37 protein-coding genes and 2 tRNA genes (2 of these 39 cut by a window edge) are annotated in these 57,671 nt (G+C 41.9%); 19 read left to right on the top strand and 20 right to left on the bottom strand.

Annotation, left to right across the window (positions count from 1 at the left end):
* The 7 genes from thiC to ACNURT_RS15550 form a co-directional block, all read left to right on the top strand.
* Positions 1 to 866, top strand: partial view of a phosphomethylpyrimidine synthase ThiC gene (thiC, locus tag ACNURT_RS15520; RefSeq protein ID WP_419698460.1) — the 3' end only. It extends 1,018 nt beyond the left edge of the window; 866 of the gene's 1,884 nt are visible here — the last part of the coding sequence; the start codon falls outside the window, past its left edge; it ends in the stop codon at positions 864 to 866.
* A gap of 98 nt (positions 867 to 964) precedes the next feature.
* Complete coding sequence (locus ACNURT_RS15525) at positions 965 to 1,585, top strand: thiamine phosphate synthase (RefSeq protein ID WP_419698461.1); 621 nt, start codon at positions 965 to 967, stop codon at positions 1,583 to 1,585.
* Between the two features lie 32 nt (positions 1,586 to 1,617).
* On the top strand, positions 1,618 to 2,262 hold the full coding sequence (locus ACNURT_RS15530; RefSeq protein ID WP_419698462.1) for a thiamine phosphate synthase: 645 nt from the start codon (positions 1,618 to 1,620) through the stop codon (positions 2,260 to 2,262).
* Positions 2,263 to 2,378: 116 nt separating this feature from the next.
* A complete protein-coding gene (locus ACNURT_RS15535) occupies positions 2,379 to 3,146 on the top strand; it encodes a thiazole synthase (RefSeq protein ID WP_419698463.1) in 768 nt (255 codons plus the stop codon).
* Positions 3,139 to 4,251, top strand: coding sequence for a 2-iminoacetate synthase ThiH (gene thiH / locus ACNURT_RS15540; protein ID WP_419698464.1), 1,113 nt, complete (start codon positions 3,139 to 3,141; stop codon positions 4,249 to 4,251). The genes ACNURT_RS15535 and thiH overlap by 8 nt, the downstream gene beginning before the upstream one ends.
* 46 nt (positions 4,252 to 4,297) lie before the next feature.
* Entirely contained in the window at positions 4,298 to 5,353 is a 1,056-nt protein-coding gene (gene moeB, locus ACNURT_RS15545) for a molybdopterin-synthase adenylyltransferase MoeB (RefSeq protein ID WP_419698465.1), read from the top strand.
* Positions 5,354 to 5,732: 379 nt separating this feature from the next.
* The gene (locus tag ACNURT_RS15550) at positions 5,733 to 9,131 is read left to right on the top strand and encodes a DEAD/DEAH box helicase (RefSeq protein WP_419698466.1); all 3,399 of its coding nucleotides are present in this window, start codon (positions 5,733 to 5,735) and stop codon (positions 9,129 to 9,131) included.
* Positions 9,132 to 9,153: 22 nt separating this feature from the next.
* Here ACNURT_RS15550 and ACNURT_RS15555 read toward each other — a convergent pair whose 3' ends face one another.
* From ACNURT_RS15555 to kdsA, 8 genes are all read right to left on the bottom strand, one after another.
* Positions 9,154 to 11,172 carry a M13 family metallopeptidase gene (locus tag ACNURT_RS15555; protein WP_419698467.1) on the bottom strand — a complete coding sequence of 673 codons (2,019 nt, stop codon included), beginning with the start codon at positions 11,170 to 11,172 and terminating at the stop codon, positions 9,154 to 9,156.
* Positions 11,173 to 11,401: 229 nt separating this feature from the next.
* Positions 11,402 to 11,962 carry an elongation factor P gene (efp, locus tag ACNURT_RS15560; RefSeq protein ID WP_419698468.1) on the bottom strand — a complete coding sequence of 187 codons (561 nt, stop codon included), beginning with the start codon at positions 11,960 to 11,962 and terminating at the stop codon, positions 11,402 to 11,404.
* A 167-nt stretch (positions 11,963 to 12,129) separates the two neighbouring features.
* Positions 12,130 to 12,211, bottom strand: a tRNA-Leu gene (locus ACNURT_RS15565).
* A gap of 94 nt (positions 12,212 to 12,305) precedes the next feature.
* The gene (locus tag ACNURT_RS15570; protein ID WP_419698469.1) at positions 12,306 to 13,094 is read right to left on the bottom strand and encodes an ABC transporter substrate-binding protein; all 789 of its coding nucleotides are present in this window, start codon (positions 13,092 to 13,094) and stop codon (positions 12,306 to 12,308) included.
* 1 nt (position 13,095) lies between these two features.
* Complete coding sequence (locus tag ACNURT_RS15575; RefSeq protein ID WP_419698470.1) at positions 13,096 to 14,499, bottom strand: undecaprenyl-phosphate glucose phosphotransferase; 1,404 nt, start codon at positions 14,497 to 14,499, stop codon at positions 13,096 to 13,098.
* 221 nt (positions 14,500 to 14,720) lie between these two features.
* Positions 14,721 to 16,058: a nucleotide sugar dehydrogenase gene (locus ACNURT_RS15580; RefSeq protein WP_419698471.1), complete on the bottom strand. Its 1,338-nt coding sequence runs from the start codon at positions 16,056 to 16,058 to the stop codon at positions 14,721 to 14,723.
* Positions 16,059 to 16,114: 56 nt separating this feature from the next.
* Positions 16,115 to 17,050 carry a KpsF/GutQ family sugar-phosphate isomerase gene (locus tag ACNURT_RS15585; protein WP_419698472.1) on the bottom strand — a complete coding sequence of 312 codons (936 nt, stop codon included), beginning with the start codon at positions 17,048 to 17,050 and terminating at the stop codon, positions 16,115 to 16,117.
* Positions 17,051 to 17,234: 184 nt separating this feature from the next.
* Complete coding sequence (gene kdsA, locus ACNURT_RS15590; RefSeq protein ID WP_419698473.1) at positions 17,235 to 18,011, bottom strand: 3-deoxy-8-phosphooctulonate synthase; 777 nt, start codon at positions 18,009 to 18,011, stop codon at positions 17,235 to 17,237.
* Positions 18,012 to 18,245: 234 nt separating this feature from the next.
* Here kdsA and hscB point away from each other — a divergent pair, with 234 nt between their 5' ends.
* Positions 18,246 to 18,770, top strand: a complete 525-nt coding sequence (gene hscB, locus ACNURT_RS15595) for a Fe-S protein assembly co-chaperone HscB (RefSeq protein WP_419698474.1) — start codon at positions 18,246 to 18,248, stop codon at positions 18,768 to 18,770.
* A 25-nt stretch (positions 18,771 to 18,795) separates the two neighbouring features.
* Positions 18,796 to 18,875 (top strand) — tRNA-Leu (locus tag ACNURT_RS15600).
* Positions 18,876 to 19,200: 325 nt separating this feature from the next.
* On the opposite strand, the gene ACNURT_RS15605 is transcribed toward ACNURT_RS15600, so the two are convergent.
* The 5 genes from ACNURT_RS15605 to ACNURT_RS15625 all read right to left on the bottom strand — a co-directional run bounded on the left by ACNURT_RS15605 (position 19,201) and on the right by ACNURT_RS15625 (position 23,093).
* Positions 19,201 to 20,247, bottom strand: coding sequence for a cellulase family glycosylhydrolase (locus tag ACNURT_RS15605; protein WP_419698475.1), 1,047 nt, complete (start codon positions 20,245 to 20,247; stop codon positions 19,201 to 19,203).
* A gap of 251 nt (positions 20,248 to 20,498) precedes the next feature.
* Positions 20,499 to 20,657 carry a hypothetical protein gene (locus tag ACNURT_RS15610; protein ID WP_419698476.1) on the bottom strand — a complete coding sequence of 53 codons (159 nt, stop codon included), beginning with the start codon at positions 20,655 to 20,657 and terminating at the stop codon, positions 20,499 to 20,501.
* A gap of 178 nt (positions 20,658 to 20,835) precedes the next feature.
* Complete coding sequence (locus ACNURT_RS15615; RefSeq protein WP_419698477.1) at positions 20,836 to 21,732, bottom strand: helix-turn-helix domain-containing protein; 897 nt, start codon at positions 21,730 to 21,732, stop codon at positions 20,836 to 20,838.
* A 60-nt stretch (positions 21,733 to 21,792) separates the two neighbouring features.
* A complete protein-coding gene (locus ACNURT_RS15620) occupies positions 21,793 to 22,611 on the bottom strand; it encodes an SDR family NAD(P)-dependent oxidoreductase (RefSeq protein WP_419698478.1) in 819 nt (272 codons plus the stop codon).
* A gap of 131 nt (positions 22,612 to 22,742) precedes the next feature.
* The gene (locus ACNURT_RS15625; protein WP_419698479.1) at positions 22,743 to 23,093 is read right to left on the bottom strand and encodes a winged helix-turn-helix transcriptional regulator; all 351 of its coding nucleotides are present in this window, start codon (positions 23,091 to 23,093) and stop codon (positions 22,743 to 22,745) included.
* Positions 23,094 to 23,205: 112 nt separating this feature from the next.
* On the opposite strand from ACNURT_RS15625, the gene ACNURT_RS15630 reads away from it, so the two are divergent.
* The 5 genes from ACNURT_RS15630 (at position 23,206) to ACNURT_RS15650 (ending at position 32,760) form a co-directional block, all read left to right on the top strand.
* Positions 23,206 to 23,958 (top strand): NADPH-dependent F420 reductase, encoded by a 753-nt coding sequence (locus ACNURT_RS15630; RefSeq protein WP_419698480.1) that lies wholly within the window; start codon positions 23,206 to 23,208, stop codon positions 23,956 to 23,958.
* 1,147 nt (positions 23,959 to 25,105) lie between these two features.
* Entirely contained in the window at positions 25,106 to 28,267 is a 3,162-nt protein-coding gene (locus tag ACNURT_RS15635) for a SusC/RagA family TonB-linked outer membrane protein (protein WP_419698481.1), read from the top strand.
* A gap of 10 nt (positions 28,268 to 28,277) precedes the next feature.
* Positions 28,278 to 29,888 (top strand): RagB/SusD family nutrient uptake outer membrane protein, encoded by a 1,611-nt coding sequence (locus tag ACNURT_RS15640; protein ID WP_419698482.1) that lies wholly within the window; start codon positions 28,278 to 28,280, stop codon positions 29,886 to 29,888.
* A 29-nt stretch (positions 29,889 to 29,917) separates the two neighbouring features.
* The gene (locus ACNURT_RS15645) at positions 29,918 to 31,141 is read left to right on the top strand and encodes a glycan-binding surface protein (RefSeq protein WP_419698483.1); all 1,224 of its coding nucleotides are present in this window, start codon (positions 29,918 to 29,920) and stop codon (positions 31,139 to 31,141) included.
* 158 nt (positions 31,142 to 31,299) lie between these two features.
* Positions 31,300 to 32,760: a cellulase family glycosylhydrolase gene (locus ACNURT_RS15650; protein ID WP_419698484.1), complete on the top strand. Its 1,461-nt coding sequence runs from the start codon at positions 31,300 to 31,302 to the stop codon at positions 32,758 to 32,760.
* A 284-nt stretch (positions 32,761 to 33,044) separates the two neighbouring features.
* On the opposite strand, the gene ACNURT_RS15655 is transcribed toward ACNURT_RS15650, so the two are convergent.
* The 5 genes from ACNURT_RS15655 to ACNURT_RS15675 form a co-directional block, all read right to left on the bottom strand.
* Positions 33,045 to 35,453 (bottom strand): glycoside hydrolase family 2 TIM barrel-domain containing protein, encoded by a 2,409-nt coding sequence (locus tag ACNURT_RS15655; RefSeq protein ID WP_419698485.1) that lies wholly within the window; start codon positions 35,451 to 35,453, stop codon positions 33,045 to 33,047.
* A gap of 22 nt (positions 35,454 to 35,475) precedes the next feature.
* A complete protein-coding gene (locus tag ACNURT_RS15660; RefSeq protein WP_419698486.1) occupies positions 35,476 to 37,632 on the bottom strand; it encodes a glycoside hydrolase family 3 C-terminal domain-containing protein in 2,157 nt (718 codons plus the stop codon).
* A gap of 32 nt (positions 37,633 to 37,664) precedes the next feature.
* Positions 37,665 to 40,535 (bottom strand): beta-galactosidase GalA, encoded by a 2,871-nt coding sequence (gene galA, locus ACNURT_RS15665; protein ID WP_419698487.1) that lies wholly within the window; start codon positions 40,533 to 40,535, stop codon positions 37,665 to 37,667.
* Positions 40,536 to 40,635: 100 nt separating this feature from the next.
* Positions 40,636 to 41,838 carry a glycoside hydrolase family 5 protein gene (locus ACNURT_RS15670; protein ID WP_419698488.1) on the bottom strand — a complete coding sequence of 401 codons (1,203 nt, stop codon included), beginning with the start codon at positions 41,836 to 41,838 and terminating at the stop codon, positions 40,636 to 40,638.
* 299 nt (positions 41,839 to 42,137) lie between these two features.
* The gene (locus ACNURT_RS15675; protein ID WP_419698489.1) at positions 42,138 to 46,310 is read right to left on the bottom strand and encodes a hybrid sensor histidine kinase/response regulator transcription factor; all 4,173 of its coding nucleotides are present in this window, start codon (positions 46,308 to 46,310) and stop codon (positions 42,138 to 42,140) included.
* 594 nt (positions 46,311 to 46,904) lie between these two features.
* Between ACNURT_RS15675 and ACNURT_RS15680 the strand changes: the two genes are divergently transcribed.
* The 3 genes from ACNURT_RS15680 (at position 46,905) to ACNURT_RS15690 (ending at position 53,056) form a co-directional block, all read left to right on the top strand.
* Positions 46,905 to 47,792: a helix-turn-helix domain-containing protein gene (locus ACNURT_RS15680; protein WP_370997900.1), complete on the top strand. Its 888-nt coding sequence runs from the start codon at positions 46,905 to 46,907 to the stop codon at positions 47,790 to 47,792.
* A gap of 558 nt (positions 47,793 to 48,350) precedes the next feature.
* On the top strand, positions 48,351 to 51,434 hold the full coding sequence (locus tag ACNURT_RS15685; protein WP_419698490.1) for a SusC/RagA family TonB-linked outer membrane protein: 3,084 nt from the start codon (positions 48,351 to 48,353) through the stop codon (positions 51,432 to 51,434).
* A 26-nt stretch (positions 51,435 to 51,460) separates the two neighbouring features.
* Positions 51,461 to 53,056 (top strand): RagB/SusD family nutrient uptake outer membrane protein, encoded by a 1,596-nt coding sequence (locus ACNURT_RS15690; protein WP_419698491.1) that lies wholly within the window; start codon positions 51,461 to 51,463, stop codon positions 53,054 to 53,056.
* A gap of 66 nt (positions 53,057 to 53,122) precedes the next feature.
* Here the strand turns inward: ACNURT_RS15690 and ACNURT_RS15695 are convergent, their stop codons facing one another.
* Both ACNURT_RS15695 and ACNURT_RS15700 read right to left on the bottom strand, forming a co-directional pair.
* Complete coding sequence (locus ACNURT_RS15695; protein WP_419698492.1) at positions 53,123 to 53,878, bottom strand: GH12 family glycosyl hydrolase domain-containing protein; 756 nt, start codon at positions 53,876 to 53,878, stop codon at positions 53,123 to 53,125.
* A 182-nt stretch (positions 53,879 to 54,060) separates the two neighbouring features.
* Positions 54,061 to 54,528, bottom strand: a complete 468-nt coding sequence (locus tag ACNURT_RS15700) for a CAP domain-containing protein (RefSeq protein WP_419698493.1) — start codon at positions 54,526 to 54,528, stop codon at positions 54,061 to 54,063.
* Positions 54,529 to 54,718: 190 nt separating this feature from the next.
* Here ACNURT_RS15700 and ACNURT_RS15705 point away from each other — a divergent pair, with 190 nt between their 5' ends.
* Together ACNURT_RS15705 and ACNURT_RS15710 are read left to right on the top strand one after the other, a co-directional pair.
* Positions 54,719 to 55,504, top strand: a complete 786-nt coding sequence (locus tag ACNURT_RS15705) for a response regulator (protein ID WP_419698494.1) — start codon at positions 54,719 to 54,721, stop codon at positions 55,502 to 55,504.
* Between the two features lie 609 nt (positions 55,505 to 56,113).
* Positions 56,114 to 57,671, top strand: partial view of a cellulase family glycosylhydrolase gene (locus ACNURT_RS15710; RefSeq protein ID WP_419698495.1) — the 5' portion only. 140 nt of this gene lie beyond the right edge of the window; only the first 1,558 of its 1,698 coding nucleotides appear in the window; it begins with the start codon at positions 56,114 to 56,116; its stop codon lies beyond the right edge, outside the window.

The following is a 57,671-nucleotide window of genomic DNA, read 5'->3' on the forward strand; positions in this document are numbered from 1 at the left end:
CCAAACGCATCACCGGCATTGTTTCGCGGGGTGGTTCTATTATGGCCAAATGGTGTTTGGCGCATCACAAAGAGAATTTCCTGTACACCCATTTTGAAGAGATCTGCGAGATCATGAAAGCCTATGATGTGGCCTTCTCTTTAGGTGATGGCTTACGACCGGGCTGTATTGCTGATGCCAATGACGCCGCGCAGTTCGGCGAACTGGAAACCCTGGGCGAACTTACCAAAATTGCCTGGAAGCACGATGTACAAACCATTATTGAAGGTCCTGGCCATATTCCGATGCACATGATCAAGGAAAATATGGATAAGCAACTGGCAAATTGCGGCGAGGCGCCTTTTTACACTTTAGGTCCGCTGACTACAGATATCGCTCCAGGTTACGATCACATTACCTCGGCCATCGGCGCAGCCATGATCGGTTGGTTTGGTACCGCTATGTTGTGTTATGTTACGCCTAAGGAACATCTCGGTTTACCCAACAAAAAAGACGTGAAAGATGGTGTGATCACTTATAAAATAGCGGCCCATGCGGCCGACCTTGCTAAAGGGCATCCAGGTGCGCAATACCGGGACAATGCGCTAAGCAAGGCCCGTTTCGAGTTCAGGTGGGAAGATCAGTTTAACCTCTCGCTCGATCCTGATACAGCCAGGGAGTTTCATGACGAAACCCTGCCTGCCGATGGCGCCAAGATTGCTCACTTCTGCTCCATGTGTGGCCCCAACTTCTGCTCGATGAAAATTACGCAGGATGTACGGGAATATGCCAAAGAAAATGGTGTGGATGAGACAGCCGCGCTGGCAAAAGGTATGGAGCAAAAATCAAAGGAGTTTACGGAGAGGGGAAGTGAAATATATCTGTAAAAGTCGGCTGTCATGCTGAGCCTGTCGGGCATGGTGGGCAAGCCTACGCGAGAGTCTTCGACAAGCTCAGACTGACAGCCCCTAATGGATAAAGATTTATGCAATTGATAGTTATTTCACATCCGGATACTATAGCTCATGAAGCACAATTGATCAATCAGCTGTTTGAAGCTGGCTTGATGCGTTTTCATTTGCGAAAACCTGATTGGGATGAACAACAACTGTTTGGTCTGCTCAAGCAGATCGACCCGGCTTTTCATCCGTATATCGCATTACACCAGTATCATAACATCGCCATAGATTTTGATATCAAAAGGCTGCATTATACCGAGAAACACAGGTTGACTACTGAGCAGAATAAACTGATCCTTCAAAAGAAGAAAGGCAACGTATTAAGCACATCAATTCATGATATAACCGAATTGAGTGCATTAACACCATTTGATTATACCTTTTTCAGCCCCGTGTTTAACAGTATATCTAAGTCAGATTATCAAAGTAAACTACCTGAGGGTTTCCATATCGATCGAAATGATACTCAACCAAAGATTATCGCCTTAGGCGGTGTGGAATGCTCGAATCTGGATAAACTAAAACACATGGGTTTTGATGGGGCAGCTGTTTTGGGCACAATATGGAACGATCCCACGCATGCCATCACCAATTTTAGGAAATTACAAGAACATCTTCCAAATACCCATCAACAACCAACGCTTTAGGCTTTATGCCTTTTGCTTTTAGCTTAAACAATATGATTGATAAACTTCATTATATATCCCAACAACCTTCAAATGGAACGCACCTTACCGCCATAAAAGCAGCGCTAAGTTCTGGCTGTAAATGGATCCAGCTCCGGATAAAGGATCAGCCCGAAAACATGATCCTGGAATATGCATTGGAAGCCCGGGCATTATGCCATGAGTTTGGCGCGAAGCTGGTCGTGAATGATCATCCTGAAATCGCGCTAAAATCCGGCGCTTACGGTCTGCACCTCGGCTTACAGGATATGCCGATTGTCCAGGCGCGACAGATAGTAGGGAATCGAATGATCATCGGCGGAACTGCAAACACTTTTGAGCATATCCTGCAAAGAGTTGCCGAAGGCGCCGATTATATCGGCCTTGGCCCCTACCGGTTTACCAAAACCAAAGAAAAGCTAAGCCCGATTTTGGGATTGGAAGGTTATCGGGGAATTTTGGAACGGCTGAGATCCGCTGGGATCAGCATCCCCATCATCGCCATTGGTGGAATTGAACCGGATGATATCGCCGCTATCATGCAAACAGGGGTCCATGGTGTGGCCATTTCGGGAGCAATCACTTATGCTGTTGATGCGGCACAAACCACACAATATATCTACCAGCAGTTACATATGAACGTTTTAAAAGAAGTATAAAAGCCTCACCTAAATCCTCTCCAAAGGAGAGGACTTTAAATCACATTTTTAAACCCTCTCCTTTGGAGAGGGCAGGGTGAGGCTAAACATTTCAAAAAAAATACAAATCACAAAAGATGTTAAAAATAGCCGATAAAACTTTCCGTTCGCGACTGTTTACAGGTACGGGTAAATTCAGTTCATCTCCACTAATGGAAGAGGCGTTGGTAGCTTCGGGTTCTGAGCTGGTTACCGTGGCTCTGAAACGCGTTGATGTAAAAAACAATGAGCAGGACGATCTGCTGATCCGTTTAAAATACCCGCATATCAACCTGCTGCCCAATACTTCGGGCGTACGCAATGCCAAGGAAGCTATTTTCGCGGCACAGCTGGCCCGCGAGGCTCTGGAAACCAACTGGATAAAACTGGAGATCCATCCCGATCCCAAATACCTGATGCCCGACCCTATCGAAACCCTCAAAGCTACCGAAGAACTGGCCAAAATAGGCTTTGTGGTGCTGCCCTATATCCACGCCGATCCTGTTTTGTGCAAACGTTTGGAAGATGCTGGTACTGCGGCTGTAATGCCCCTGGGCTCACCCATTGGCAGCAATAAAGGTTTAAAAACCATTGATTTTTTAGAGATCATTATAGCGCAAAGCAATGTGCCGGTTATTGTTGATGCCGGAATAGGTTCGCCATCTGATGCTGCCTGGGCACTTGAAATTGGCGCCGACGCTGTATTGGTGAACACTGCCATAGCAGTTTCTGGTGATCCTGTGCGTATGGCCGCTGCCTTTAAAATTGCTGTGGAAGCCGGACGAATGGCTTTTGAAGCTAAACTGGCCTCCCCTGTTTCACATGCGGTTGCAAGCAGTCCCCTAACCTCTTTTTTAGATGTATAGCTTTAACGATATTTTTGAAACCTATAACTGGAACGAGGTAAAAGCCAGCATCTACGCCAAAACCGGCAAGGATGTAGAAAAAGCACTGTCGGCCACCAAACGTACGCTGGAGGATTTTAAAGCGCTGGTGTCGCCCGCGGCTGCCCCCTATTTGGAGCAAATGGCGCAGCTTAGTCAGCAGCTTACCCTTAAACGTTTTGGTAAAGTGATCCAGATGTATGTGCCACTCTACCTGTCTAACGAATGCAGCAATATTTGCACCTATTGCGGCTTTAGTTATGACAATAAGGTAAAGCGAAAAACACTGTCGCCCATGGAAATTATGCAGGAAGTGGCGGTGATCAAGGAGATGGGTTATGAACATGTGCTTTTAGTAACCGGCGAAGATAATGTGACAGTGCATGTGGAATATTTTAAAAAAGTGCTTGAGCTTATCCGTCCGCATTTTGCACATATCTCTATGGAGGTACAGCCTATGGATCTGGAAGATTATAAGCAATTGACACCCTACGGCTTAAACACCGTACTGGTTTACCAGGAAACTTATCACCGGGAAGATTATAAAAAACATCACCCCAAAGGAAAAAAATCAAATTTCAAATATCGTCTGGAAACGCCAGACCGGCTCGGACAGGCAGGCATCCATAAGATGGGTCTGGGGGTATTGATCGGTTTGGAGGACTGGCGGACTGACTGCTTTTTCACCGCCTTGCACTTAAATTACCTTGAAAAGAGATACTGGCAGACCAAATACAGCCTGTCGTTCCCCCGGCTACGCCCCTTTAGCGGTGGATTGGAACCTAAGATAGAAATGAACGACCGCGAGTTGGTTCAGTTGATCTGTGCTTACCGTTTGTTTAATGAAGAAGTAGAATTATCGATCTCTACCCGCGAATCGCCCCATTTCAGAAACAATATCATTAAGCTTGGCATCACCTCCATCAGCGCGGGTTCAAAAACCAATCCGGGGGGCTACGCTGTTGAGCCAGAATCATTGGAGCAGTTTGAGATCTCAGATGAACGGAGTCCGGCCGAAATCGCCAAAGTGATCACGCAGCAAGGCTATGAACCGGTATGGAAGGATTGGGATAATTGTTTAACATAGCCTCACCCTGCCCTCTCCTGAAGGAGAGGGTTCAAAACTCAAAAGAATGCTGGAACGCGAAGAACTGAAACTCTATAACCGCCAGATCATATTGCCCGAATTAGGGCTGACCGGACAGGAAAAACTAAAAGCCGCCAGGGTATTGATGATAGGTGCGGGCGGCTTAGGTTGCCCGGTTTTACAATACCTGGTGGTTGCCGGGGTTGGCCATGTGGGCATTGTTGACGACGACACAGTAGATATCAGCAACCTGCACCGGCAGATCTTGTATTCCATAACCGATATAGGCAAACCCAAAGCCGAAACAGCCAAACAAAAGTTGGAGTTATTAAATCCTTTCGTGGACCTAACTGCTTATAGCGAGAGAATAAATGCAGACAATGCGGGGATGCTCATCAGCAAGTATGATCTGGTCATCGATGGTTCCGATAATTTCACCACACGTTACCTGGTGAATGATACCTGCGTGGCCCTAAACAAGCCACTGGTATTTGGTTCCATTTTTAAATTCGAAGGACAGGTATCTGTGTTTAATTACCAGGAAGGGCCAAACTACCGTGATCTGTTTCCAGAGCCTCCCCCCGAAAACGAAGTGCCCAATTGTGACGAAATAGGTGTTATCGGTGTGCTTCCGGGCATCATCGGTACTTACATGGCCAATGAGGCTATCAAGATCATTTGCGGCATAGGCGAAACACTCTCTGGTAAACTATTCAACATGAACGCGTTGGAGAACAGCATGAATGTTTATAAAATAGCCAGGCAAAAACAGGCAATTGCAACATCTGTAACTGCTAATCAGGCGTCAGCTCATGATCGCGAGATCAGTATGGAAACCCTAACCAATTGGCTGGCAGAAAACCCGGATGAGATCTATCTTATTGATGTACGCGAAACTTATGAATTTGACGATTACAATATAGGTGGTGTAAATATTCCGCTTTACGAATTGCGGGAATCCGCAAGCATTATACCAGCCGACAAAAAACTGATTTTCATTTGCCAAACGGGCCAAAGAAGCAAAATAGCACTGCAATGGACAGGATCTTATTTAAAGAACGAAAAATATAGTGTAAAAAATGGGCTTAGGCATAATCCCTGAACAGGCGAGATATTTTGTTATAAAGTGAGTTTACATGGTTTACACTTTTCAGGATTAATATTGGAATTATAATTGACTATCAATAACTTAAATTTTAACTATCATTATATAATGGGTTGACATGCAAACCTGCTCAATGTTTCCTGCGCTACGAATAAAATCCACACATCCGGAGGGCAACAACCTTTCCCAGCCCCTCTTTACCGCTTGCGGTAGAGAGGGTGGTCAAGCGAAGCAATGACCGGGTGAGTTGATTGTCAAAGCGATGTTTACCGAAATATGTTTTGTCACTTTCCTTTGCACATCTGCATATCCGCACATCTGCACATCTATTTTTTATCCTAAATTCGCTCTCCTAATTTTATCCAGGAGCAAAACATTGAGCGATACAGAAACACAGGACGGGGATCATCATTTTATTTTCAGGGGCACCAACCTGGAATCGATGACCAGCAGGGATATTGCGCAACATAACCCGGCCGGTTTCTATACCGAAGAAGATGCCGGTCAATATCTTGCACCCATCAGTCTAACTGTTAACGAAGGTCTATTTCATCAACCCCAAAATGCCGCCTTCCCTACCGTAACGGTATCACAGGATGCCGAACAATTGCTGCTCACCTGTGCTTGTACAAGCGAGCCGGGTAAGCTATGCGAACATGAAGCGCTGGTATTACAAACCATTCTGCGAAAGGAAGAGCTTGCGGTTTTTTTTAATACGCGCCTGCGCCATCAAAAACTAAAAAATGCCGCCATACCCTATGGTTTGGAAAATGAGCCCGACCCTGACCAGTTTTTCCGGATCGAGCTGCTCTTTAATAAATTGGTGATCAACCCGCACTCCCCCGATCTTTTTCCGGTAACCAAAGAAAGCCTGAACACCTTGCGTACGATGATATCTTCGGGGCCGGAACAGGCACCTGTTTCCTCTCCAACCAATAATGAACAAACGTACTTTGTGGTCATTCGTGAACACAAATACTATAAATATCTGCATGTTGAGCTTTTTGCCTCGGCGCTGACGAAAGAAGGAAAACTCAAAAACCCGTTGAGCAGAATGGAACCAATGGATCTGGTATGGAAAACTACCGATCACGAGGAATTGAAGTTCTATACCGGCATCAGCAAGTTCCAAAATAACCTTACCGGCAAAAAAAGCGAAACAGATCTGGCGGCTTTGCGGGCTATCGTCAAAAACCCCATGGGTTATCCTTTTTATTACCAGGATACAGAAAAGGGCGAAAAGGTAAGCGCTTCGTCCCTGATACCTGTTAACGTAGCTCAACTCCCGCAGGGGGTGCAATTACGTGTAAAACCTGATGGGCCTTTTTTTGAATTGTCACTTGATATCAATATAAATGGCGAACGCCACACCCTGAAAGATCAGCGCATTATGTTCAGCTATTTTCTGCTGAACGGTGACACTTTATACCTGGCCGATAATCTGCAGGCTTTAAATGTGATGAGTTTCCTGAAGCAAAGGCCCGGCAACCTCCTGGTTCATCAATCCAAATACCCTTTGATCAAAAGCCAGTGGCTCGGCAAACTGGAGGATACGATTGATGTAAAATATCAGCACATCCAGGCCGCCACACCTAAGCAGTTGGAGCAGATGGGCTTTAACCAGGATCCGGAAAAGATTATCTATTTATCGGATTTTGGGAGCCATGTAATGCTCATCCCGGTGATGCGATATGGTGAAGCTGAAATACAAATTCGTACCAAAAAAAATATTTATGCCATTAATACCAAAGGGAAAGAACTTCTGGTACAGCGCAACGAGTCAGCGGAAGCAGCATTTATTGCAAGCCTGATCAGGCAGCATCCTTATTTTGAGGAGCAGGCCGATGGTGACCTGTACTATTTTTACCTGCATAAAAAACATTTCCTGAATGAGGATTGGTTCTTGGATGTTTTTGAGCAATGGCGCAAACAGCGGATCACCATACTGGGGTTTAACGAAATAGAAGGCAACCGGCTCAATCCCCACAAGATCAGTATCGATATTAAGGTATTGAGTGGCATCAACTGGTTTAATACCATTATAGAGGCTAAGTTTGGGCAGAAGAAAGCGAGCTTAAAAGCTTTGCATAAGGCCATACGCAACAAAAGCAAATTTGTACAGCTTGATGATGGCACGCTGGGCATCCTCCCAGCCGAATGGATAGCCAAATTTGAAAGTTATTTTAATGCAGGCGAAGTTGTTGACGATGACACCTTACATACACCTAAAATAAACTTTTCATCAATAGAAACTATCTATGAGGCACAAGTATTAGCAGAAGAGGTTAAACAGGATCTAAGAAGCTACCGCGAAAAGTTTGCTAATTTTGAGACCATCGCACCCGTTGATGTGCCGACTGAATTGCAGGGTACCCTTCGTCCTTACCAGCAACAGGGATTAAATTGGCTCAATTTCCTGGATGATTTTAATTTTGGCGGTTGCCTGGCGGACGATATGGGGCTGGGAAAATCAATCCAGGTGATTTCCTTTATCCTGTCGCAGCGTAAAAAAGTTAGTCAGAACACCAATCTCATCGTTGTACCTACTTCTTTGATCTTTAACTGGCAGCAGGAAATACAGAAATTCGCGCCCTCCATTCGTTTACATACCCTTTATGGGGCCGACCGGATAAAAGAGATCCATAATTTTGACCAGTACGAAGTGATCCTAACAAGCTACGGCAATATGCTTTCCGACGTTCGTTTCCTGAAGGACTATCACTTCAATTATATCTTTCTTGATGAATCGCAAAACATCAAGAATCCATCATCCCAAAGGTATAAGGCTGCACGTTTATTAAAATCACGCAACAAAATTGTAGTGACCGGTACCCCCATCGAAAACAACACCTTTGATCTGTACGGTCAGTTATCTTTTGCCTGTCCTGGATTGCTGGGTGGCAAGCAGTATTTTAAGGATATCTACTCCACGCCTATCGATCAGTTCAAGAGCAATATCCGCGCTGCCGAATTACAGAAAAAGATAAAACCCTTTATCCTGAGAAGAACCAAGGAACAGGTAGCAGGCGATCTGCCGGAGAAAACAGAAATGGTACTGCACTGTGAAATGGGTGCCGAACAAAAACGGATCTATGACGCTTATGAAAAGGAGTTCAGGGAGTATATTTCGGCTATTAACAACGAAGAACTGAAAAAAAGCCCGATGAACGTATTAAAAGGGCTTACCAAACTCCGCCAGATCTGTGATTCGCCTGTTTTATTGAGCGGCGACCGCCTGCCGGGTAAAGAGTCGGCCAAGATCGATACCTTGATCGAGCAGATAGAAAGTAAATCTCCGGAACATAAAATACTGGTATTTTCGCAGTTCACCGGTATGCTCGACCTGATCAGCAAAGAACTCCTCAGCCGGAAGATCTCCTTCGTGCAGTTAACCGGCAAAACCCGCAACCGCGAAGCTGTAGTACAATCTTTTCAAAAAGATCACAGCTGCCGGGTATTCCTCATCAGTCTGAAAGCCGGCGGTACAGGGCTTAACCTTACGGAAGCCGATTACATTTACCTGATCGATCCCTGGTGGAACCCAGCCGTCGAAAACCAGGCTATTGACCGTGCCCACCGCATAGGACAAAACAAAAGAGTGGTAGCCATCCGGCTCATTTGCCCTGGTACGGTAGAAGAAAAGATCATGCAGATACAGGAAAACAAAAAAAATCTTGTACATAATTTGGTTAAAACAGATACCAACATCCTCAAATCCCTATCCAGAGAAGATCTGTTGGATCTGTTGACGCCTTTGCATGTTTTATCGGATTAGAGTGCAGAATGGGTTGTGCTAACTACCAAATCTTTACTCTTTGGTTTTCTGGTTTGTAATTTTTATCACCAGGCTGTATATTAAATGCCTGATAAAAAGGGGCAAAATTCATTAAAGGGCCATTTACACGCCACATAGCCGGTGAGTGCGGATTAGTGTTCACGTAGGTGCGAAGAAATGCATCTCTTGTTTTCACCCTCCATATCCTTGCAATAGACAGGAAAAAGCGCTGATCGGGAGTAAAACCATCAATTTTTACAGAGCCTTTTCCCTGTTCCGTCATCTTAAATGCATCATAGGCAATAGCAATGCCACCATTATCAGCAGTGTTTTCACCCAAGGTAAGGCCCCCTTTTATATGAACAGTATCTAAAACGGTAAATGAGCTGTATAAATCAACTAACTGTTTTGTTTTCGCCCTAAACTTTTGATAATCTTCCTTTGTCCACCAGTTTTTTACGTTACCGTCCTTATCAAACTGTGCGCCCTGGTCATCAAAGGCATGCGTCATCTCATGTCCAATCACCATCCCTATGCCGCCATAATTGATGGCATCGTCTGCCGAAAAATCAAAATAAGGGAATTGCAAAATACCGGCGGGGAAAACAACTTCATTAAAAGATGGATTATAGTAAGCTGTAACCGTAGACGGTGTTGTACCCCATTCTGTTTTATCAACCGGCTTGTTCAATTTTGCCAATTCAAAATTATAACTGTTTTGGTTAAGCGAAAGGATATTTTCAAAGTATTTGGTTCTATTAATCTGCACCTTATCGTAATTCCGCCATTTATCAGGGTAACCTAATTTTTTGGTAATAGCATATAGTTTTTCTTTTGCTTTTTGTTTGGTACTGTCACCCATCCAATCAAGATGATTGATCCTGTTTTCGAAAGATTTTTGCAAATTGTTTACTAATGCAAGCACACGCTTTTTTGCGTCCTCATTAAAATATCGTTTTACATATAATTGTCCTAAGGCTTGCCCTAAATAATTGTCAACGTTTTCGGTCATGATCTGCCTGCGGGATTTTTGTTTGGCTTGTCCCGATAATACTTTATTAAACTCAAATGAGGCATCCACAAATGGTTTACTAAGCGTTTCGGCGTAGTTTTGGAGTGTACTTGCTTTTAAATAGATTTTCCAGTCATTTATGGATATTGATTTCAATTGTTCATTTAACTTATCGTAATAAGCAGGTTGGGCCATATCAATAGAGTCGGTTGTTGCGCCTAAGCCGGCAAGCAATGTTTCCCAACCTATATTAGCTTGTGTTTTGCTGATGGATGCAACTGCTACTTTATGATAATTTGCGTTTACATCTCTTAGTTCAATATTTGTTTTATGCGATGCAGCATTTTGTTTTTCGATGCTGTAAGTAACATCTGCATCCTTAGTAGCTTTGGCAACATCACTACCGGTTAATTGAAATAAGGTGCGGATGTATTTTTTATAGGCTTGCTGAATAAGTAGCGTAGATGAATCTGTTTTAAAATAATAATCCCTTTCTGGTAAACCAATACCAGTTTGAGAAACATGGGCAATGTTGATGCTGCTGTTTTTGTTGTCGGGATAAATACCAAAGCTAATAACCGAGCTGTTCCCGTTTTTTAGTTCCGCTGCTACGAATTTGGTCAGCGATGGTATGTCATTAATGGCGTTAATACGCGCAAGTATTAGCTTAATGGGTTGGTATCCACGTTGGTTAATGGTAGCCATGTCCATGCCTGAAGCGTAAAAATCACCTACCTTCTGTTCAACGCTTCCCATATTATTCTTGGTTTTCGAAACACTGTCCAGGATGTTTTGCAACAGTTGCTTTTGGGGGATGTTCATGAAACTATATGAACCTACGCCTGCTTGATCGCCGGCAATTTTGACGGTGTCATACCAGCGCCCGTTAACATAACGAAAGAAATTGTCGCCTGGTTTTGTCAGGGAGTCAATTCCGGCTACATCAACAAAACTTTTCTTGTGATCATTCCGATAATTCCATGCACTCAAAACGACTAACGCAACGCACAGATAAAATGCTTTATTCATAAACTGCAAGATTTGTTTAAAGTTAATGATTTTTTTGCTCGACTGTAAAGCGGCAAAGAGAAGATATTACCTATGCGATTACAGGTGTCTCTTCCCTTCAACCCCACTGAACATAAAAAGCTCCTTAAGTAATTAAGGAGCTTTTTATGTTTTTTGCCTATGGTCGGTGTTATCACCACACCATTGCAAACAAAAAAACCGGCCTTACCGACCGGCTTTTTTGTCTTATCTATTTAGCCCGTTCAACGTATTCGCCGGTGCGGGTATCCACTTTTATTCTATCGCCCTGATTAACAAAGAGAGGTACTTTAATTTCTACTCCATTTTCTGTAGTGGCTGTTTTCAGCGCACCTGATGAAGTATCACCTTTAACGGCAGGTTCGGCGTAGGTAATTTCAAGGTCAACAAAGTTGGGGGCTACCGCCATGATCGGTTCTTCGCTTTCAAACGAAACGATCACACTCATTCCTTCTTTCAGGAATTTCACTGCTGGGCCGAAAAGCGATTTCGGGATATTATGCTGTTCAAAAGTGGTGTTATCCATGATCACCATGGCGTCGCCATCTTCATACAGGTATTGAAAATCGTTTGTTTCAACACGGCAAATTTCAACTTGTTCGTCGGTAGCTAAACGGGCTTCAACAATTTTTCCTGTTTTTATGTTACGAAACTTATCAAGATAGAATGCTCCGCCTTTGCCTGGTGTACGATGCAACACTTCTGTTACGGTTACCAGTTCGCCGTTGAAGCGTAGTATATTACCTACTTTAATTTCGGATGCTTTTGCCATGAAAATATAATTAGAAAATTTAAGCCTCAAAGATAGATTAACTTTGCGAATCACCTAAAAATTAAAACTCGGCCGTCAAGATTAAATATTTTGCCTTGGGTCGATATTATCACTGCAGCCCTTAAACAAAAAAACCCAGCCAAATTTGACCGGGTTCTTAACTGTTGTGCGGAAGAAGGGACTCGAACCCCCACGCCGTGAAGCGCCAGATCCTAAGTCTGGTGCGGCTACCAATTACGCCACTTCCGCATTAGGATTTTTAACAGGTCGCAAAGATAGTGTTTAATGCTAAATTCTAAAACAATTTTTTTGTTTTTTAGCTATGCCCCTCATTTCGTTGCCATTAATTTAATGTTAAGGCTTTTACTATACTGCTAAAATAACCAGGTGCATATAATAAGCGGCTGCCATACCACGAAAACATTTCACCATCAACCAGCATAACTTTTGCCTTAGGCAGCATCAGCTTAAATTCATCAATATGTTTTTGCTTAAAGGGATACGGCTCTGACGATAAAAAGATCACATCAGGGTTAATTGTTACTACCTCTTGTGAGGTTAACTCCGGATAACGGTCTTTATCGATAGCGTTTTTCAATCCGCATTGTTGAAGCATACTGTCAATAAAAGTTCCTGTGCCGGCAAGCATGTAAGGTTTACGCCAGATAAAATAAGCTACTTTTTGATTGATGGCGGGTAATGTCAGATGAGTAAAGCGGGTAATAATATCATCACATAAAGTAATGGCTTCTGTTTCGCGGTTTACGAGTGAGCCTACGGCTCTGATCATATCCAAAGCGCTGTCAAGACCATGAATATCACTTATCCAAACCGGACAAATGCTCATCAACTCTTCAACCTGGCTGCGTTCGTTTTCTTCTTTATTAGCGATGATCAGGTCGGGCTTTAATGTCCTTATCTGTTCAATATTTAATTGTTTGGTGCCCCCTACTTTGGCCTTAGTTTTAAATTTATCCTCCGGATGAATGCAAAACTTGGTGATGCCAATAACCTCGGTATCAAGCCCTAAATAAAACAGCAATTCTGTCTGTGACGGCACTATAGATATGATCCTTTTAGGAACTGCCGGCAAACTGACCACACGATTGAGCTGATCGTGAAAAACCGCCATGTTAAAACGCGTTTTTCTCGCCTTTTACCACGTTCCACACAGTCAGGAAGATAATCTTCATATCTAACAGGAACGACCAGTTTTCCAGGTACCAAACATCAGCCTCAACACGCTCAAGCATGGCCTGGGTAGTTTGGGTTTCGCCTCTTAAGCCCTTGATCTGAGCCCAGCCTGTAATACCGGGTTTAAGAAAGTGCCTAACCATAAAGGTGTCAATCAGTTGTGAGTATTGTTGCGTATGGCTGATCATATGCGGCCTTGGCCCCACTACAGACATATTACCTAAAAGCACGTTAAAGAATTGCGGTAATTCATCAATGCTTGTTTTACGAATAAATGCACCGGTTTTGGTAATGCGCGAGTCACCCCGGGTAGCCTGTTTCTTATCAGAATCATTATTTACCCGCATACTTCGAAACTTGTAACACTTAAACGGCTTGTTATCACGACCTGAACGCTCCTGCACAAAAAATATAGGACCTTTTGATTCCAACTTGATCAAAAGGGCCAGTATTGGAAACAACCAGCTAAAGACGAATAAAATGATGAACAGGGAAAATGCCACGTCAAATAATCGCTTAATTGACCGGTTTAGCATATTCTCTAAAGGTTCGGGTCTTACTGATATGACCGGGATATGCCCAAAGCTTTGTATAAAGGTTGGTTTCTTGGCGTAATCATAATACTCGGGTATGAATTTAAACCGGATGAGGTTTTTATCCGCGTCGAGCATTAACTTTTCTATCGTTTGAGCCTCTGAATTAGGGAGTGTGCAAAATATCTCGTCAACCTTATTATTGAGCACCCAGTTAATACAATCCTCGGTTCCGCCTAAATAGAGGCGCCTATCCATCATATGCTCCGTAGTGTCATCAAAAAAGCCAACCAGGTTATAACCACGTTCGGGGTTTTGTTTGAAAAAGCTATACAGATCAGACCCTATCCTGCCCCCGCCAATAATAATTACGGCCCTTGTATCAATTAATGAAGCGCGATCGCTTTTACGTATGGTAAGAAATACCAGTTTCCATAACCCTAACAAAAAGCCAAATAATGCCAGCGAATAAAACAGATATTCGCGGGTTATAAAATAAGCCTTCGTCCCTATCAGTATAATGATGGTGAAGCAAATAAAGCTTACAAATAAGAGGTAGGTTTTAATTACTCCGCGATAGGTTTTTATTGAATCTTTGTTTAAAACATGTTCATATAAACCTGTGATATTAGCAGAAAGTAACCAAATTAAATTAAACACCAGTACAATAGGCAAATATTTTCTGTTACTTATCCAAAAAATATATGATCTATCTTCGATGAAGTAAGAAAGCACCATGCTTATATTAAGTATAATATAATCAATGGTAAGGTTCACTGCTTTAATAAAAGTAGCGTATCTGTGAATCATTTATTAGAGCTTATATAGTAGAAAACACACGCTAAAATTAGCATAATTTATTTATAAAGCAACCTGAATGTTGAATGTTAAACGGATTGTAAAGCTGTAAAATGCTGCCCGCAAAATTGTAAATTAAGAAAACCCATACAAAACCAAATATAAAGCAATTAACTAAAAAATAAGAGACACTGCAATACATAAACAGCATTTTTTTATATTGTTAACAAGAATTAGAGCCGCCCGTTTACAAGATCTTTTTCTAAAATCCCTTTTATGTCATATATAACTGATAAATCGTTTTTCTTTAACTCAGTGTAATTTAATTTAAGAAACTCCCGATGGCCAACAGCAATAACGATGGCATCATAATTCCCCCGTAATTTATAAATATCCTTTACAGTATCTACACCGTACTCTTGCTTAACTTCAATCGAGTCGGCCCAGGGATCATATATTTCGCAACTGGCTTCAAAGCCGTTCAAAACTTTCACAATATCAATAACCCGGGTATTGCGAACGTCAGGGCAATTTTCTTTAAAAGTAAATCCTAACACTAATATATTTGAATGTTTAACTGATATATCGTTTTTTATCATCAGTTTTATTACCTCCAGAGCCACATAAGTGCCCATACCGTCATTAAGTCGGCGTCCGGCTAATATAATCTCCGGGTGATAACCTACCTCCTGAGCCTTTTGCGCCAGGTAATAAGGATCTACACCAGTACAATGCCCGCCAACCAATCCTGGCTTAAAATTCAGAAAATTCCATTTGGTACCTGCGGCCTCTAAAACAGCATGAGTATCGATATTCATCATGTTGAATATCTTGGACAGTTCATTTACAAAGGCAATATTGATATCCCGCTGTGAATTCTCAATGACCTTACATGCTTCGGCCACTTTTATATTAGGGGCTTTGTGCGTTCCTGCTGTTATAATGGAACGGTAAAGCCCGTCAATAAAATCCGCAGCCTCGGTTGTTGAGCCCGAGGTTACTTTTAAAATATTGGTAAGCGTATGTACTTTGTCGCCGGGGTTTATACGTTCCGGTGAATATCCTGCAAAAAAATCGTTATTAAACTTCAATCCGGAGGTTTGCTCCAATACCGGTACACAAACATCTTCTGTTGCACCTGGAAATACGGTCGATTCGTATATCACTATATCACCCGCTTTAAGTACACTTCCTACACTTTTGCTGGCTTTAATCAGTAAGCTCAAATCCGGACGGTTATACTGATCAGTTGGAGTAGGTACGGCGACAATATAAACGTTGCATAGAGCAATGTCATGAACAGAAGATGTAAACAAGAGCCCTTTATCGGCCGTTACGTTTGTTGTTAATACTGATGATAACGCAACCGAATCTGTCTCCAGCGTACGATCAAAGGCGTTATTCAATTCATCGACGCGGCTTTGCTTAATATCAAACCCTTTTACAGGATATTTTTTGGCAAACTCTACGGCTAAAGGTAAACCAACATACCCTAATCCGATAATAGCGATATGAGTACTGGCAGGTGGTACAAATGTTTTGGAGACTTGATTTGATGATTGATCAATCATTTTTTATAGCTGTAGACCGTAAATATAGACTTATTTTTTATGATGCTTAACCCTCTTTATTGATTATAGATCTGGTAAACACCCTTAATAGTTCTGTCTGAGGCAGAACCAACCAGCAGTGTAGTGATCTTTTTTTCGATCATTAATTGCTCGGCCTGGCTCACAAATTCATCTTCATCAATAATAATGGGATTAGGAGTCATAATTTCGGCTACGGTTAATGTTGAAGTATCGGGGTGTTGTAATAATGCTCTTCGCAGGTCACCATCGGTAACTATTCCTTTAATATAGGTAGCATCACCTACCATAACCAGTCCTAATCTTCCTGCAGACATGTTGAGTAACAACTCCATAAAGGGAGCATTTTCATTTATAAAAGGCAGCCTATCCGTACGCATCAGGTCTTTCACCTTAACAAGCAATTTACGCCCCAGGCTTCCGCCGGGATGGAAACGGGCAAAATCATGTTGCTGAAAACCTCGCGACTCCATGAGGGCTATGGCCAGGGCGTCGCCCATAACCAATGCTGCCGTTGTTGATGAAGTAGGCGCCAGTTCCAACGGACATGCTTCTCTTGAAATCTTGATATTCAAATGGTGATGACTATTTTTAGCTACGGTTGAATTTGGGTTACCGGTAACTCCAATAACAAGGTTTTTGTTCCAGGTTAAAAACGGAATGATCCTGAGCACCTCATCCGTTTCTCCCGAATAGGATATCAGCATCACAATATCATTAGAACTTACCATGCCCAGGTCGCCATGAAAAGCTTCGCCCGGGTGCAGAAAAAAGCTGGGTGTACCTGTGCTGGCCAGCGTGGCGGCTATTTTTTTACCAATGAGCCCAGATTTTCCTATCCCGATCACAATGAGTTTACCTGTAGTATTTAGTATCACATTAACTACTTTGGTAAATTCCTCATCAATTAAGCCAGCTACATGTTGTAACGACTCAATTTCAACATCAAAAACCCTTTTGGCAATATCTTTCATCCGCAATTAATTATCGAATTATTGAGTTAGTGAATTAGTGATTTACGCATTCTTCTGTGTGTGAAAACATGCTCATAGATATTTTATTAGGTTTGCCTGAATCAAAATTTACTTATTAATTATTGAACTGGATTCTGTTAATTCTTTAATTCAATAAATTCAGGTTCAGACAAAAATTGGCTCATCAGGACAATAACGGCGCCAATACCTTATCCAGGTCATGAAGCTTAACCATGTTAGGGCCATCGCTTAATGCATTATCCGGATCGGGATGGATCTCCATAAAATAGCCATCTGCACCAAAAGCCTTGGCTGCCAGTGCCATCATTGGTACAAAAGTACGATCACCGCCGGTTTTACCCCCTGCCCCACCCGGACGTTGTACCGAATGGGTGCAATCCATACAAACCGGGTGTCCAAAAGCCTTCATATCATAAATATTCCTAAAATCGACAGCCAGATTATTATATCCGTACATATTACCACGTTCGGTTAATATCACCTGATCATTTCCTGCTTCTATTACCTTTTGTGCCGGGTAAAACATATCCTGCCCCGACAAAAACTGCGCTTTTTTTACGTTTACTATTTTACCAGTTTGGGCAGCGGCAACCAGCAGATCAGTTTGGCGGCATAAAAAAGCCGGGATCTGTAATATGTCAACCACCTGGGCGGCAATAGCAGCCTGGCTTGGTTCATGAATATCGGTAGTTACCGGTAGGCCAAAACGATCTTTCACATTTTGCAGCATTTCCATGCCTTTTTCAATGCCCGGGCCGCGATAGGAATGAATAGACGTACGGTTAGCTTTATCAAACGATGATTTAAATATTACCGGAACTTGATAACGCTCACCAGCCTCAGCCACTTTCTCGGCTACCTGGTATAACAGCTCCTGGTTTTCCATTACACAGGGTCCTAATATAAAGAACGGCTTTTGCCGCATTTGTTCAAACAACATGATGTGGTATTTATGGTATAAGAGGCAAAGATAATGATAAGCACCAATTACAACGAATAGGAAATATCAGGTGCGAATTTCACAGATGGACACGAATTTCACGAATAAACACGAATTTCTCAAACGGGATGATACTACACCAACTGAATAATATTACTATTATATCAATTCATGTCAATTAATTTTTATTCGTAAAATTCGTGCTAACTTGTTTTTATTCTTGAAATTCGTGCTATGAATTATTTTGAATTTTACGGTATCGCTGAATCTTTTGATGTTGACACGGCTTTTCTAAAAAAGAAATTCTATGCGTTGAGTAAGCAATATCATCCGGATTTTTATGCAGGCGAAGATGAGGCCAAACAGCAGGAAATACTGGAATTATCAACCCTAAATAACAAGGCTTATCAGGTGCTTTCGGACCCGACACGCCGTATGGAATACATTTTAAAGCTGCATAATCTGGTTTCTGAGGGAGCAAAACCACAACTTCCAGCAGATTTTTTAATGGAAATGATGGATATTAATGAACGCCTGATGGAAGTTAATGATGCTGAACAACTGGCTGCTGTTACTACAGAAGTACTTGCTATTGAGGGAGATATTAAAGACAAACTAACTAAGCTTACCGTTGATTATGAACATTTAGACCATACAGCCCAGGAAAGCAGACGGAATGAAATAGCAGAAATTTACTATAGACAAAAATATCTGTTGCGAATTAAAGAGAGTTTAGATACATTTGCAGCCCGCTTGTAAGAAATACCACTTACAATCTGAGTATGCCCAGCTGGCGGAATTGGTAGACGCGCTGGTCTCAAACACCTGTGGGAAACCGTGCCGGTTCGACTCCGGCGCTGGGTACGGAAGTATAATAAAGCGCTAACACATTGATCGTTAGCGTTTTATTTATTATAGATCTTCTTTGAACCGCCAAAAAAATCAATACTTTACTATACCAAAACGTCATAAGTGTCTAATTTTCAATGTCTTAGTAAAATTTATTTATACATTTGCAACAAGAAAATATCATAATTCCCGTATTTTCAACGATTGAAAGTATGCTCGCTTTAGGTAATCCGCAAAGAAGCCAGAGAGTTACTTGTATGACGACTCCCTGGCTAATTAATTGACATGCAAGCTAATTTCGTAAGATACTCGCAGAGTGGCAATTCGATTTTTTCAACTACTAATTAAGCCCCCAGCCATACCGAAGCCGGAAAACTCCCGAGGCGTTAACCGTTGAAAGGGTGATATTATTGCCGCTTCCACCCCTCGTTTGGAGGCTGTAACTGTCACCGTCCCTAAGGCCCGGCCAGTAAACGCTTGCAATCGAATTGTTCCTGAATACGTTGCTGCTGGCTACGATGTAGGCAATTTCATTATCGGATTGCGACCCGTTTTGGTAGTCTTTGCCACTGCTCATGGTAGCGCCGAATTCCGTGACCACAGTCCGCGAGCCGTAGCTTCCGTACCTGCTTTTCCAGTCAGTTTCCCATGCCGACTCGGAACGGGTAGCCCAATATGCATAATTGTGCAGGGATAGCAGGCAAGAGGTAAACCGGCTGTCGGCACCTACCCCGGTCACATTTTCAGAATACCCGGTGCCGCTTAACAGGATGCGGCCTTTAGGTACACTGGAGTACTTGGAGAGCCATTGCGCATAAATCGAGGTCAGGTCTGTCAAGCTGTACCCGTATGGCTCATTAAATACTTCGAAATAAACATTGCTGTTATTGCCGTACTTGGTTACAACGGTTTGCCACATTGCCCAGAAAGCAGTAAGGTCGTCAATTTTGCCATCGTTGTTCGATGAGCTGTCCCAGCAACCCAAAATCACCTTGAAGCCGTTGCTTAAGGCCTTGTCGATGGCTCCGGTGTAGGCGCTCCACCACGTTGACGAAACGCTTGACGGGTTGATGGGCAGCCTGACGGTATTTACACCCGAAATGTTGTTCTTGAACCCGGTAAGTATGCCGTTAGCCTTGGCCTGAACCGTACTGTAAGTGTCCGAAGCCGTCAGTCCAGAGGGAATTACCCAGCTATCCTGAAAGTTGTCCCGTCCGTCTGCCCAGTTCACCCCGGCAATAGAGGCAGCACCTACCGCTAAAGTCCCCAGCGCCGCCGCCTTAGCTTCGGCAGTTTGCGTTTCCGATTGCGGAGAAAACTCGGCCCCCTGCTTTTTGCAGCCGCATAAAGAATAAATCAAACAAAGTAGAATTAAGCTCTTTTTCATAAAATTTGGTTTTTGGTTTATAATTGAGTTAGTTGGTATGCATTGTCAGCGCCCGCTTAACGATCCTTCTGATAGTCAGACAGGAACGGTTCGTAACGGCATTTTATAGCAAAGTAATTGTAAAAGGAAGCCCGAGGCTTCCGATAGGTGTTTATAATTTGATACTAAGCTAATGGGTTGTTATGCAGGTCGTGAGGGGACAACTCGCATTTTTGAGGGGGTAAAGCAAGAGCAACCAGCCCTTTTTGCGGTTAGTGCAATATTTGCAGGTAATGCTTCAACTTAAGGCAAGCGAAACCTGAAGCCAGGCCAGTAGCGATGACACGGATATTATCCGGTCCATGCATTTCTGCATTGAATTTATCTTCCCTGGATTTGAGGTCATTAGCAATATTAATACCTTTCAGCATTCGATATAGCTTCCTTTACGACATCTGACAGTTATTTATATTATAGTATTGATGTATTTTCTGCAATCAAGTTTAGATTTAGGACCCAGTTGATTTTATAATTAGGGTACTTTTGGAAGGTTATCATTGTCTATCGAATTTACTAACCTGTAATTTATGTAGCAATATTTCTTCCTCCTTAATTTAAGAAGCGATCTTTGAATTTATTTGGAGCGGTGCCTACTTCTTTTTTAAAAAGGCGGGAAAAGTAAGTTGTATTTTCAAAGCCAAGCAAATGCGAAATTTCCGATATATTCAGTTCACCTTCTGTCAATAAATTTTTTGCTTCACCAATCAAAAAAAGGTGAATAAGTTCTAACGCCGTCTTTCCTGTTTCTTCCTTTAATAGATCGGTTAAATAGCGAGGAGATATATACAGTTTTTCCGCCATGGAAGACACGGTGGGCAGCCCCATATTTTTCGTTTTCCGCTCTTCAAAATTAGCGGCGAGTAATGTATTGAATTTGGTAACTGTCGATCCGGTTAATTCTGTCCGATGAATAAACTGCCTTTTATAAAAACGCTGTGCATATTTTAGCATGGAATCAATATGACTGATAATGATGGCTTTGCTATGTTCATCTGTATTATTATTATATTCCTTTTCTATACTGAAATACAGATTCCAGATAATATTTTCTTCTCCAGGCGAAAGGTGCAGTGCCTCATTCACCTCATAATCAAAATAGCTGTATTTTTTAAGTTCATTGTAGAGGGGCGTTCCAGGCAAAAAGTCCTCATGGATGATAATCAAAAACCCCTTTTCCTGTAATTCCATGTTTTGGAAAATCACCTTTTGCTGTGGCTTGATAAATGACATGGAGCCAAGGTCATGGTCGTACCTGGTTTTTCCGTAGAGCATTTGCCCCGATTTCAGCTTTTTGAATCCAATGATGTAAAAAGCTGAAGTAAATTCAAGTTCGCTGATGCCGGTGCAATTATCCCGTTCACCGTATGCCACACTAAAAAGGGGGTGCTCAGGCGGCGTTATACCAAGAACTTCATGCAGGTCGCTGATTTTTTTGAAATGCTTCATATTATTCGCAATTTATAAAACAGGATCCGGCAAACCCGGATCCTGCTAATGTTATTTCCTTTAACCATGTGCTGCCACAGAAACATCCTGCCATGATTCCCATATTTTCAGGCGTTCCTCGTAGGTATATTTCACCCATGGGTAAACAGTTTTACCCAATAGTAACCTTAGTGGCGGATTTTCCGAATCCACGAGGCTAAGAAGCGCTTTGGCCGTTGCTTCGGGGTTACCGGAATCTTGCTCATTAGCAAGAGCATAAAAATCTTTTCTTATGTCATCGTATGCCGACATCGATTCACTCGATGCAAGGGAATTGGTACCAAAGAAATCTGTGGAGAAACCGCCTGGTTCAAGTATGGTTACTTTAATGCCAAAACCACCCACTTCGCCAGCCAGCGTTTCAGCAAGACCTTCAACTGCGAACTTAGAGGCACTATACAATCCCATTAATGGTACTGTATTCAAACCTAAAGCGCTTGAAAGTTGAATAATCTGCCCAGATTTTTGCTGACGCATGATTGGAAGAACCGCCTGTATGGTCCATAATGAACCCAGTAAATTAGTTTCAAACTGCGCCCTGACGTCTTGCTCGTTTAACTCCTCTACAGCTCCGATGTGTCCGTAGCCGGCATTATTAATTAATACATCGATGCGGCCAAAGTGAGTTTTTGCAGTTTCAATTGCTTCAAAACTTGCTTTTTTATCAGTAACATCAAGTTTTAGTACCAATAGATTTGAAGAAAATTCCTTTGTAAGTTCGGTTAATGTTTCAGGGTTACGAACAGCCGCAACTACGTTATCGCCGCGTTGTAAAAAAGCTTCTGCCCAGATCCGGCCGAATCCGCGGGATGCGCCCGTTATAAAAATTGTTTTTGCCATTATCTTATTTTTTAAATTTATAAGGACAAAGTTCTGCTAATTTAATACAGCTATTCTGATACAAAAGTAGGCAATAATGAAACGTTTATACGAAATCCAGATATGGACCAAGCCAATCATTATTCCCGTCATTATTCCCGGTCCATAACCTTTTTACGGTGATTCAAACCCCAGTCTTTCAGGGAATAAATGATGGGCGTCAGCCTATCAGCATATTGCGCCAATTGATAGGTGATCTTCACCGGATAACCATCAATCACGGACCTGATGACCAAACGGTGCTGTTCCAGATCTTTCAATTCTTTTGCCAAAACTTTGGGTGTAATACCAGGGATACTTTCCAGTATATCGGTGAACCGATCGTTTCCAACACCTACCGAAATGATAATGGGTAGTTTCCATTTACCATTGATTACGTCGAGTGCATCCCTCACGGGCTTTATCGTTTCAATGCAATCACAATGTGCTTTTTTTGCTGCCATAAAACATCATTTAAAACTATTCCACTTTCCTTTGGGAAAGTACTATACAAAAGAAAGTATAAATTCACCAATTTTGCAAAAGAATTTATTGAGAATTTAAAAACCAAGCGTAATGAAAATAGGAATTATAGGTACCGGCGCAATCGGCGGCATCATCGCAAAGAAATTAGCTGCAACCGGTCACGAGGTAAAGGTTTACAGCTCAGGAGGTCAGCAAAAATTGGAAGAAAGGGCGCGGGAACTGGGCGTTATGCTATCCACTAAAGACCAGATTATAGTGGATGTCGAGGTGCTTATCGTGTCCATTCCCACAATAGCTATCCCGGAATTATCAGATATTATTGCAAAAGTTTCTAATAACGTGATCGTGATCGACACATCGAACTATTATCCGTTCCGGGATGGCGAGATCGAAGACTTGAAGAGTGGGAAAGTCGAAAGTGTATGGGTTTCAGAAACTCTGGGTAGACCGGTGATCAAAGCTTTTAACAATTTATTGGCGCATAGCCTTGAATCTGGTGGCAAGCCTGAAGGTGCCAAAGACAGGATCGCGATGGCGGTGTCAGGCGACGACCAACAGGCCAAAGAGATAGTATCCACCTTGATCAATGATGCAGGGTTCGACGCTGTGGATGCTGGTACGCTTGCAGATTCCTGGAAGCATCAGCCAGGTACTCCGGCCTATTGTACAGAACTGACCGGTGAGGAACTCCACCAAGCGCTTGCTGACGGTGACAAAGAAAACGCCGCCTACTTGCGGGACCAGGCTATCGGAAAATTTATGAACTTTTCCATGCCGCCTGCGCATGAAGAAGTCGTGGCAATGAATCGTTCGTTGTTTCCTGAAAATCCTAAGAGACACTGACCAACCGAGGCCGCTCAAAAGTCCCCAACGTCAATCAGCCATTAGAAGGTGTTAATGGTGGTTATTGTCAGTTTTTAACGCCACAATTTTCTTACAATCCTCAATAAAAGTGTTCGATATTCGTACTTTTGGGGTCAATAAAAAATATCTGGATAATTCCAAATTTTTGGTTCAATTCAACCCTGCTAAAGACAAAAACAGAAGCTATTACTAAGCTTTATTGGTTCTATAAGCCGTAAAAAGCTTTCTAAATGTTGAAAGTATTCCCGCTGAATCTTAAAGTCCAATTATAATTAAAACTCTAAGGTATAAACTTCCAGGAGAGCTTATTTAAAAAGTAATTATTCCAAATTCTCTGTTAGAGATATTATCACTTTGTATACCTAAATAGATGGTGAGTAATGCTTGACCACTCCAAATTTTAGGTTCAATTCAAATCCACTCAAAACATCTGAATCACTTCATGTGTCGGTTAGAAGCCAGAGTAAATTCATATCCGACTTTAACCATCTTCTCCGACATGTATACCTATTAACAATACACAACAACCCGAGCTAATCTTTAATTTTACTTGCTTCCATTCCTTATTAAACCTTTCTTTCCGTATTCTCGCGCTTCTTTATTAGTAAAAATTTAATTTTTTAAAACATAAGTACTTAAAAATTAATAAGTTAAACAAAATTAACATTTGTACCCCTATTTATAAACAATCGATTGCGGTACTCCATGTAATTTCATCCTATATAAAAGCGGTAAGAGTTCAATAACTACCGCATGCTTGCCGTCTCAAAATGACCAGGCACGAAAACCAATTTTAATAGAAAACCTAATTTCAAAACTAAGCATTATGTCAAAACGCGTACCTATTAGCGCTTGTATAACTTGTCCGCCAAGCGGTTATACAAAGATCAGGAGTCAATTTTTAATACGACACAGACAATTGCAGGTCGCCTGACCGCCCGAAGCCACAACTGGTAATACCGCATCAAATTATCTGATTAACTATCTGTCAAAGATAGTATTGAGTACGATCCTTCAGATCAATCACCTTCAGAAGATAATATGACGAATGGAAAAGCCACGCCAGAGTTTAACCAATAATCTAATTAAAAATCCAATTATCAATCAATTATGAACCCCAATTAACATGGAAAAAAATTTACGAAAAAGATTAAGACCTGGTGCATTGATCTTATTGGCTTTGCTATTGCTAAGCCTCACAAGTTATGCACAAACCATAAAAATTACAGGTAAAGTTACAAGTGCAGACGACTCCCGGCCAATGCCCGGTGTAACCGTTAAAGTAAAGGACTCGCCAACAGGTACCTTGTCCGGTGCAGATGGTAACTATTCTATTAATGCAAAACCCGGAGATGTGCTGGTTTTTAGTTTTATAAGCTATAATCCTCAGCAAATATACATAGGCTCATCCACCGTTATTAACGTAGCACTCAAACCTTCAACCAACGATTTGAGTGAGGTTGTGGTAATTGGTTACGGTACAAGGAAGCGCCCCGATCTTACCGGTGCAATATCATCGGTTACAAGTGCCGATCTGTTAAAGACCCAGCCTTCCACATTTGACCAGGCCCTGCAGGGCAGAGTGGCGGGTGTAGTTGTGCAGCAAGTGTCTGGTCAGCCTGGTGGTGATGTGAATGTTCAGATACGGGGTTTGGGCGGCTTTACCGGTGCGCCCCCTCTATATGTTATTGATGGCGTGCAGATACCTCCTAATGGACAATCGGCTATCCCAGGCAATGGCACCAATCCATTATCCAGCATCAATCCATCAGATATAGCCTCGATAGATGTACTAAAAGACGCTTCAGCGACGGCTATCTATGGTTCACAGGCATCCAATGGTGTAATTATTATTACCACCAAGAAAGGGTCTGTAGGTCCCCCGCTCATCAGCTATGATGGTTACAGGGGCTGGCAAAAATTGCCTAAGTATTATGATGTAATGGACTTACGGCAATATGCCACCTTTATGAACGAAAAAGGTGTTATTATTGGTTATGATTTGCGCCCGCAGTTTGCCAATCCACAATACCTGGGGCCGGGTACCAACTGGCAAAAAGCGTTGTTCCGTACAGCACCCATGCAAAACCATAATTTAGCCATTAGCGGAGGTGACGCCAGAACCAAATATTATATATCAGGTACATATTTCTCGCAAACAGGTATAGCACTGGGTTCGGACTTTAAAAGAACTTCAGTTAAAGCAAATATTGATAATAAAACAACTGATTGGTTAAAGGTAGGCATCAACTTGAATATGGCGCATGTAGCCGAAAATGTTACCACTTCCAATACAGGCGTAATATTGCAGGCACTTAACCAAACGCCTGATGTAGCTGTAGTAAACCCTGATGGTACCTGGGGCGGCAATGACCCGAACATTTATGGTGCTACCGGTACTAACCCATTCGCAATAGCTACTATTGTGAAAGATTTTAAAAGCCGTTATCAACTATTTAGTAATGCTTATGCCGAAATTCAATTTACACGGGATTTAACCCTGCGTAATGAAGTGGCCGGAAATTTTGACTTTGCCAATGAGGATTATTTTAATCCGAGCTATGTTATGGGCGCTTATACCAAGAACAACAATAGTGGCACGGCTACAAATGCGCAAAACTTCTATAATTCAATCACTAATTATTTAACCTATCAGCATACGTTTGCCCAAAAATACTGGGTAAACGTAGTAGCAGGTCACGAAGCACAGTTGTTGAAGAGCAGCGGCGTTTCTGCTACCCGCACTAATTTTGCCAGTAACAATGTACAAACAATCAGCAGCGGCGACGCGACAACCGCAACCAATACCGGTGTTAAAGGGCAGGGCTCTTTAGAAGCTTACTTTGGCAGGGCAAACTTTACCTATGATGATCGTTATTTGTTAACTGCTACAGTACGGCATGACGGCTCATCAAAATTTGCAGAAGCGCAACGGTGGAATACCACTTACTCGGGCGCATTGGCATGGAAAATAAACCATGAAAGCTTCCTTAAAAGTGTAAAAGCCATCAATGATCTTAAGCTCAGGCTTGGTTATGGGCTTGTAAACAACCAAAACATTGCAGAGTATGCTTATGGTTCCACTTTGAGTACTATACCAACCGGCTTGTCGGGTAACTCGCAAATAACTACTACTACAGGAAACCCTGACATCAAGTGGGAAACTACAAAATCATACAATGTTGGCCTTGATGCAGCTGTTGTCAACGGACGGATCAATTTTTCTGCCGATGTCTATTACCGCAAAACAAATAATCTGTTATTAAGCCTTACACTGCCCTATTACTCAGGCACATTTGCTTCCGGCGGATATTCGCCAGGTGCTGTGCAGGCTCCATATGTAAACGTAGGTGCAGTTAGCAACAAGGGTTTCGAATTTACATTGTCTACCCAAAACATCAAATCGAAAGATTTTAACTGGAACAGCAACATTACATTTACCAGAAACATCAATAAGGTACTCAATTTAGTTGACGGCACCCCGGCAATTTACGGCTCTGTAACCAAAACTGTTGTAGGTCGTTCCATCGGCGAATTTTACGGGTACCAGGTACTTGGGATCTATAAAAATGCTGCCGACTTTAAAAAATATCCTGCGCTGCCTCAAAACGGAAGCGGGCCGATACCTATAACACCAGGGTCTGGTGGTGTTTGGGTAGGTGATGTTATTTTTAAAGACATTAACGGTGATGGTAAAATCGACGCCAACGATCAAACCTTTTTGGGTTCACCTTTACCCAAATTCCAGTATGGGATCAACAATAGCTTCAGTTATAAAAATTTTGACTTGAATATTTTTATGACCGGCAATTATGGTAATAAAATTTATAACCAGTTAAAGGTAAATGGTGATAACCCGAACCAAAACTTTGGCTATTTCCCATCTGTGTTCAACTATGCCAAAATCGGATTAATAGATCCAACAGGCTCTACATCTGATATTAACAATGTATATATTACAAATCCGTCCACCAATATTACCCGGATAAGCCAGAGCAGCGGCAACGATAATCAGCGCTTTTCTGATAAATATATCGAAAGCGGATCATTTTTAAAATGTAAGAGTATCGCCTTAGGTTATAGCTTTTCAAACAGCTTTTTAAACAAGATCAAATTACGGTCATTAAAGGTATATGTTAACGTTACCAACGTTTTCACTATTACCAAATATACCGGCTATGACCCGGAAATAGGCTCCTGGAACCCTTTAGCAGCAGGTATTGATAATGGATATTACGCGCAGCCACGGGTTTATACAGTTGGTCTTAACGTATCTCTAAATAATTAAAACTAAGATTATGAAACGTATTAAAATAAATATAGCCCTGTTGGTTATCAGTATTGTTATGATAAGCAGCTGTAAAAAAGATTACCTTAACCGCCCCCCTTTAACCGGTATTACTACCGATAATTTTTATAAAAGCGGCTCAGATTTAAGGTTGGCTACAGCTACATTATATGCCCAGCCTTGGGCCGGCTGGAACAATTTTCCGCTGTTGGGTATTGGTGATATCATGAGCGGCAATATGATACAACCATATAACGCGGACCTGGTTCAATTTACCTCTTTTTCAATTACACCTCAAAACGGCAATTTAGCACAGTCGTGGCAAAGCTTTTATGACATTGTAGCGCATTGTAATATCAATCTTAAAGCTATTAACACAAAGATGCCAGACAGTGTTGCTGTAAAAAGTAAAACAGGAGCTATTGGCGAAATAAGGTTTATACGCGCGACGTCCTATTTTTACCTGGCTCAATTATGGGGAGCAGTGCCCATTATTGAAGATAACGACAAGCTGATAGCCAATCCACTGGTTCCACGTCATAAGCTCGAAGATGTTTATAAATTTATTATCAATGATTTAAGATATGCAGTTACTAATCTGCCGAAGACAGATCAACCGGGACGCGTAACTACGTGGTCTGCCCAGGGTTTACTGGCAAAGGTATATTTAACAAGGGCTGGTTTAAATCAAAAGGGCACCCGTAATCAATCTGATCTGGACAGTGCTGCTTATTATGCAGGCAATGTTTGCAATACCAGTGGTTTAACGCTTTTACCAAGTTACTACAATCTTTTCAGAACGCAGTTTAATGATAACCCAGAATCACTGTTCGCATTTCAATGGGCTCCTGGCGTAGGGTACGCACAAGGAAATTCCATACAAGCTCAATTCGCACCAAGCGGCAGCCTTGTTACCGGAGGAGGTGGCTGGGGCGGAGCCATCGGCCCTACCATAGATCTTGCTAATCTGTATACCCCACAGGATTCTGTACGCCGCAAAGCCACATTTATGCTTACCGGCGATAAATATCCCGAACTTAACGTTGCAGGCGGGGGATATACTGCTACTGGTGTAAATGTTAAAAAACATATAGTTGGTACTGCTGCGGATAATAATTCGCCGACTATGGACCTTTGGTCGTCTGTTGAGCATAATGCGGTGTTGCGCCTGGCCGATGTATATTTAATATATGCCGAAGCTTTGTTGGGTAACAACGCTACTACTTCCAATGGTCAGGCATTGCAATACTTTAACGAGGTACGTACAAGGGCCGGAGTTGATAAGGTTACCAGCCTTACTCCTGATATTATCCGGAACGAAAGACGGATTGAGCTGGCATTTGAAGGCCAGTACTGGTTTGACCTGATACGCCTTTCTTATTATGATCTGCCAGGAGCGATTTCGATACTTCATAAACAGATTACGCCAACCACAAATCAAAATAATTCGATGCCTCGAACACAGTTCAGTTACGATCCGGTTACAAGAATTAAAACACCCTTACCCAATGGCCTGATCATGACGGAGCCTACCGCCGCGACGTTTATCTTGCCTATACCGGCAAATGATCAAACTGCAGATCCAAAATTATTAGAACCGCCTGTTTCTTATTATAAGTAATCAGAATCATATAGAAATTCTCAAAAGTCATGAAAAAATTAAATCACCATATCAAAAGCTACTTGTTGCTTGCCTTGCTTGCTACTTCAGCTTTTATTCAATCCGGCTGTAAAAAGGATTCGTCCTCATCATCAAAGGGTAACCCGGTAATTACAGCCATACGCAATTATATAGCTCATCCCGGAGATTCGCTTTTAAGCAGCGCTGGTACGGGTCAGTGGATCGTGATCTCTGGTAAAAATTTGAAAGGAGCGTTGGCTATTAATTTTGACGGTGTAAAAGGCTCTTTCAACGATGCCTGGTTCTCCGATACCAGTGCGATTGCCCTGATACCGGCAATTATCGCTTTCCCATCGGTACCTTCAGATAAACTGAATACCATACAATACATTACCAATCACGGTCAAACCACGTTTTCATTCCCTATTGTTGCCCCGGCACCCACCATTTCGGGTATTTCTAACGAAGATGCCAATCCTGGCGATTCAGTTAAAATTAACGGGCTTAGCTTTTTCTTTATCAAAAGTGTCGTTTATGGCGGCGTTGATATAACCAGCTATAAGGCATCAAATGATGGTACATCCATCAGCATGGCAGTACCAGCCGGTTTAACCAAGGGCGGTCCGGTTATGGTAACTACAAAGTCAGGTGCCGATACTACAGCATTCAATGTACATGATTTTGTTACAGGTGTGTTTTGTAACTGGGATAATATCAACACCTATCCCTGGGGATCGGATACCCATAGCAGTTCTGCTGATTTTCCTGGCAATAACGGTAGTTATAACGTACTTATGGCCACAAATCTTGCAGGGAATGATTTTGCCTGGTATAATGGTGGCCGTGGTGTAAATATGGGTGCAGGGCAATGGGTGCCTACGGCTAATGTAGGTGCCAGTCTTGATAGCTATGCAGTTAAATTTGAAATATCTATTCCGAAAACTACACCGTGGGTTAACGGTTCGATTTACGTATCGGTAAATGCAAGCTTTAATTATATAGCTCTGTATGCTCCCTGGAAAAGTGCCGGCGGTACTACTCCGTTTACTACTACCGGCTGGCAAACTGTAACTATCCCGCTGTCAAGTTTCAGAACCAATAATGGTACTGGTACACAGGTAGCATCTATAAAGGACTTACTTGGTGCAAGCGGGAAGGCGGGAATGAATATCTGGTTCATCAATGATGGATCTACACCGGTTACGGCATTTAAGATGGCTATTGATAATATCAGGGTAGTAAAAATTAAATAAGAGAGAGTTTTAGTTGATTATAAGTGAATGCCTGGGGCCTTTATAGAAGGCCCTGGCATTTTTTCATGTATCACCGGGTTCGATTTATGCATTTGGGATCTGGCTTTAAGGGCTTTACAAGAATTGGCCAGATAAATTTATCACCATGAATTATAAAAATGAAAAATCTGTTTTTTTTTAAAATATTAATATCGATTACAATAATATCTTTTTTCTCCTGTAAAAAGACAAGTAATGCGGCACCGGAACTAACCGTAAATCAGACCGCGCTAATTTTTGCACCCGAAGGAGGAACTCAGGATTTTTCCATTACATGTAATGCAACATGGAATATCGTTAATCCAGGCTCTTCCTGGCTGCAACTAAGCACCACCTCAGGCAATAGCGGCAGTATCGTTATTCATATCAAAACGTTATCAGAAAACGGCACAGGATCAACACGTTCAAGTACCTTAACCATAAGTGCTTCCAATGGTCAGGCAAGAAGCTTAAAAGTATCTCAAACATCTAATATCTATCCTAGCTATAATACTTCGCCAAAAGCCGCCGACGCAAACGGAATGAGTAGCAATGCTGCTCAGCTTGCCGCAAAGATCAAGTTAGGATGGAATATTGGTAATACCCTGGAAGCACCTGGCGGAGAAACAGGCTGGGGAAATCCTGCGATTACGGAGGATTATATTAAAGCTGTGAAACAACAGGGATTTAATGCCATACGTCTTCCATGCGCATGGAACATGGGGCATTTAAGTAACCAGGCAACGGCACAAATAGATCCAAACTGGATAAAAAGGGTAAAAGAAGTTGTAGGATATTGCGTAAACAATGACATGTATGTATTGCTGAACATACACTGGGATGGTGGCTGGCTTGAAAATAATATTACCCAGGCAAAACAGGATTCTGTTAATTCTAAACAAAAGGCATTATGGGAACAAATAGCAACAGCCATGCGCGATTTTGACGAGCATTTGATGTTTGCCAGCGCCAATGAGCCTGCAGCAGATGATGCTGCAGCAACAGCAATACTTTCTACCTATCATCAAACCTTTATTAACGCGGTTAGATCAACCGGTGGTAAAAACGCTTACCGTGTGTTGGTAATTCAGGGCCCCTCTACTAATATGGAGAAAACAAGTGATTTTATGACCACTCTTCCGCAAGACCAGGCTGCAGCCAAGCTGATGGTTGAAGTGCACTATTACTCACCATTTCAATTCTGCTGCCTGCTGGACAATGATGCCAGCTGGGGTAAAATGTTTTATTATTGGGGCACAGGGCACCATTCGGCTATCGAACCTGAACGAAATGCCACCTGGGGCGAAGAAAGTGATGTTGACGCTTCATTCAGCCTAATGAAAACAAAATTCGTTGATAAGGGAATTCCTGTTCTTTTAGGTGAATATGGTGCCTACAGGCGCGACAACACAGCGCACGTTCCTTTGGATTTGCCAACGCACGAAAGTTCGGTAGACTACTGGATTACTTACGTTACAAAGCAAGCTAAAACAACCGGCATGCTGCCATTTTTCTGGGATACAGGCGGCGCGCTGGACAGAAGAAATTATACTGTAAAAGATCAGCGTACAATAACCGCCATCAAACAGGGCGCAAATTAAATTAAATAAAGAAGGCACTAAAAAGAGGCTATTTTCTATATAGAAAATAGCCTCTTTTTCTTTGGCGGATTTAGACAAGGTGGTGGAGAGCGTTTTCAAATAGGCGATTCTCAGAGCCTCTATTTTACTTGTGCAATCACCACTTTAACCTTAAAGTACTTTTTCAGTGTCCTCTAAATAAATACCGGGGCCTTAACAGAGGATTCCGGCATTTTACATCAAAAAACTAAAAGTTACCCATTTATGGAAGCCAGGTTATGATAACCTGTAAACATTTACGTTGGTTAATTCCCAAGTGTTTTAATAGCTAAAGTTGCTTCAGATAGATCGGCCGAACTCACTGTAAGTTTAATATTACCGGCACTATGTGTACTCCTGATAACAATCATCGCCTGTCCATGCCACGCCTTGCGTGAGTTGCCTGTATATGCGTCAAAGTCTTTGATATCGGCATTGTCAACTCCGGCTATTATACCCGGCCCTTCAATCTTAAAATACAAACGATTGGCCACATTCGGCTGAATTACACCGCCTTTATCCGTTACTTCAATTCTCACATACGACAGGTCCTGCCCATTAGCCAATATCTCTTTACGGTCAGCAATAAGTTTGATCTTTGCGGCATGGCCGGAAGTTTGCAGAATAGCGGATTCTGTTTCCTTATTATTTTCAACAGCTACTGCCTTGAGGTTTCCGGAAGCATAAGGCACTGAGAAAGTAGCTTTGAATTCCTGTTCTTCTGTTGTCGATTTTTCGCCGAGAAGTTTGTCGTTAAGATAAAGTCTTACTTTCGGATATTTTGAATATACCTCTACATCGATATTCCTTCCCTCAAAACCGGGCCATGTCCAGCTTTCCCAGGTAGGCCATACCGACCACCTGGTCTCTTTGATTTCCAATGGCTCGGGGTTGGGTTCACGGACAGCCATATATAACTTCTCCTTATCATTGTACAGCAAGTCCCGGTAATGTGATATAGGTTTTCTCCATCCGGTTAAATCTAAATCACCACAATAAGCGGCATGCCAGGGGAAAAAATCATTTTCCCAATTTTCTCCTGGTACATCGCCCGAATAATACGAGCGCCCAATTCCCGACTCTCCCAGATAGTCAATTGCCGACCATACAAAATCACCAATAATGTAATTATTATTCTGCACCAGCTTCCAGTTAGCAAACGCGTCCCGTGGATAGGATTCTGTTTGAACAATAATTCGGGAAGGGATTCTTTTATGATCTGCAGGGGCGCTTTGTAACTGGTAATTATAACCGCAAACGTCATGAACAGCCATAAGGGGATCAAAAGATTCCCATTCATTACCCCAGGTAACGATGGCTGATGTAACCGGTCTTGTTGTATCTATATTTTTAACAGCGCCTGCAAGCATTTTAGCAGTTATCACGGCTTCGGGTGTTTTTCTTTCCGATACTTCATTACCAATACTCCACATAAAAATTGACGGGTGGTTTCTGTCGCGCAATACCATTGTTTCCAGATCACGTTTCCACCAATGATCAAAATATACAGAATAATCGTACTTGTTTTTACCACCCCTCCAACCATCAAAGGCTTCATCAATAACCAATAAGCCTAACCTGTCACAAGCGTCTAAAAAAGCTTCGGAAGGGGGATTATGGGAAGTTCTTACCGCATTAAACCCGGCAGCCTTCAATAACTCTACCTTACGCTCCTCCGCCCGGTCAAAAGCCGCGGCACCCAGGCAACCATTGTCGTGATGCACGCATCCACCGCTTAGCTTAACCGTTTTGCCATTAAGCTGAAAACCATCCTCGGCGGTAAACTTTAAGGAGCGGATACCAAAAGTGATCTCTGTTTGGTCCATAATATCATTACCCTTTGATACCTGGATCTGAGCCTGATATAAATGAGGGCTTTCAAGTGCCCATAGTAAGGGCTTTGATACTTTTATAGTTTGGATGATTTCCTTTGCCTGATGAGCGGGTAATTCTATCGTTATGGCGTTACTTCCGGCATCTTTAGCAGATCCTGTCAGGATCCGGGTATTAATAACGACTTTTTGCGAAAGGGCGGTTTCATTCTTTATTGTAGTGTTAACCTGAACAGATGCCTGTTTTGAAGATACCTCCGGAGTTGAAACCGCTACTCCCCAATCTGCTACGTGTACGGGGTTAAAAACCTTCATCCAAACATGGCGGTAAATCCCGGAGCCACTGTACCACCTGCTGTTTATTTGCCGTGAATTATCTACACGCACAGCTATCACATTTTCTTTGTTAAAATCAAGATACGGTGAAAGATCATAACTAAATGAAGAATAACCATAAGGGCGCACACCAAGTGATTTCCCATTGATGAATACCTCGGAATTCATATATACGCCTTCAAAATAAACAGCAACGCTTTTGCCTTTCCAATCGCGGGGAGCCTTGAACGTTTTTCGATACCAGGCAATACCCACCGGAAAATAACCGCCTGCACCTCCCGTTGGATTTTTAGGGCTTATCTTCCCTTCAATACTCCAATCATGCGGCAAGTCGAGACTGCGCCAACCAGTATCGCTGAAATTTTTTAATCTGGCCAGCGTATCGTCGCCCAGCCTAAATTTCCAATTATAATCAAACAGTTGTTTTCGTTCCATACCACTCTGGGTTTGGGCAAAACTTACAATACTGCTGGCCAAAAGCAAAATGGCTATAATTATTGCTTTCATAAAAATGATATGCTTAACACAGTTATTTAACCAGGATTTTTACTGTTTTTGAAATATTGCGTGATGAATTACCTAATTGAAGAACATATTCGCCGGCTTCCGCATTCCACGCTTTTTTTGATTCATCATAAAAAGCCAGGTCGGCAACCTTTACATCCAGTTCTACCGTTTTTGTTTCGTCGGGTTGCAGAAATACTTTTTCGAACCCTTTAAGTTCTTTTTCAGGGCGCAATACTGAACAAACCGGGTCACTTATATATAACTGCACCACTTCGGCTCCATATCTGCTTCCGGTATTTTTGATCCTAAACCGGGCATGGATGGTTTCATCTTTTTTATAGCTTGATTTGTCGGTGGAAAGTTTACTGAACGAAAAATCAGTATAGGAAAGACCATATCCAAAGGGAAACTGTGGTTCAATTTTCCTGGTATCATACCAGCGATATCCAACCAGCACACCTTCTTTGTAATCAGCTGTAGCACCGGTACCTGGATAAGTATTTAAGGCAGCAGCGGGAGAATCTTTTAAGGATACAGGAAAAGTAAACGGCAACTTACCCGACGGATTGATAACACCTTTTAGTACATCGGCCAGCGCGTTACCGGCTTCTGATCCGTTAAACCATGACCAGACAACCGTATGATTGGATCTTTTGATTTCATTCAGATCATATGGCGCGCCGGCCATCATGACGATAATGGTATTCGGATTAACGGCTGTAACCGCGTTAACTAATTCCTGCTCGCCAAAAGGCAGTTCCAGGCTTTTACGGTCATGGCCTTCACTCTCATATTCCCGATTTGAGCCGATACATAAAATAACCACATCACTGGCCTTTGCAAGCGCTGCAGCCTCATCGATCAGCTTCTGATCGGGTTTATCATAGCCTCGGTTTTGTTCGTCGGTTTTACTTGCCAGGTAATTGGCCCTGTAACCCTGCGCAAAACTGATACCGGATGTTTTGCCAAACCTTGATTTTATGCCCTCCAGGGCGGTAACCTCATATTTGGCCTTTACTCCCGCGCCATACCCTCCCAGGGCAAATGTGCGTACCGCATTATCCCCGATTACTGCAATGCGTTTGATTGCGCTTGTTTTTAATGGCAATAAATGATTGTCGTTTTTTAGCAGAACGATGGATTCTGATGCGATATCATAAGCGGCTTTCGCATGTTCTGGCGTAGCTATTGATCCTTTAGGATGATCAGCACTCATGGAGGTATGGTACATGAGCCATAAAATCCTGCGCACTTTATCGTCAATCGTTTTTTCAGAAACCTGGCCCGCTTTTACAGCGGCAAGCAATGGCTGGGCAAAGTACCACCGGTCATACGGTCCGCTTGATCCCATTTCAATGTCAAGCCCGTTATTGGCCGCAGCAACTGTATGGTGTGTCCCGGCCCAGTCTGACATGACCACTCCTTTAAAACCCCATTCATTTTTCAGCACTTTATTCAACAAATAGTCGTTCTCGGAACACCAGTAACCATTCACCTTATTGTAGGCCGACATAACCGTGTAAGCATTCCCCTGCTGTACGGCTGCTTTAAAGGCCGGGAGATAGATCTCGCGTAAAGCCCTTTCATCAACTATCGTGTTTACGCTGTCGCGGTTAAGCTCCTGGTTATTGGCGGCAAAATGTTTTATACAAGCTGCCACGTGCTGGCTTTGGATTCCTTTTACAGATTGAACAGCCAATTGGCTGTTCAGATAAGGGTCTTCGGAATAATATTCATAGGTACGGCCGCAAAGCGGCATCCTGCAAATATTGAATGCCGGTGCAAGCATGACCATCTTTTTCCGGGCATTGGCTTCCTCTCCTATCACTACGCCATACCGGTTGGCCATTACAGGGTTCCAGGTGGCGGCTATTGCCGAACCATTTGGCAGGAACATGGCAGAATCGGTTGTCCAGTTAGCCGAGGCCCAATCAAAACGTTTTATCTCTTCACGCACCCCCAATGGCCCGTCATCGCAGGTGAGCTCCGGGATACCTAAACGTGGTACGCCCCCTGAAGAAAACAAAGCGTTGCCATGCAGCATGTCTATTTTTTCTTCCAGCGTCATTTTCCTGATGATCCTGTTGATCTTCGCGGTAAGCGCCACCTCGCTTTTGCTTTGCGCCGAAACTCCGCCAGCCACCAAAAATGCCATTATACAGGCAATCGTATATTTCATAATTATTTATTCCTTTAGGTTACTTTTTAACATTATTTAGTTGTAATCTCCACAACTGATTCTTTTAACCCCGGCGACGCTGCTTTTAAAATTATAGTTCCCGGCTGCCCGGTTGATTGTACGATAACCTGGGCATACCCGTTAAACAATTTCCGTTTATATGGTGCTGCGGGATAAACCAGTTGAATTAAACCGGGGTCTGTATTAACACTCGCCCAGATATTTGCTTTAAGCAATGGCGTAGCCACAATAGCTATTGTATTGGTGCCAGGGTACAGCAATGAGGCATCAAGCTTAAATTCCTGTTTCCCATCACTTTCTTTGATTTCATGCCCCACCTCTTTACCGTTAATATAAATGCTTTGCAGCTTGCCAATATTTTTACTAAAAAAGGTAGTGCTTGCGGTAGCAAAATCAGCTGGCATAGTGAAGCCAGCCCTGTAAACTATCGCTTTTACCTTTCGGCCAAATTCATCATCCCGGGTATCTTTAAAAGCAGCTTGCCAGCCAGTGTCATCATAGTCCGCCGCTACTTCGGCCTTCACATTTAATTCTTCGACAAACTTTTCCTTTAAATTACTGATGTTAACCAGGTTAACCTGTTCCACATATTGATCCGGCTCAAGTGAGGTTTGATTTCCATTTCCTACACCGATAATTTTACCAGGGCCATTGATGGAAAAACCGATCTCATTTTCGGCCGTTGGCACATTCAGTTTGTTTTTATCCGTAGCTTGTACGGTAATAACGGTAATATCCCTTCCGTCGGCTTTGATTACCTGTCGGTCAGCCAGCAATCTAACCTGAGCGGGCGATAAGGTAGTTTTAACAACGTCCTGCCCTACTCTTACACCTTTTTTATAGCCAATGGCTTCCAGTGTTCCAGGCTGATATTTAACCTGCCATTCCAAATGTCCGTTTGGCTCCATTGTTTTTTTACCCAGGTTTTTTTTATTTAATAAAAGTTCCACCTCGTCACAATTACTATAAGCACATACCCTTATTTCCTGGCCTTCCTTACCTTGCCAGTTCCAGTGTGGCAGCAGATGTACTACGGTTTGATCCGTCCACCATGATTTTAAATAATAGTAATCGTCTTTAGGAAAGCCACAGGCATCAACCATACCAAAATAGGATACTACCGAAGGCCATCCAAACGGTGTAGGCTCGCCGCGGTAATCAAAACCCGACCATATAAACATTCCCGCCAGGTAAGGCCGCGCCGCATAATGTTTCCAACCTTGCTCCAGGCTATAAAAAAAGTCGTTTTGCTTTCTGTCGTATGCAACAAGTTGCTGCTTGCCCATATCATCCTCATAAATCCCTCGTGAGGCCACTGTCGATCCTTCCTCGGTACCCCAGCTAAACTGGTTGGGATACTTTTTATGTTGTTCGTCGGTATTTTTAGTTGCTACATAATTATAGCCCAGCACATCTATTACTGTTGATATTCCATTGCCAATGCCACCACTTATTGCCGCAGTGATATAACGGCTCGAATCAATAGATTTGGCAAAGGCCTGCATTGTAGCGGCTATACGCGCCCCGGTAATATTACCTTCAATGCCCCACTCTTCGTTCCCTATTGACCAGCTGATGATACTGGGGTGATTACGATCACGCAGGATCATCCGCTTCACATCATTCAACTCGGTTGAGGCTACACCCATTAAGCGGTTTTCATCGATAACCAACATACCTAACCTATCGCAGGCGTCCAACAGTTCGGGTGTTGGTGGATTATGCGAGCAACGATAAGCATTGCAACCCATACTTTTCAACGTACGAATCCGAAATTCCTGTAAAGCATCGGGCAAAGCAGCGCCCACACCGGCATGATCCTGGTGATTATTGGTTCCTTTTATTTTAACATGTTTCCCATTCAGAAAAAAGCCCTCGTTTGCATCAAATCTAATGGTACGTATCCCAAAAGTTGTTGCATAACGATCAGTAACTGTTCCGTTATCCTCAACCGTAGTCACCAGCCGATGGAGGTAAGGCGTTTCTATCGACCATAGCCGAGGATCGTTAACTGTTAAAATGCTTTTCACATCCTGCGATGAAAAGGGCTTTAAAGTGAGCCCGGTGACCTTATTTGTCGCAAGGATCTTCCCATCAGCGTCAACAATAGTTTGCGTTACGTTAAAATTTCTCGTTTTTTTATCGGCATTAACAATGGTGGCTGTTGCCGTAACATCGGCGGTATTGTTTTTCACCTGGCTGGTAACAAACGTTCCATTAGTAGCAATATGTAATTGGTCTGTTTTATTGAGCCAAACATGGCGATATATCCCGGCGCCTTCATAAAACCAACCTTCTTCGATGGTTACATCAGCACGTACAGCGATAACGTTATTCCCCCCATAGTTTAAATATTCCGAGATATCATATTCAAAGCTATTATAACCGCTGGGTTCTGTACCCAAATAATGACCGTTAATCCAAACTATGCTGTTACGAAAAACACCATCAAATGCGATGGAGATATGTTTACCCAGATCAGCAGCCGGGACAACAAAAGTTTTACGATACCAGCCCACGCTTGCCTCTGGAAAGTTACGGCCTATTGCCTTTGAACCATGGCTTAAAGTACCCTTTGGACTAAAGGGCTGTTCAACGGCCCAATCATGCGGCAAATTTATCTTACGCCAGCCCCGGTCATCAAATTCCGGTGATGCGGCACCGTCTCCGTACCCTGTTTTAGCTAAGTAAGAGAAACCACCGGTACCATTGTAAAAATCTTTGGAGGGATCATAAGCATGGCCCAAAGCAAACCGCCAATCGTTATCCATGGATAGATGTTCACGTTTTACGGCAAGTGGTTCCTTATTCCCGGCCATGGTGGGTTCCGAAAAAACTGCAAAAAACAATATCAAAAAATAAAAAAAATGGGTAGACTTCATTTCTGTAAACGTGAATTTGAATAAGATTATTTAATACGAATATCGATAGCAGATCCGCGGGTATCTGATCGTTCGCGGATGTGATTATCCTGGTAAATCTTTAATTGGCGCCAGCTATAATAGCCTTAATGGTGCGTTGATCATGCACTTTATTATTATGTCTGTCGATGGCAACACCGGTGTCCCAAAAAAATGGTTTAAGGCCATTGGTTATAGCTTGTTGAGTTGTAAATTTTATCCAATAATCCACTGCGTTATGATGGGCCGTCAGATCTTTAGGGGTAGTTCGTCTGTAGGCGCCGTATTCCCCCATTAAAACGGGGATACCTTTGTCCACAAATTTTGCTTTCATTAATTGAAACGCACTCTTTACCTCTGCTTCTTCTCCATAGGTCGGATTTCTTGTAGTATCTGATAGCGAATGATGACCACTTCCCCAATAATAAAACATATGACCCCATGATTCGTCTTTCTCCATTAGGCAAAAATTAAAAGGAGAATAGTAATGTACCTCTACCATCAACCGGCCGGCAATCTGATCAGCCGGCAGGGCAGACATCAGCTTGTTTGTTTTGGTAATATCAGTACCGGGGCCCTGAACAATCAATACCCGATAACTATTCCTCCCCCCGGTTGACCTTACTGCATTAATAAACGTTTGATGATAGGAAAGCAATACTGCCATTTGAACCGGATCATTCGTGCTGGGTTCATTGGCACTTGCAAACATCAGATGCCCATCGAAATCGCGCATAGTTGTTGCTATTTGTTCCCAAAATGCTTTTTGTCTGGCATTGACAGAATCCCTTTTAAGAAGCGTGCAGTTATTTTCCAACCAGCCGCCATCCCAATGAATATTGAGTAAAACATAGATATCATTTTTTACACAATACCCAACCACCTGTTTCACCCGGTTTAACCATGCATCCTGTATTTTGGCGCTTTTTTTATCTGCATATTGATCCCAGGCACAAGGGATGCGGATAGCGTTAAACCCGCTCCGCTTTACAAATTTAATATAGTCTTCTGTAATTAAAGGGTTACCCCAGCCCATTTCTCCGCCGGTGGCTTCCATCGTGTTTCCAATGTTCCAACCCAGCTTTATATTTTCAGCCTGCTGCACTGCCGTATTGCCCATTCCTGTTTTATCAGGTGCTTTGGGTGACGTATTATACGAGGGATAAATACTACTGACTTTAGCTGTATCCTTCATTACCTTTTCACCAATGTGCCGGGCATCAGCAGGCATAACAAAAGCAGCCAAAAAAATAGCGTACGTACTTAGTAGTACTCGTTTTAACATAGTATTAATTAAACAGGTTTATAAATTGATCTTGACCAATGATCTAACACTTCATGGCATGAGGTGGTAAAGATTCGGTATTGGTTTTATGAGTTTAAAATTAAGATATCGATACGCAATCGATTGTTTAGAAATGGGGGCACAAATGTTAATCCAAATCAACAGATTGATTTACAATTAATTAATACACAAAACTTGAAATTAAATTAACATAGCGGCTTAAAACCCAATTGAAAGCATTAACAAATATGGCCTAAACTATGGTGAAGTCAAAGACTGATTTGCTATATCAGCTTCCGTTACCGGGCTTCATTTGGGTGCTGATTATTTTTATTACTGACATATGCTGACGGGAGGCAATTAAATTCGGCTTTAAAAGATCGCACAAAATATTTCTGGCTTTTAAAGCCAACCTTGTACGATATCTGCGATATGGTTAGTTGTGAACTCTCCAGCAATTGAGCTGCACGTTTGAGGCGAATAGACCGGATGAGCTCTACCGGTGATTTCCCTGTTAATGCCAGGGCTCTTTTATAAAGCGTAACCCGGCTAACACACAATTCACTGCTCAGTTCTTCTACCGAAAAATCGGCATTGTCAATATTCTTCTCAATAAGCTGCAATGCCCTTTTGATAAATACTTCATCAAACGATTCGGTCTCTACATCCGTTGGCTTAACATCGAGCTGTTTTTGATAAGTCTTGCGCATATCCTCCTGTATGGCCAGTATATTTTTCAATTTCGATAAAAGGATCTCGAAATTGAAAGGCTTGGTCAGGTAGTCATTGGCACCGGTTTCAAGCCCCTCCAATTGCTGCTCCTCGCCGGTTATTGCGGTAAGCAGTACAACGGGGATATGCGATGTCCGTTTATCATTTCGTATTTTTCGGCAAAGGTCTATGCCGCTCATTTCGGGCATGCTGATATCGGTAACTACGAGGTTAGGGTGCAGGGCTAAGGTTTTTTGCCAGCCTTCCTTGCCATTAGCAGCCTCAATAATTTGAAAAGTCTCATTTAAATTGTCCTTCAAATAAAAACGGAAGTCTTCATTATCCTCAACCAATAAAACAGTGAGCTTTTTAGCCAGACCAGTGGCGGGTTGAGCCCATCCATCATCTCCGGTTTTGACAGACTCTGGTATATGCCCTTGATCAAAAGGTATTTGTTCCGCCTCCTCCGTGGTTAAATCAACAGGCAGCAGGATAGTAAAATAGCTGCCCTGTCCCGGTTCGCTTTCCACGGATATTTGGCCATTATGCAGATTTACAAACTCCCTGGTGATTGACAAACCTATGCCACTGCCCTGATTAACCATAGAGTCGGGTACTTCATTCTGAAAAAAGCGTTCAAATATCTTTTCCTGCTTATCCAATGGAATCCCAATACCAGTATCAATAATCTTTATCTCCAGCAAGTGCTTTTCCGGTGTTTTTTCAAGCACTGCCAGTAAAACGCTTACATACCCGCCCTCTGGTGTAAATTTAAATGCGTTGGAAAGCAGGTTAAAGATGATCCGCTCTATCTTATCATGATCAAAGTTGATCACCAGCTTTTCAACTTCCGAATCAAACATAAACCGGATCTGTTTTTTCTCTGCAATGTCAGAGAAGGAGTATGCCATTTCCTTAATGAAACCGATAATATCCCCGCTCCGGGCATGCAACCGGAGCTCCTGCACTTCCATTTTTCGGAAATCAAGCAACTGGTTAACCAGGTTTAATAAGCGTTTGGCATTACGGTTTACCAGTTGCAGCTGATTCTTTTGTTCAACATCTTCCGTATACTTCAAAATTTTATCAACCGGGGCCATGATTAACGATAAGGGGGTTCTGAATTCATGACTTACATTGGTAAAAAACTTGATTTTCATCATATCAAGTTCGTGCATACGCCTGGCTTCCTGGCGCTCATGCTCAATCAACAGCTTTGCTTCTTGTTTTTCCTTTTCAACCGCAAATTGCCTTCTTATTTTTTGTATTCCTCGCTGACGCATCAAAAAAAGAATTCCAATGAAGAGTAATAAATAAATAATATAAGCTAACGTAGATTTCCAGAAAGGCGGCAACACTTTAATTTTTAACGATACATAATCCGGATCCCATCTCCCCTCCTGACTTATAGCCCTTACTTTAAAAATATAATCGCCGCCGTCAAGATTGGTATAGGTGGCCTTACGCGTAGCATTATCTGCATCCAGCCAGTCCTTATCAAAACCTTCCATCATGTATTGGTGTTTTACCTTATTCGGGTTGAAAAAATTCAACGCGGCAAATTCAATGGTAAAAACATTTTCGCTATGATTTAGTGTCAATTCCCGTGTTGCCGAAATTGCTTTTGATAATACGATATGTCCATTAAGCTCTTCGTTAGCCTTTATGCTTTTATTAAAGAGCAGAAAGTCGGTAAAAATCAATTTCGGCTTATTGACATTGGCATGTATACTTAAAGGGTTGAAAATATTAAAGCCATGCCCTCCTCCGAATATTAACTCGCCTTTGCTGGTCTTCAGGGCCGCGTGAATATTAAACTCCTGGCCTTGCAGTCCGTCAGTTTCATCAAAGTTTTCAAATCTAAAGGTGTACGTATCCTTAAATAGTGTAGGTGTTATCCTACTCAATCCGTTCGCGGTGCTTGACCAAATCCTCCCCTGATTGTCCTCCAGTATATCCAATATAGAATTGTCGGGCAGTCCGTTTTTCTTGGTAACTGAAATAAAAACGTTTGTTGCTGGATTCAGAATGCTCAATCCTTCACGCGTTGTTATCCAGATCAGGCCGCGGCTGTCCTCGCAGATACGATTTACATTATTGCTAATTAAATGGTTTGTGCCCCTGAGATTATTGCTGTAATGAATTGTATGACCTGTATTTTTCAAGATCACATCTACCCCAAAATATCCTCCTACCCAAATATTACCTTTTCTGTCCTCAAAGATGGAAGATATGTACGGGCTCCTGATATCCGTTTGTTTAAATGGAAGAGAGAACGTTTTTTTCAACCGGTCAAATAATTGAAGTCCGCCTGCAAATGTGCCTATCCATAACCGGTGAGAAGAATCTTCAAGAATATTCCATACCCGGTTATCAGCAAGGCTGGTCACTACCTTATCGTCATGCTTATAGTGGGTAAAGTTTTTTCCGTCAAAACAGTCCAGTCCGCCAAAGTACGTTCCTATCCATAGTTTCTGCTCATGATCAATGCATAAACTAACAATAATATCATTACTGAGGCTGTTTGCATTCGCCGCATCGTATTTGTATTGCTTAAAGCTGCCTATTTTACGATTAAAGTAGATCAGCCCCCCTCCGTTTGTGCCGATCCACAGATTGCCATTCTTATCTTCAACAAACGTATCGACATCCTCAAAAGGTAAACTTCCAGGATCCGAAGCAAAGTGTCTGTAGAGTGGAAACCTGATTATATTTTTATGATAATAACTTACTCCTTCCTTGAAAGTGCCTGTCCACATAATACCAGTATCATCCTTATAAAGGATCACACTATTTTGTCTTAATGATTTGGCATCATCTTCCCTGTTTAATAAGTAAGTGATCCTGGAACTTTTTTTATCTAATATGCTTATCCCACCATGATCTGTGGCTATCCATATCAGGCCGTCATCCGCCTGAACAATATTATTGACAATGTTAGATTTTAGTTTTGCCCCTTCCGATTCTTTTGTAATATGCCGGAATACTCCGGTGGAAGGGCTATAATAATAGACACCCGAATCTAAATTAGGGCTATACAACCATAGATCGTTATCCTTATCAACTGTTATGGCGTAGTAACCATCCTTATTGTTGGCGGCTTTATTAACGATATTGGCACGATAAGTAATTGCCTTGCGCTTGACATCAAACTTCTCTACCACACCGTCGCGGTAAGCTATCCAGATATTACCGGCTACATCTTGCGTAATATCCGACACATGATTTGAATATAAAGGTGTACCTGAACGATGATCATACCGCCTGGTTGTTTTGCTTGATTCATTATACCGGTAAAGACCAGAATCTGGACACACAAACCAAAAATCGCCTTTTCCGCCGTGGATTATTTTAGAAACATTGGGATAACTGGGGAGCTTTAAAGATTTGGTCATCAACGACGGGTCATTGTTGAACTGTTCTGTTTCGGAATCATAAAAAGTTAATCCACTACGGGTTGATACCCATAGCTTTTTGTCCGGTCCTTCAAAAATATTGGTTATAAAATCATCAAGAAGAGACTTTTTATCATTAGCATCATGCTTAAATACTTTAAAGGTGTAACCATCGTAGCGATTAAGACCAGATGCGGTACCAAACCACATAAAACCCTCGGAATCCTTAAAAATACAGTTAACCTGATTATGTGACAAACCACTGCTTCTGTTCAATTGCGAAAACTGATATTTGCTATTTTGCGCAAAAACAGCAGAAATGGTAAATAGGAGGACTAAAACGCCTAAGGGTATTTTATATCTCATGGATTTTGGACGGTCGGGGTATTCATAAACTCAATTAATAGAATAGGCTTTCGGTAATCTACGGAAGTTTTTTCAGATATGGATTCGGTAAATATCAAATTTTAGATATATAAATCCAAAATACTTTATATATGAGTATAGTTGTAATTGATTTACAACTATTAAAATAGCTAAGCCAACCATTACAATCATTATCATTGATGATTTTTCAATCATAGTCTTGATAGTACCCTAAACCGGCATCACTAATTCAGGCAGCTCCCGGATGCGGACGGCCCCTACTGAAAAGCATACGGTAGAATTAAGATCTGCCCCATTTGATCAAAGCTCTTCTTTCCATATATATCTATCACCTCCCTTTAGCTGTCTTAACGAATCCTATCAATGCTATCGGTATTGGCCTGCAAATGTAAGGTCATTAAATGGATTATTCAGAGGACTACTTCTTTATATTGGTTAATTCAAACCTACAGTAACAGATCTTTTAAAACTTGGCTGAAATGGACTTTTTTTTGTAAAAACCCGACTTTACTACATTTAAATCATTCATATACATTTATATATATTCTGGCAATTTGCATATTTGCAATCCAAATGATCAAAAGAAACCTACAGCATACATTTTCACTTCTTAACGTTGACTACGTAAAGCTTGACTCGAAATGGAATTACAGGAATGTTATCAGCCCCTATTACCGGATTTATTATATCGACGATGGCGGGGGTGAAATATCAGATGCAGACAGTTCATTGAAGCTTGAACCGGGCTATCTGTATATCATTCCGAGCTTCACCTTATGTAACCTAACCTGTAATCATTATCTTGGGCAGTACTTTGTTCAATTTTTCGAAGATTCGATTGACGGAAGTTCACTTTTTGCTAATAACAGGACTTTATTGAAAACAGAGGCCACCGAAATGGATGTTAATCTTTTTAACAGGTTGCTTCAAATTAATCCCGGAAGGGGAATTAACAGGTCTGACAACCCTAAAGTTTATGAGAAAGACATTTATTACAAAGAATACCAAGAGCTTAATAATCAACAAAACACTTCGGCATACCTGGAAACACAGGGTATTCTGATGATGTTAACCGCCAAATTCCTGAATCCCCAGCTATTCAAACATCCGGAGCGTAAAATTATCCCGCTAAAAATCGCGGAAACCTTAAATTATATTCTTGTCAATTTGCACATGGATCTTTCCGTTCGTCATCTCGCTTCCCGCGTTAATCAAAATGTTGATTATTTTTCAAGGCAGTTTAAACAGCATACGGGAACCAGGCCCTTGAATTATATTAACGAAAAGCGTATTGAGCGTGCTCAGTACCTGATGGCGACGAGCAGAATGTCTTATTCGGAAATCTGCACGCAAACGGGGTTTGATAATTTATCTTATTTTTCTAAAGCCTTCAAAAAGTTAACCAGCATGTCTCCCAGTACCTATAAAAAACAAATATTCCAGGTTGGCTTTAATCATTAGCGCAAAACCGTTATGCCATATTAACGACAGGCCGCCGGCACCTCAGGTACATGGAAACTCAATTAGGACGGCATAAAATGAATCAGCATTTATAAATACCATCATCGGCATAATCAGTGCTTCAATTATACATTATACTTCATTTTTATAAATGTTATTAAAACAATTATTAAGTCTAAAGTGCAGCCATCGATGATAATGCTTTCATCTGTAAAAAAGCAAAAAATGGCTGTTAATGATTACCTGGGAAACATTTGTATCCCTATTTATTAACAAAAATGCCCTTTTAAGCTTACTTCATAAAGATTATTTTTATCGGTCAATAATAAGCCAACAATCCATTTCTCAAAATGTACAATCGTGAGGAGTCCTATCGGCCTTACATTACAATCGATTGCGTTCATTGTTCGCTTTTATTATTGTTATTTAAACAATTTATAAATATCAAGTCAAAATCAAATTATGAGAATTAAAATTACCAATTTAACAAGATTGTTAAGACCAGCAAGATTGCGGCACTTGCTTCTACTACTGGTGTCCATTAGCGCTCTGCCTGTTATGGCCCAAACTACCACCATTAAAGGAATAGTTACATCGGCCGATGATAATAACCCGCTTCCCGGTGTTACAGTAGTGGAAAAAGGAAAACAGAATGGCATCATTACCGGTGTTGATGGTTCTTACTCCCTTAATGTACCCGAAGATGCTACCCTGGTGTTTTCCTTTATAGGCTTCACCAGGCAGGAAATTAAATTAAACGGAAAAACAGTAATTAATGTAAAGCTCCAGAGTGACAGTAAAGCCCTTAATGAAGTAGTGGTTATTGGTTATGGTACGGCCCGGAAAAAGGATTTAATAGGATCAGTAAATGTAGTAGCCGCTAAAGATGCGGGTGCCAATACCAATACAAGTGCAGCACAGTTGCTTATTGGTAAAGCCTCTGGTGTTCAGGTGTTAAATTCAAACGGCACACCAGGCTCAAATGCCCAGATCATTGTACGCGGTACAGGCTCATTTACTAATGTGGAGCCATTGTATGTAATTGATGGCATACAAGGCGATGCTAATCTTTTTAACACCATCAATCCACAGGACATTGAGAATATTACCATTTTAAAAGATGCGGCATCTACTGCTATTTATGGTGTAGCCGCCGCAAATGGTGTAGTTATAGTGACTACAAAAAAAGGAAAAAGTGGTACTCCGCAAATATCATTCGACTCACAAGTCGGTACTTCATCGGCCTGGAAGCAACTCGATCTGCTTAAAGCAAACGATTATGTTGCTCTCCTAAAAGATATAGCCGCTACTAATAACCTTACACCTCCGGCCAAACTAAGTACCCCTTTTGTATCGGTTGATCGTACCGACTGGCAAAAAGCTATTTTCAAAACGGCTTTATCTACACAAAATAATGTAAGCGTTAATGGCGGCAGTGATAAAGTGACATATAATCTGTCGATAGGCTATCTAACCCAGGAAGCTATTGTTAAGGATTATAATCTGAAAAGATTAAACAGCCGTTTTTCGTTAGACGAAAAGCTCGGGCGTTTCCATTTCGGCCAAAGCCTCAACGTGCGTTATACCAATACCAATGGCCAAACAGCCAGCATACTTAATGCAATTACATATGCACCATACCAGCCTATATATGATCCATCTATTTTAGGGGGCTACTCCATCCTCACCAACGTTGATGATAACAGTAACGCTGTCAATCCATTACAATCATTGGGCGTTCAAACATTATCAAGCAACGATCTGGTCTTATATCCACAGTTTTTTGGTGAAGTAAATATTATCAAAGGCTTAACGCTCAGGTCGCAGCTGGCAGGGGTATATGGCAATTCCACAAATGATTCGTACCAGATACCTTATGTCACTTCAAACAACCTGGCCTATAGCCGCCAGGCGGGTCGTGCATTTAACAGTTACAATAATTATACTTTTGAAAACTACCTGTCGTATAACCGTACTTTTGGTAAGCATAATATATCGGCAACAGCCGGTACCAGTTATATTGATGCGGGATCAAGTAAATACCTGAGCGTATTAGGTACCGGAATGTTAAATGATAACGTCAAAGATATAGGCGTAGCACCAACCATCACCAGCCAGGCTAATACATCAGGTTATTATACACAATTTGGCCGGGCTATCTCCTATTATGGTCGTTTGATATATACATTTAATGATCGTTATATACTGTCAGGTAGTATCCGTCGTGATGGATCATCAAACTTTGGTCCTCAAAGCCGCTATGGTAACTTCCCGGGAGCGGGCTTTGCATGGCGTTTTACCGAAGAGGATTTCGTAAAATCGGCACTTCCATTTATCAGCGACGGTAAATTACGTATAGGCTGGGGCCGTACCGGTAATAACAAGTTTGGTTTAACCACTACACAAGTATTCACCTTTAGTGGTATACCAACCGGTAACCTGGTTTATTCGCTTGGTCAGAACGAGGCCTTTGCAAACGGAACAACAGTAGCCACCATTGCAAACCCGTTATTAAGATGGGAACAAACAGATCAAACAGATATCGGGCTTGATCTTGGTTTCCTGAACAATCAACTTACTGTGGCTCTTGATTATTATAACCGGAAAAGCAGTGGTTTATTGGTTGCTATTCCAATACCAACAAGTGTCGGTATAGGTGGATTAAATGGAATTGACAGCAGGTTAGTTACCAATGCTGCTAATGCCCAAAATAAAGGCTTCGAATTTCAGGTGGCTTACCGGGGCAAGGTTAACGACTTCAATTACAATGTCAGTGTAAATGGTGCTTATAACCAAAACAAAACCTTATCACTGGGTACCCAATCGCCAACGCCAATCATCGGGGGATACTTTGACAACTTAAATGGCATCACCTTAACACAACCAGGCTCGCCTATTGGCGCTTTTTACGGGTACAAGATGGATCATGTAGCCAGGAATCAGGCAGAAATTGACGCATTGAATGCCACTGCCAGGCAAAAAACAGGTGATCCAAATGCCGTATATCAGGCAGGTTTATTACCCGGCGACTTTATATTCAAAGACCTGAACAACGACGGTACCGTTGATAGTAAAGATCAAAAAGTACTGGGCAGTTCCATTCCCAAGTTTATATATGGTTTTAATGCAGGCGCTTCCTACAAAAACTTCGATCTGAACATCGTTATCTCCGGCGTTCAGGGAGTTCAATTAGTTAACTCGCTTAAATTCTTCACCGAAAACGCCTCAACCGGGCATAACGCTTCTACAGCAATTTTAAACAGATGGGAAAAACCGGGCGATGTTGCCTCCTTGCCACGGGCAGGCCAGAATGTTACGGCAACTGGCAATTTGAGACCTTCTGACTTTTTTGTTGAAAATGGTTCCTACCTGCGGGCGCGTAACATCACCTTAGGTTATACTTTCACCAAAGCAGCCCTGAAGTCATTCTCGGGCAATGTGTTGAGCAGGTTGCGGGTTTATATTGCCGCGCAAAATTTATTTACCATAACCGGATATAAAGGATATGACCCAGAAGTAAGTACACAAACCAATGGTGGCGTTAACGGTGCCGCTACCGACTATATATTTAACAGGGGTATTGATGACGGGCAGATACCACAGCCACGTACATTTTTAGCGGGTATACAAGTTGGGTTTTAATGATGAAAAATATTAAAGATATAATTATGAAAAAATATATTAAGTATCTGATAGTTGTGATTTTAATGATCGCGACCGGGGGATGTAAGAAGGATTTGGATTTACAAAATAAAAGCGCATTTACTTATGATACCTATTTCACCAGTGATGCAGCTATAAATCAAGCTGTTATAGCCAGCTATGCTACCTTATTACATACCGGTTTATGGGCCCGTGAATGGTATTATATTTTTGATTTGCTGGGTTACGATGCCAAAAATGCACAACCACTGCAAGGTGATCTTTTGGCCCTTGCACAATATAACTTCGCCCCTAATCAACCGCAGTTGGATGCCATGTGGTCGTCGCTGTACCGCCTCATCATGCGATCAAATGTGGTGATTAACCGCGCTCAAGCCTGGAAACCGGCTAACACAACCGAACAAGCAAACCAAAAGCAATACATTGCCGAAGCTAAATTTTTAAGGGCTTATGCTTATTTTAATCTGGTTAATTTGTATGGCCGGGTGCCCTTGCGTAAAGAATACATTCCGCTGCCAACGCCAGACCAGATCAATCTGCCCCGTGCTGCTACTGCTGATATATGGGCCTTTGTTGAACAGGATCTGAAAGATGCGGAAACTGATCTGCCTGTTTCTTACCCCACGGCCAGTTTCGGTCGCGCTACCAGGGGAACTGCTGTTGCACTGCTTGGTAAATCATACCTGTATGAAAAAAAATGGAGCGATGCGGTTACTGAACTAACAAAATTGACTCAGGCCCCGTTTAGTTATTCATTGGCGGCTCAATATAATGATCTGTTTGACGATCCTAATCAAAATGACCCTGGCAAAAACCCGGAAACCATTTTCCAGGTAATGAATCAAGCCTGGACCGATTGGGGTATCGGTAACCAGTATGCTCCCTTTGGCGGTCAGGAAACATGGGGAGGAAAAGCAACTCATTCTGCCCGGGCGCAGGAATATGGTTTTAATGACTGGAACAATACGTTTATTACTACTACAGCTGTTAAAGCTTTTACATATACTAACCCCCAAACCAATGCTACCTATGTTGACCCAAGGGCAGCTTATACTTTTTATGGCAATGCAGCCAGTGGTGGTGAAACACAATACTGTCAGCAATGCTCAACCGGGCCGGCAGCCTTTCCATACGCTACAACAGGGTATAAATATTTAAAATATGAATACTACAATAAGGTAGCCAGTTACGGCGGTCCGCAAAGCGGTATTAACGGGCAGGTAATCCGTTATGCAGATGTACTGCTTATGCTTGCAGAGGCTTATATACAGCAGGGTAATACCGGCAGCCAGCCCTTGGCTCTGATTAACCAGGTGCGTAGCAGACCAAGTGTAAACGCTCCGTTATATAGTTCATTGGGGGGACAATCAGCTGCCATGGCCATCCTGATGCGTGAAAGACAATTGGAATTAACAGGCGAACAATCTCGTTATTTTGACCTGATACGCTGGGGAATTGCCAAACAAACGATCAATACCGAAAGACAGACAGAAGACGGCACCCAACCTTTCCAGGATAAGAATATTTTATTGCCCATTCCTTTTTCCGAAAAAAATGCCAATCCTAATGTAGCAAAAGACATTAGTGGCGACTGGAACTAATAATGATAGTTATATACAAAAAAGACCGGTAATGATACCGGTCTTTTTTTTGGGCCATAAGGTAATTTAATTCACCGTGGCTGAATAGCTATTAGAAGTAAAATTAAGACCGCCGCTTGATGAGGTAATTTCAAAACCAAACTGAACTTTATCAAGGGTTGTAAAATTCACACCTTTACTTTTTATAAAATTCAATATATCCTTTATATTCACTGTTCCAGATGTTTTTTGACTGTTATCTAAAAATGAATATACGGCATTTGATCCGTTTGAGCCTTTATACACGGTATAAGTAGGGCCACCCGAAGTTGGTGTTACATTGGTATAAGTCGCTACCGGATTACCATTGGCATCATAACTGGCTGCAATTGGTTTTGCGCCGCCACGCCAATTTTCCCATATCATAATTTCATAAGCATAGTTATTGCACCATATATCATATGCACTTTCAAAATTGCCACTACTGGGTACGGTTACGTTAAAGCTACTTTTCACCGTATTTAAGGCACTAAATGTTCTATTAACAGGATAATCTACATTGGGATAGGATTTTACGCCATTGGTATTCGGATGATTTGCCCATATGCCCCAGTTACTATATGAATTTGCCCAGATGCTTTGTGGACCGGCTCCGCTTCCCCATATATTATTTTCGATATAATAACCACTGCCGGCATTCCAGGAACCATATTGTGCCGATGACGACCAATTGGCTTTCACTTCGGCATTGGCGCTAACCGGGTCTGGGGTTGGAGACTGAGCTTCTTTTCGGCATGCGACCATTGCAAGGACCATAACCGGGAATAAAAATACTTTTTTCATAACTTTAGATTTTTGTTTATTGGTTTCCCAAATTAAACCTATAGTTATTCAAAAGACTTTCACTAATTACTCAATTTCTTTCACTAATTTCTCAGATCAAACAAATTATAACTTATACTTAACATCAAGATAAACATCCACATCCTTAGTATACCTCAAATCTTTTGATAACATCAGGGCATTTACCTTCCAAACTCCTGAACCCATAGTGTATTATACCTTGCAGCTCCTAATTCCCTATACGTGCTGTCCATCATCGCCCTGCAATGGTCTTCGCTTTTTTCCCAGGCATCAATTACCTGTTGAACATTGTTATAACCGCTGCCAATATTTTCACCGATATACATGCCTGTATAACCGGCCTCCTGCGCTCTCTGGATTGGAGACGAACCTGTTGGAGCTATATGATCAAAGTAATGATTAACGGCCATATCTTTTGCATGCGCCTGGGCGGCAACCTGTAGCTTATCATTCCATATAACAACCGGAACAGGGGGCATATGAATAGTACCACAGTTGCAGCCTGTAGTCCTCAATGTATTAACAGCATTAAGCATTTCCTGCCGGAGATCCTCTGCTGCGACCTGATCTTTTTTGCAGCCACAAAACATCAGATAAAGCAGTATACTGAACTTGACGATCTTTTTCATATAAATTGCGAATGATGCGATTACCAGATGGCCGCTAAAAGAAAATTAAGTTAAAAAATTATTCTTAAAATAATTGTATTTAATACACCTGAAATATTTTTATCTTTATAAATAACAAGGCGTCCTGCCTGTAAACCTACCTATGAGTGTTCAAATTAATGCCAATATCCCATTGAGGGATAACTCTTTATTGAAAACATCTTATGATGAGGAAAGACCTCTGGTGCATGTTATTGAAGATAATTATGATATGCGGATGGAAATAAAGGATGAATTTAAGAGCGATTATCGTGTTATTGATTCAGAAAATGGCTTAGTCGGGTTCGAAAAGAGCATCGCATCGATACCTGATATTATAATAAGCGACATACAAATGCCAGGAATTAATGGGATCGAATTGTGTAAATTATTAAAGAAAGACGAGCGCACAAGCCACATACCCATTGTATTGATTACAGGCTATGATGACGAAAAGGGACAACTTATCAGCTTGAAAAACGGCGCCGACGATTATGTAACCAAACCTTTTAGCTTTGGCATTTTAAGGGCGCGGGTAAATAACCTGGTTAAAACACGACAATTATTATTGAATAAATTCTTAAATGAATCGCATCAATCGCAAATTAAGTCAGGATCTGTTAGCAGCCACGATATGCTTTTAAAAAAAGCTTACGAAATTATTGACCAAAATATAAGTAACTCTACCTTTGAAGCTAATGACTTTGCCCGAGCCATGGGTATGAGTCGGGCACAAACTTACCGAAAAATAAAAGTGGTTACTGGCCTGTCAGTTAAAGAGTTTATTCGAATCACCCGTTTAAAAAAAGCGGCGGGATTGCTCCTAATCGGTGATCATAATATTTCGGAGATCGCTTATAAGGTTGGATTTAGTTCCGGAGCTTATTTCTCATCTTCATTTAGTCATTACTTCAAAATTTCGCCGACCCGCTATGTTATTCTAAACAAAAGCAAATAATTGTTCCATAGTCCTATGATTATTTAGCCTTCCTAAGAAATAATCAACGGTACAGACGCCGCCACCTAAATAAAAATCCTCACAGAATTGATAATTTTTATACAATTTTAACATTTCAGACCCTATTTTCTAACCTTTGTGCCTCTCCAGTTATTTGTTTCTTCTATAATTTTATCAACCAATTAGTAAACCCGGTACTCATCAAAAACATGCCTTGTTTTATTAATTATCCTGCCTTGCTAAAATAAAACAACCAATTAAACCGGCTCAGGCCTGTAATACATATCGAAAAAATGGAACTAATGTTAGACTCTGCGCTACGCGGAATAGCAACTGCATTATTATTAACCTTTTTAATAAGTATAACCGTTGTAAAGGGCGGTCATTATACTTTACAGAAAGCAGTAAATGCCGTCTCTGTAACAGCTGCCTGGCGGAAGGCAATTATCAACAAAACTGTACATTATATCATTTGTATAAACCTGGGCAATAACGAGACACACACGCTCATCCACCAGGATTATCAGACACATCCAAACGCTATTAACCAATCATTTAACCAATTATTCACCGCGACAAATTTATACGTCGTCATTAAACCAATTCTTTATGAAGAGAACTTTAAATTATTTTATGTGCATCCTTGCAATCCTTACCTTAACAAGATGCAAGAAGCAGGCAATCGTTGACCAGGGTGTTAAGCAACCTGCTCCCAAAACAGTTAAGACATTGGATATAACCAGCTATCCAAGTTACAACACCTCTCCTCTTCCACCTGATCAAACAGGGGTAAGCAGTACGGCGGCTCAGCTCGCCACAAAATTCCAGTTAGGATGGAATATTGGCAACACACTTGAGGCAACAGGAGGCGAAACAGCATGGGGTAATCCAACGGTGACCCAGGCCCTTATTGATCAGGTTAAAAAAAGTGGTTTTACTGCCGTCCGTATCCCCTGTAGTTGGGACCAGTATGCAAATCAAACCTCGGCCCAAATTCAGCAAACATGGCTTGATCGAGTTAAGCAGGTTGTTCAGTACTGTGTTAACGACGGTTTGTACGTGATACTGAACATACATTGGGACGGCGGATGGCTGGAGAACAATTGCACCACCAGCGCACAGGCTGCTGTTAATGCCAAACAAAAGGCCTTTTGGGAGCAGATTGCTACTCAAATGCGTGGTTTTGATGAACATGTGATCTTTGCCAGTGCTAACGAACCTGCTGTATCAGACGCCACAGGGATGAGTGTACTGCTTTCTTATCATCAAACGTTTGTTAATGCGGTTAGGTCAACCGGTGGCCACAACAGTTACCGGGTGCTGATTATTCAGGGGCCTTCTACCAATATAGATTACTCAAACACGTTGATGAACACACTTCCCACAGATCCGGCATCCAATCGCATGATGGTTGAAGTACATTATTATACTCCCTTTAATTTTGCTGGTTTAAGCGCTGATGCAAGTTGGGGGAATATGTTTTATTATTGGGGCAGTGGATATCATTCTACAACCGATGGTTCACGAAATGCCACCTGGGGTGAAGAGTCAGATGCACCTGCTGAGTTTCCATTAATGAAGACCAAGTTCATTGATAAAGGCATTCCGGTTATATTGGGAGAGTATGGAGCGATCCGCCGGCTAACAACGCTTTCCGGAGATGCATTAACACTACATCTTGCCGGCAGGGCGTACTATCTTAACTATATTACCCATCAGGCATTACAATACGGCTTACGCCCATTTTATTTTGATGATGGATCGACAGGAAACAATGCGTTCAGACTCATTAACAGGCAGGCTAACGGAGTAGCCGATCAACAAGGTTTAGCCGCTGTAGTACAGGGAATGCAAAATGGAACATCTTCAACCATTCAGGTTGGACAAGTTTATCAGATTTACAGCAGAAACAGTTTTAAGGCTCTGGAATTCGCGGGCTTTGGAACGGCTAATCAAACCCAGGCCGACCAATGGGAATATTTGGCGGGAGCAAACCAGCAATTTAAAGTAGAAGATGCAGGAGGAGGCTATTATAGATTAACCCCTATGCATGCCACCGGAAAGTGTTTGGAAGTTTATGGCTGGAACACCGCTAATGGCGGACAGGTAGATCTATGGGATTACAGCGGTGGTGCAAATCAAAAATGGTCAATTCAGATAACCGATA

The organism is Mucilaginibacter sp. NFX135 (assembly GCF_048565145.1).
GTDB lineage: Bacteria > Bacteroidota > Bacteroidia > Sphingobacteriales > Sphingobacteriaceae > Mucilaginibacter.

Bases quoted from the DNA above. Each gene is read 5' to 3' on its own strand.
- ACNURT_RS15525 (WP_419698461.1), top strand. From the start codon at position 965: ATGCAATTGATAGTTATTTCACATCCGGATACTATAGCTCATGAAGCA.
- ACNURT_RS15530 (WP_419698462.1), top strand. From the start codon at position 1,618: ATGATTGATAAACTTCATTATATATCCCAACAACCTTCAAATGGAACG.
- ACNURT_RS15535 (WP_419698463.1), top strand. From the start codon at position 2,379: ATGTTAAAAATAGCCGATAAAACTTTCCGTTCGCGACTGTTTACAGGT.
- thiH (WP_419698464.1), top strand. From the start codon at position 3,139: ATGTATAGCTTTAACGATATTTTTGAAACCTATAACTGGAACGAGGTA.
- moeB (WP_419698465.1), top strand. From the start codon at position 4,298: ATGCTGGAACGCGAAGAACTGAAACTCTATAACCGCCAGATCATATTG.
- ACNURT_RS15555 (WP_419698467.1), bottom strand. From the start codon at position 11,172: ATGAATAAAGCATTTTATCTGTGCGTTGCGTTAGTCGTTTTGAGTGCA.
- efp (WP_419698468.1), bottom strand. From the start codon at position 11,962: ATGGCAAAAGCATCCGAAATTAAAGTAGGTAATATACTACGCTTCAAC.
- ACNURT_RS15570 (WP_419698469.1), bottom strand. From the start codon at position 13,094: ATGGCGGTTTTTCACGATCAGCTCAATCGTGTGGTCAGTTTGCCGGCA.
- ACNURT_RS15575 (WP_419698470.1), bottom strand. From the start codon at position 14,499: ATGATTCACAGATACGCTACTTTTATTAAAGCAGTGAACCTTACCATT.
- ACNURT_RS15580 (WP_419698471.1), bottom strand. From the start codon at position 16,058: ATGATTGATCAATCATCAAATCAAGTCTCCAAAACATTTGTACCACCT.
- ACNURT_RS15585 (WP_419698472.1), bottom strand. From the start codon at position 17,050: ATGAAAGATATTGCCAAAAGGGTTTTTGATGTTGAAATTGAGTCGTTA.
- kdsA (WP_419698473.1), bottom strand. From the start codon at position 18,011: ATGTTGTTTGAACAAATGCGGCAAAAGCCGTTCTTTATATTAGGACCC.
- hscB (WP_419698474.1), top strand. From the start codon at position 18,246: ATGAATTATTTTGAATTTTACGGTATCGCTGAATCTTTTGATGTTGAC.
- ACNURT_RS15605 (WP_419698475.1), bottom strand. From the start codon at position 20,247: ATGAAAAAGAGCTTAATTCTACTTTGTTTGATTTATTCTTTATGCGGC.
- ACNURT_RS15610 (WP_419698476.1), bottom strand. From the start codon at position 20,657: ATGCTGAAAGGTATTAATATTGCTAATGACCTCAAATCCAGGGAAGAT.
- ACNURT_RS15615 (WP_419698477.1), bottom strand. From the start codon at position 21,732: ATGAAGCATTTCAAAAAAATCAGCGACCTGCATGAAGTTCTTGGTATA.
- ACNURT_RS15620 (WP_419698478.1), bottom strand. From the start codon at position 22,611: ATGGCAAAAACAATTTTTATAACGGGCGCATCCCGCGGATTCGGCCGG.
- ACNURT_RS15625 (WP_419698479.1), bottom strand. From the start codon at position 23,093: ATGGCAGCAAAAAAAGCACATTGTGATTGCATTGAAACGATAAAGCCC.
- ACNURT_RS15630 (WP_419698480.1), top strand. From the start codon at position 23,206: ATGAAAATAGGAATTATAGGTACCGGCGCAATCGGCGGCATCATCGCA.
- ACNURT_RS15635 (WP_419698481.1), top strand. From the start codon at position 25,106: ATGGAAAAAAATTTACGAAAAAGATTAAGACCTGGTGCATTGATCTTA.
- ACNURT_RS15640 (WP_419698482.1), top strand. From the start codon at position 28,278: ATGAAACGTATTAAAATAAATATAGCCCTGTTGGTTATCAGTATTGTT.
- ACNURT_RS15645 (WP_419698483.1), top strand. From the start codon at position 29,918: ATGAAAAAATTAAATCACCATATCAAAAGCTACTTGTTGCTTGCCTTG.
- ACNURT_RS15650 (WP_419698484.1), top strand. From the start codon at position 31,300: ATGAAAAATCTGTTTTTTTTTAAAATATTAATATCGATTACAATAATA.
- ACNURT_RS15655 (WP_419698485.1), bottom strand. From the start codon at position 35,453: ATGAAAGCAATAATTATAGCCATTTTGCTTTTGGCCAGCAGTATTGTA.
- ACNURT_RS15660 (WP_419698486.1), bottom strand. From the start codon at position 37,632: ATGAAATATACGATTGCCTGTATAATGGCATTTTTGGTGGCTGGCGGA.
- galA (WP_419698487.1), bottom strand. From the start codon at position 40,535: ATGAAGTCTACCCATTTTTTTTATTTTTTGATATTGTTTTTTGCAGTT.
- ACNURT_RS15670 (WP_419698488.1), bottom strand. From the start codon at position 41,838: ATGTTAAAACGAGTACTACTAAGTACGTACGCTATTTTTTTGGCTGCT.
- ACNURT_RS15675 (WP_419698489.1), bottom strand. From the start codon at position 46,310: ATGAGATATAAAATACCCTTAGGCGTTTTAGTCCTCCTATTTACCATT.
- ACNURT_RS15680 (WP_370997900.1), top strand. From the start codon at position 46,905: ATGATCAAAAGAAACCTACAGCATACATTTTCACTTCTTAACGTTGAC.
- ACNURT_RS15685 (WP_419698490.1), top strand. From the start codon at position 48,351: ATGGCCCAAACTACCACCATTAAAGGAATAGTTACATCGGCCGATGAT.
- ACNURT_RS15690 (WP_419698491.1), top strand. From the start codon at position 51,461: ATGAAAAAATATATTAAGTATCTGATAGTTGTGATTTTAATGATCGCG.
- ACNURT_RS15695 (WP_419698492.1), bottom strand. From the start codon at position 53,878: ATGAAAAAAGTATTTTTATTCCCGGTTATGGTCCTTGCAATGGTCGCA.
- ACNURT_RS15700 (WP_419698493.1), bottom strand. From the start codon at position 54,528: ATGAAAAAGATCGTCAAGTTCAGTATACTGCTTTATCTGATGTTTTGT.